Here is a 56,202-nt window from a genome sequence, read left to right as displayed (position 1 = left end):
GGGTCTGGTGGTCGAGATATTCGCACTCGAGGACACTCCATTGTTCGAAGAGGGCACCGACATCCCAACGCCTCTGTTGCGGGACCTATCCAGACTGATCACAGAAGCCGCCCGAACAGTCGAAAACGATATTGCGGTTGAGGGGCACGTACAGGCGCAACCCATTGTTATTGCAGAACGGTCAACCTGGCAGATGTCCGTGGCGCGGGCGGATGCCATGCGCAAGCTTTTGAAACAGACGGGTGTGCCAAGCGAACGGATCGAGCGCGTCACAGGGCATGCGGACCGCGAGGCCGCCGTCAAGAACCCAATGGCCGCTCGCAACAACCGGCTAGAGGTGATTTTCCTGAGGGAGTGATTTGCAGGAATAGCTTGGATTTTATCTGTTAGCCCTGCGTTAAGGCGGCCCGCCTATCTGTTGTCCAAATTCGGTCGGTACAGCAGAAAGGCGTGTCCATGACGATTTCTTCCTCGTTAAATGCAGGTGTTGCAGGGCTGCAGGCAAACGCGACGCGGCTTGCGTCCATTTCAGATAACATCGCAAACTCTTCGACCTACGGGTACAAACGTGTTCAGACCGATTTTCAGTCACTTGTCGTTTCGTCCAATGGCGGAAGCTACTCTGCCGGGGGTGTTCGTGCCTCGACTTCGCGGCTGATCGATCAGCGCGGGTCTCTGGTATCGACGTCGAATGCAACAGACCTTGCCGTGCGCGGACGAGGTATGCTGCCTGTCGCGCAAAGCAGCGATGTGAACGTGTCGAACGGCAACAGCCAGATGCTGCTGACCACAACCGGTTCGTTTCGCACGGATGCGCAAGGTTATCTGCGGTCCGATTCAGGGCTTGTGCTGCTTGGCTGGCCGGCGCTTGCGGATGGGACAGTGCCAACATTCCCAAGGGACACATCGGATGGGCTTCAGCCTGTGCAAATTAATGTGAACCAGTTCTCGGGCGAACCAACAACAACGATGTCGCTTGGTGTAAATCTGCCTGCTACCGATACAGATGCAGGCTCGGCGGGGGAAGCACAGTATCTGTCCATTGAATATTTCGATAACCTGGGCACCTCTGAAACCATCAACGTAAGTTTCTCGCCGACGGTTCCTGGTACGGGCACATCAAATGAATGGACGATGCAATTAACCGATTCGGCCCTGGGTGGTGCAGTGGTCGGAGAATACGTCTTGACGTTTGATGACAGCCGGACTGCTGGAGGGACATTGGCCTCAGTCACAACGACAAGCGGCGGAGCCTATGATCCAGCGACCGGCAATATCGTCATCAATGCCGAGGGCGGTCCCTTGGAAATCAATATCGGCCAATTGGGCGAGAGTGATGGCCTCACACAATTGTCGGATAGCTTTGCACCACTTTCGATCTCAAAGGATGGGTCTCCGGTGGGCAATATGACAAGCGTGGAAGTGGATCCGAACGGTTTTGTAACGGCCTTCTTCGACACCGGAATTAGCAGGACGATTTTTCAAATCCCTTTGGTCGACCTTCCCAATCCGAACGGGATGGTTGCCCTGGATCAGCAGACATATCTGCCATCCCCTGATAGCGGGAGCTTTTTCCTATGGGATGCAGGTGACGGGCCGACCGGGGACATCGTCTCATATGCGCGCGAGGAATCCGCCGTCGACGTTGCTGGCGAGTTGACCGCTATGATCCAGACACAGCGGGCTTACTCCTCAAACGCCAAGGTCATTCAGACTGTGGACGAAATGCTGCAGGAAACCACCAACATTAAACGGTGATTTCGAAAGTCTAAGTGAACGAAAGCGGGAGTCGGCAACATGTCACTGACCAGTGCACTTTCCTCGGCCATGTCGGGCATTCGGGCTGTAAGCCGCGGCTCGGAAATTGTGTCAGGGAACATTGCGAACGCAAACACTGAAGGATATGTGCGTCGAACGCTTTCGATTTCATCTGACAGCGGCGGCGGGGCTGTCGGTGTACGGATCGATGGCGTAACGCGGCACGTCGATCAGCAAATCATCAATGACCGGCGCCTTGCCGGATCAGAGACAGGCTATCGCACTGAGACAGCCGCGGCACTGACGCGGATCGAAGATTTGGTTGGGACACCGGACAATCCGGCCTCTCTCGCTGCGCGCATTTCTGATTTCGAACAAAGCTTGATTACGGCGAGCAGCCGGCCAGACGCCGCCGAACGGCTCACAGCAGCGGCTTTTGCGGCCAAGGACCTTGCTCAATCGATCAATTCGGTGGCTCAAGGTATTCAAGATGCACGTACCCAAGCAGATCACAGCATCAACGGGCAGGTCGAACGACTGAATGACGCTCTCAAAGGGGTTGAAATGCTGAATGCCCGCATCGTGGCAAGCAATGCAAACGACATCAACCTGCCAGCTCTGGAGGATGAACGCCAGAAACTGATTGACGAGATAAGCGAAATGGTTCCGATCCGGACAATCCCGCGAGACCGGGGCGCAGTGTCGCTATACTCCGTCGGCGGCGCGATACTGCTCGAAGGTCAGGCTGTTGATGTTGGATTTGAGCCAGCTAATGTTGTCACACCGTACGAGTCCATAGAAGACGGAACACTCTCGGGCCTGACACTCAATGGAATCTCCATAAACACCTCCTCTGCAAATGGCCGTTTGCATGGCGGAACGTTGGGCGCACAATTCGAAATACGGGACGAAATTGCCCCGAAGGCCCAATTGCAGATAGACGCAGTTGCCCGCGACCTAGTCGAACGCTTCGAAGACAGTGCCGTCGACCCCACGCTCAGTGTCGGTGATGCGGGGTTGTTCACTGACGCGAACAACCCCCTGGACCCCGCAGAAGACGTTGGTTTAGCAAGCCGCCTCTCTCTTAATGCGCTGGTAGATCCCGACCAAGGCGGCGAAACTTGGCGCATGCGCGACGGTATGGGGGCCGCCGCGCCGGGCGAGGCGGGCGATGCAACACTCCTGATCGCGTTGACAGATGCTCTGGAGACGGCACGGCCGCAAGCGACCAGTCAGTTTGGGTCAGCCCCGCTCAGTTTGAAGGATGTCGTGGTCAGCATGTCGTCGCAAATCGGGACTGAACGGCTCAGAGCAGACCGACAGATGTCATTTGCGTCTGCTCAGTTCGCAGAGTTGCAGCAGGTTGAGCTGGCGGCAGGTGTCGACACAGATGTGGAGATTCAAAACCTGATGATCCTGGAGCAAGCCTATGCCGCAAACGCGCGGGTCATCTCAACGGTCGATGAAATGTTCGATATGATTCTGAGGATTTGATGATGAACAACTACGGATTGGGTGATCTCGCGCAAACATTTCTATTGCAGCGGCGTGGCGCGGCCATCAAGGCAGATATGGCCCGCTTGACCGAGGAACTGGCAAGTGGACAAGTCAGCGACACCAAGTCGGTCCTTGCTGGAAATGTCGCCTACCTATCAGATATAGAAAGCGATTTGCGTGGCCTTTCGGCTTACAAGGTGGCGGGAACAGAAGCGGCACAATTTGCGTCGTCAGTGCAAAGCGCGCTTGACCGTATGGATTTTGGGGTTGGCGAGCTTAGCACATCGCTGCTTGCAGTCGGAGCCAGCGCCAACGGACCTGTATTAGACCAAATGTCGGCCGATGCAGAAAACGAGTTCAGAAGTCTCGTGTCGGTTCTCAACACCTCCAGCGCTGGGCGATCGATCTTTGCGGGCGCGGCAACGGACCAGTCGGCGCTGAGCAGTGCTGGTGCGATCCTTGCCGATCTACGAACCGCTATTGCGGGCAACACAACCGTGGCCGACATCGAAACGGCCGTTGATCAATGGTTTGATGATCCAGCTGGTTTTCGCGCCTCAGCATACACCGGCTCCGACGCCTCGCTTGCGCCCTTTCAGTTGGCAGAAGATGAACAAATTTCGGTCGATTTGAAAGCGGATAGCCAAGTATTTCGCGACATACTCAAGGGAGTCGCCTTGGCGGCAGTGGCGGCGGATGGCGGCTTGGGGCTGGCAGCCGGAAACCAGCGTGAATTGCTGGTAACAGCTGGCATAAGTCTATTGGAGGCTAAGGAGGCACTGACAGCGACCCAAAGCGGCGTTGGTGCTGCCGAAGCACGAATTGATACGGTCGCCGCTCGGAATGCTGCTCGCGAAACCTCGCTGCAGCTTGCACGAGGGGCACTCCTACAAGCCGATCCCTACGAAACCGCAACCCAATTGGAGGCAGTCCAATTCCAGCTTCAAAGCTTGTACACGATCACCGCCCGTACCTCCGATCTGTCACTGGTCAACTTCATCAGATGATACGCCTCCTTGTCTGCATAATTGCATTGCTCGTTGGAGGTATCGCTGCAGCGAGCCCTGTTCGGATCAAGGATTTGGTCGATTTCGATGGGGTGCGTGGCAATGATCTTGTGGGATATGGCCTTGTCGTCGGATTGGATGGTACCGGAGACGGTCTTCGAAATGCACCCTTCACTGAAGATATTATGACCAATATCCTTGAACGCTTGGGGGTCAATGTCACCGGTGAACAGTTTCGTCCCAAAAATGTTGCAGCGGTCATCGTAACGGCAACTCTGCCACCTTTTGCGCGCAGTGGAAGCCAGATTGACATTACGGTATCGGCGATTGGTGATGCAAAAAGCCTTCTGGGTGGAACGTTGGTCATGACCCCGATGAACGCTGCGGATGGTGAGATTTATGCCGTTGCGCAGGGCACAATTATTGCGGGAGGGGCCGTTGCCGAAGGGGATGGCGCGCGCGTTACGCAAGGTGTCCCAACGTCAGGTGTCATTCCATCAGGAGCGCGGATTGAGCGGGAAATTGATTTCGAACTCAGAAACTTAACTGACATGCGGCTTGCGCTCCGAAATCCAGATTTCACGACCGCAGCGCGGATCGAGGATGCGATCAATGCCGTCTTTGGTCGACCTGTCGCCACTATGCTGGATTCGGGCACTGTTGCCTTGGACGTTCGTCAGACTCGAGCTCGGTCAGTAGCACACGCGCTGGGTCGAATTGAAAACATAGCGGTCGAACCGGAGCGGCGAGCTCGGGTTGTGGTTGACCAGCGCTCCGGTACGATCGTGATGGGTGATGAGGTTAGGATCTCCCGCGTTGCGGTGTCCCAAGGCAACCTGACATTGCGCGTTCAGGAACAGCCACTGGCGGTACAGCCTAACCCATTTGCAGACGGCGAAACCGTGGTCGTCCCTCGGGCGACCGTGGACCTACAAGAAGAAGATGGTCCCGGCCTTGCCGAAGTTCCGGAGGGTACCTCCTTGTCAGAAGTGATCGCAGGCTTGAATGCGCTTGGCGTCGCTCCTCGAGACATGATCGATATCCTGAAAAGCATAAAAGCAGCTGGGGCGCTTCATGCTGAGTTCGTTGTCAGATAGCCCATCGTGAAAGCGATCAGAAATGCGATAAGTAGAATGGCAAGAATGTGATACTTGAGATCAAGCCCGATCGCTGCCAGATATAGGTTTCCGTGAGGATGATCGAGGACAGCAAGATCTTTGGCGTCCGTTACATCGTGTTTGCAGGCGCCGCCAGCCAGTAAGCCTACCAAGCATGATCTCGATCAGGTTGTGCCATTTGCAGCGGCGCTAGCCATGTTTAATGACCATTGTGCACTACTTTCGACCAGGGATGCAGAAACCTATGTTTTTGTCAGCCAGCGGCTCGTTTGGCCAGTCGACATCACAACCGCAGTCTTCAGGCAGCCAACTGACCTTTGGTAGATTGCCGAGCAGCGTACCGGAACCGATGTGATCGCTTACCTGGCCTGTGATGACGACCAGACGAAAGGGGCGGTCTTGCTGTCGCAAATCGCCTGCGGCTTGACACCTGTCTTGATATCACAGCACAATGTCTTTCCGGCTAGTGGGCTCATGCCTCTTTTTTCCCGCCTCGCCTCTCGGGACATTTGCTTTGCAAATGCCCCGCCTGTCAGTGATGAGGCATCCAAGCTGTTTTGTTGGTCGGGCTGGTTACATTTCTGCGGGCCTTCAGGTAAGCCCAGTCGATCATGACCGTCTTTTTCCTCGTCGGGTTCCGTGGCAAAGCCAGCCATCGTCTGGGCGAAACTGCCCTTGCCGCTCCGTCGTTTCCATCGGCCATGAAGCGTCTTGCGGCGATGGCACACGGGTTACACCATCTCAAGCCATTGACATTGATCAAGATAATTCCACTCAACACCTGCCGACCATCAATGCCATGCTTGCCATGTGCTTGCAAAAGAAAGGCTCAGCACGCGCTGTCTGAGCTGTGATCAACCAAAAATGATCAGGCATATCACCGATCATTTTTTGAAACGCCAAGCACCCAGCGCGACGATGATCAACGACTCCCAAACCTGACTATTTCGAAGCGCTGCCACTTACTCTCTTCAGTTTGGAAGTTGCCACACTGCATTTCAGAGTTTTTGGTTCGGAAAGTCTTAGAAGTAGCTTCGGACGAGGCTCCCGGCGATCAGCTCCCAACCATCTGCAATAACAAAAAACGCCAACTTGAACGGCAAGGAGACAATCGCAGGAGGAACCATCATCATCCCCATACTCATCAAGACAGCTGCGGCAACAAGATCAATGATCAAAAATGGAAGGAAGATCAAAAAACCGATCTGAAATGCGCGGGATATCTCGGACAGCAAAAAGCTTGGGATCAATACCGATAAAGGTGCGTCCGGTTCGAGGGCGACACCCTGCGTATCGGGCCGCAGATCGGACATCGCAGCAAACGTGTCGGCGTCAAGTCGAGCTACCATAAACGCGCGAAATGGCTCAAGCGCGCGCATAAAGGCGACGCTGGGATCAATTTGCTCGTTCACGAGCGGTCCCAAACCATTCTCCCACGCTTCGGAAAAAACCGGCTCCATGATGAAATACGTCAGGAAGAGGGCCAGACTGACGATCAGCATATTTGGTGGAGATTGTTGCAACCCAATTGCCTGACGAAGTATCGATAGCACTGTCACCAGAAATGGAAAACATGTCACCATGATCGCGAGGCCCGGAGCAAGGCTCAGGACCGTAATCAAGGCAATCAGCTGCAGTGTCCTTGCACTCAGAGATGCATCATCTCCAAGCGAGATGGAAACATCCTGCGCACCTGCAGATATTGGAAAAAAAACCAAAACTAGGATGATGAGGGCACGCCCGACCATTCGGTTATAGGCCCGCACCAAGATCAAGTATCTCCGTCAGCCGTACAACCAACTGGCCTTCGTCGTCACCGTCAGCCTCTTCCAGTGTGCCCCTCGCGATTAGCTTGTTGCCGACGAACAAGTCAACAGGGTCATCAACTCGCTTGTCGAGTGTGAGAACTGCATTGGAGCCAAGCATCACCAGGTCGCGAACCAATGGTCGGGCTTGCCCGACAGACACGGTTATCTCGATCGGAACCGCTGTGAAGGGATTGTGCGTGTCAGATGCAAGGGCTTTCTTAGAAGGGATGTCAGCCATCTTTCGCCTCGTTTGGATTGTTTTCAAAAAACGATGCAACTGCTGCAGAGATATCCGCGATGGAACGGTCCAAGTGCAGCTCCGTCTCGCTATGGTCCAGCCGCAAGACCACTTGGGTTGGTGCCAACAACTTGTCGGTTGTCAGGACAAAAGGCGTTGGAAGATCGTCTTGGAGTGCTGCGTGGACAGCAGACTCGCTCTCTGGCGCGACTGCAATCTCGATATCTCGGTCCAAGCTTTTTCGTGCCAGCGCCGACACTTCTTCGCGCACATGCGCGCCGAGGCTTGAATGAGCGATTTGAGGCAGCACAATGTCAATAACGCCAGCCATAATTCCCTCAACAGACGCGTTCAAAGTCGCGCGCAACTCGTGATACTCAAACGAAGCATTCTGCAGGCTATTGGCTAAGCCGCTCGAAACGAATGAGCGTGTTTCAGTCTGGGCTGCCACGGCATCTTCCCAACCTGCTTGGTAGCCTTTTTCAAAGGCTTCCAGCTTTTGGTCCTCAACATCTTCAATCGGCATGTCTTGCCGAGAATGCTGCGAGGACGTGATATCCCCAAAATCTTGAAAAAGGTGCGACGCAGTCATTGCGCGCGCTCCTCTTCAAGCCAGCTTCTCAGTATTTCAACTGTTTCTTCTTGGCGCTCACCAATCATGGATCGAAGGCGATCAACCGGATCTGCCTGCAGATGCTCCACGGCTGTAGCGACCGGCGGGTGATCAAGTGAAGCCAGATCCGGCAGCTGCTCCGAAGTGCGGTCAATATTGATGTCCCCGATCGAAGAGGGATCGAAAGAATTGCCGATCAATGGTGTGTCTGCCGTGTTTTCCGGTGAGGAAGCAGGCAAACTATCTGGTAGCGCCGCTGGCGCACGCGATAGAACGGGTCTGACGACAAATAGCCCAAGGATTAGAGTTACAATGGCCAAGACTGCCATCTGGATCGTTGACATCACATCAATTTGGAAGTCGTCGAAAACTGATGTTTCCGCGACGGTACCCTGAGGCGCAACTGATTGTAATTCCATCGCCTTAATTGTGATGACATCGCCGCGTTCCTTACTGAAACCAACGGCGGAAGCAACCAGTTCGCGTAGTGCATCCAATTCATCCGTCGATCGCTGAGTCGTTTGAGTACCGCCTTCCACGTCAGCAACTGCTTCGTTGACGAGTACGGCGACCGTGACACGCCGAATTGCACCAGCGGCTTTAACAATAGCTCTCTCGGTTTCAGAGACTTCGTAGTTGATACGCTCCCGCGTTTCCGAGTTCTGCGATGATGCACTGTCTCCTCCAGCGCCATCTCCATCCGGTAGATTGGAGGCAACGGTCACATCTCCTCCAGCGGCTTCGTTGGACGTACTTGAACGCTCTTCAGTATCCGTGCTGATCACCACACGTTCCTGTGGATCAAACCGGCGTTCCCGAAACTCTTCCGTTTCTGTAACGGTTTCGACGCTCACCTCGACCACTGCATTTCCCGGGCCAACACGTGCCTCCAGCAACCGCTCCACACGCTCCCGAAGCATCTTTTCCTTGTCTTCTGAACCTGCGGTGGGTGCTGAATCGTCGTTTGCACCAATCAAAGCACCGTTTGCATCAATCACGGCGACGTCTTCGGCAGACAGCTCGGTGACTGCAGATGCAACCAGGAATCGAATTGCTTTGGCTTGTTGTGTCGTAAGCTGACCACCGTTGGAGGTTATTGCGACGGAAGCCGTGGGCGTGACGCTGCGTTGAAACGGGTTGGATCCTGTTGAGGCGATGTGAACACGCGCCATTGCGACATGAGGGCTTGATACAATTGTGCGTGCCAGCTCGCCTTCTTTGGCGCGCCAATATGCTGCATCAAACATCTGCGAGGTTGTGCCAAAGCCGGACAGATTATCGAGCAATTCATATCCACGGCTGCTGTTTGCTGGCAATCCTTCACTTGCCAGAGTGAGCCGAAGTTGATCCCGATCCTGCGCGTCAACAAAAATGGATCCGCCGCGCACTTCAAATGGAATACCGCGTTGTTCTAGCGATCTCACCACCTCACCAGCGGCCCCATTCTCCAAGCCAGCATAAAGCAGGGTCATTGTAGGGGCAATTGCGATTCGTGACATCGCGAGTATTGCAAGGAACATTGCAACCGTCGCCGCGACGACAGTGATCTGGCGCTTGATATCCAGGCCCATCCAGACATTCAGTATCTGCTGCACGTTTGTCTCCGTCGTGTCGCGCGTTCTGCTCGACTTTGAGACAGCAATGACTGAACAGCCTTAACAATCGGTTAGTTGATATGTGGCAAATCTGATTTCGATCATTTTTGAGTAGGACCCAGATGACAGACGCAGCCGTCGACACAGACGAGGAAGTAAAGAAACCTTCAAAGATGCCTTTGATTATAGGTGTTATCGCGTTGCTTCTCGGTGCAGGCGGCGGCTTCTTCGCAACATTCTCGGGCCTGATTTTGGCACCCGAATCAAGTGTTCAGCCTGAGCTGGACACGTCATCGCCAGCAGATCTGCCTGATGTAGCCTTTGTTCCGGTTGAACCGATGGTAATCTCTCTGGCGCCCAACTCTCACAGTCGTCATCTGCGTTTCAGGGCACAGTTGGAGGTACCCTCACAATATGCATCCGATGTCGAATCTCTGCTTCCGCGCGTTGTTGACGTTTTGAACGGCTATCTACGTGCGCTTGAAACCGCGGATATAGAAAGCCCCGCAGCGTTGACCAGACTGCGCGCTCAAATGTTGCGACGGGTGCAGATCGTGGCCGGGCCAGGGCGGGTCAACGACCTGCTCATCATGGAATTTGTACTGAGCTGATGGTGAACAAATGGACCTCGTAGCTGATATCTTGCTTGTAGCGGGCGCATTGGGCGCCGGGTTTTACTGCTTCGTTCTGAGCCGCCGACTCCAGCGGTTCAACGATCTTGAAAGAGGAGTTGGCGGTGCGGTAGCCGTCCTTTCGGCACAGGTCGACGATCTGACAAGGACGCTTGAGGCGGCACAAAAAACGGCTGCAGAATCCGCCGAAGCTCTGAGCGATACAACGCAGCGTGCTGCAGAAATGGCACGGCGGCTCGAGTTGCAGATGGCCGCTCTGCATGATGTTCCCGGAACACCAGCACCCGAAAAAGCACCTGGTACTCCAGTCGAGCCAAGTGAACCGATCTTTACCCGCCGAACCGTGGGAGGAGGAAAATGAAAACCAAAAAGAAGTCTTCCTCCTCCAACCGTGGTTCCATCACGTTGTTGGCCGCCCTGCTCGCCGGATCTGCCGTGATACGCATTGGTATTGGCGCCAATTCTGCGTTTGCCGAGGTAGACCCGGAAGATGGTTTCTCTCTTCCGTTGACCGCTCACCCTATGGCGTCAGAGCCTCTCGAAACGCGGGAAACGGACATCAAATCCTTGCTGGATGCATTGCGCGCGCGGGAAGCCAGAGTGAATGAACTTGAAGGTGAACTTGCGGCGCGTTCCAAGGCGTTGGATGTTGCACAGGTTGAGATTGAAAGACGCCTTTTTGCATTGGAAAATGCGGAGCAACGCTTGCGTCAAACACTGTCAATTGCTCAGACCGCAGCAGAAGATGATCTATCGAAATTGACTGCAGTATATGAAAACATGAAACCCAAAGAGGCAGCCGCATTGTTTGGGGCAATGGAGCCAGCGTTTGCAGCAGGCTTTCTCGGTCGCATGCAGCCGGACATAGCTGCCAAAGTAATGGCTGGGCTATCGCCAGAGTCCGCCTATTCGATTAGCGCAATTCTGGCAGGGCGAAATGCGCGTGCGCCCAAGAACTGAATCTGCGTGAAACTTTATTAACCGAAGTTTGCAATCGTCATGGTCAAACGGATTGAGGGAATCGTGAAGTGATCGGGATTATCGGCATTGTGACCATTTTTGTGATGGTCTTCGGAGGTTACTTAGCCGCTGGCGGGAAGATGGGAATTATTCTCAAATCATTGCCGTTCGAGATGACAATGATCCTCGGCGCAGCAGTCGGAGCCTTCCTGATCAGCAACTCGATGTCTGAGATCAAACATACTGTCAAAGACTTGGGTAAAGTATTCAAAGGTCCGAAATGGGCGCACGAGGATTACAAGGATTTGCTTTGCCTGTTGTTCGAGTTGATCAGATTGGCGCGCCAGAACCCGGTCGCAATAGAAGAGCACATTGAAGATCCGGAAAGTTCGTCCATCTTCTCTCGTTACCCAAAGATCGTTGCAGATGGCGAAGCGACGGCGCTCATATGCGATACAATGCGCTCGGCATCGATGAACTACGATGACCCGCATCAGGTGGAAGAGGTACTTGAAAAGCGGATGGAGACAAACATGCACCATGCGCTCCACTCAAGCCACGCGTTGCAAACAGTGGCCGACGGCCTGCCTGCTCTCGGGATTGTCGCGGCGGTTCTTGGTGTGATCAAGACGATGGCATCTATCGATCAACCACCAGAAATACTGGGCAAGCTGATCGGTGGGGCGCTTGTCGGTACCTTCCTTGGTGTTTTCCTGGCGTATGGCCTCGTTGGGCCGTTTGCAGCAAAAGTAAAAGCCGTTGTCGAAGAGGACAGCCATTTCTATCAGCTTATCCGTGAAGTGCTTGTGGCGAATCTACACAATCATGCAACCAACATCTGTATTGAGGTTGGGCGTCAGAATACGCCGTCGCATTGCCGACCCTCGTTTTCGGATCTGGAAGAAGCATTGAAATCTGTAAAACAGAACGCGGCCTGATGTTGACCTTCAGACTGTTTGTCTTGTTCACCTTAGTTGCGGGGACCGCTTATGGCGCGGGGATTCCAGTTCGTTCAGGTGCGCATCCTACATTTGCCAGGCTTGTTTTGGACGTTCCAAACGAAAAAAAGTGGTCTCTTGAGGAGACAGCCGCCGGTATCAACATCACCATTGCTGGCCATACCGATGGTTTTGATACTTCTCGCGTCTTTGATCGCATAGGTCAGACGTACGTCAGTGCTGTCGATAGCGATGCAACATCGCTCAACATCATGTATGGATGCGAATGTCAGGCTGATGTTTTCCGATCTGGTGCAATGCTCGTGGTTGATGTCAGTGCGCTCGCGGCTGGATCAACTGACAAAACCCAGAACAATGGGTTGTCCCTGCTGCAATTCGTGGGTTCGACACAACTGCGGTTTACACGAGATAAAGCTAGAAATGAGGTCCCTATTGGCGCTCTGCTCTCCAGTTCAGGTGCACCCGTAGCGGAGGACGCGCCAAGCGTTTTGCTCAGTGAAGCACCCAGCACAACGGAAGTGAGCAACCTTCAAAAAGCGCAGGAACAGCTGGCAAGTAGGATTGGTTTTGCTGCGAGCACAGGCGTACTGCAGCCGAGTGATCTGAGTGTAGCGGTGCCCATACGGCAACAACGCTCGCAGATCGACACAAGTATATTCAATTCGTCAATACAAACGCTTGAAGAAGAACACGCTGGGCCGCCAAGCGGCAACCTACGCGTCACAACCAGCAGCGATGTGCCGAGCACCAATCCCCTAGACACATCCACGGCACAGGGTGTTCAGTGTATCGACCCCTTAGAAGTGCGCGTTCAGGATTGGGGGACTACGACGGGTTTTGCGACATCCATTTCTTCACTAAGAAGTGCGCTATTTTCCGAGTTTGATAAGATTGATAAGGACATTGCTGTTGAGTTGGCGCGCCTCTATCTTCACTTCGGTTTCGGTGCCGAAGCAAAGCAGGTGTTGTCAATTTCGGCCGATTTGGGGCCGGCAAACAGAGCGCTCGTCGACTTAGCTGATGTAATGGAGTTTGGATCGGCACAGGCGAACAACTATCTTGGAAACTTTACTGATTGCGACTCGGATGTTGCATTATGGGCTATTCTGTCGGCACACAATTTGCGACCATCTTCATCCGTTGACAGCAGTGCTGCCCTTCTGGCTCTGAGCAGTTTACCTCTACATTTGCGCAACTTCATCGCGCCTGCGCTAAGCAGGAAGTTGCTGGCATATGGCGACGACGTGGCTGCGGCTGCGGCTTTGCGGGGACTGGAGCGCACCGTTGAACCGTTGCCTAGTGCTGCTGAACTGGCCAAGGCAGACATAGAGTTAACTAGAGGGGATGTTGAAGCGGCGCAGGGCAGGCTCGAAGCCATCGTTGCGTCCAACGATCAACAATCCGCCGAAGCGCTTATCCGCTATGTGAATACTCAGCTAGACGCGGAAATTGAGATAGACCCAGATATCGCCACTTTGGTTGAAGCCTATGTAATCGAGATGCGAAATGACCCTCTCGGCGAGGAATTGCAACGTACACATGTGTTGGCGCTGGCAAAGTCTGACCAGTTTGACGCGGCCTTCGAAGTATTTCGGCTTATGCGGCCAAGCGGAAGCATTTCAGATACCGAAACGCTTTACTCCACACTACTTTTTCTTCTCGCCCAAAATGCAAGTGATACAATTTTTTTAAAGCATGCATTTCCCGCGATGGTCTTGCCAGGTAACATCTTATCTGCAAGAACCGCAGATACATTTGCTCAACGGTTGGCAGATCTTGGTTTCTTTTCAGAGGCTAAGGAGTTTCTTTCGATGCAGACCAACACACCTGTGACACGAAAAAGAAAGATATTGCTTGCCCAAATATCGCTGGGCCTGTCTCAGCCGCGCGCAGCTCTCGCACACCTCAGCGGCGTAGCGGGCGATTCCGCAGACAGTATAAGAGCACAGGCGAACGTCAATGCTGGCTATCATAATGCTGCATACAAGCTGTTCTCAGGTTTGGGTGACGAAGGTCGGCGTACACAAGCCGCATGGCTGTCAGAAAACTGGCAACAGCTGCTGGGAGTAGATGACCCAGTCCTTGGCCCAGTAGCTGAGCTAACCTCATCAAGTTTGGACACTTCGATTACTTCGAATGATGTGTTGGAGCGCATGCAAGGGGCACTCGAGGAAAGCGCAAACGCCCGCCGTGTAGTCGAGCAACTTCTGGCGGCATATCCTACGTATGGTGGATTGCAAAATTAGAAAATTTGCCGAATTTTTTAGTTACCAAATTTAAACCTAAATGGATTTAACTGGATGCGCCATATAGGTTACTGGGGCGTATTACGGATGCAAGAAATCACCTGCCGCATTGAGCTCGCTGCTGAGTGCCAGGCACAAACATCGGCGTCTCGTAGAACGCAAGATATTCTGCTCATTTTCAAGCCAAAGTGTCTTTTTTGGTTTATCCAGATCAGTTCAGTACCCCTTCGCAATATGGCGCCTTCGATTGTCGAATGCTAAAAACTAGTACAAATAGGTGGCGTTCAACTAGATGAAGTTTTCAGTAGAAGCTGTTTTTAGTCCAACTGTTTTGTTGGCGGTCGCACTTATGGCAATCATTGTCATGATGATCTTGCCTATGCCAGCTTGGGTTTTGGATATTGGGCTAGCCACCTCTTTCGCGCTTGCAATTTTAATTTTTACGATCACGCTTTTTATCGAGCGTCCACTGGATTTCTCGTCTTTTCCTACAATCCTATTAGCATCCCTTATGCTTCGGTTATCTCTCAATGTTTCATCAACGAAACTGATAATAGGTCAGGGGCACACAGGCACACATGCCGCAGGCGAAGTTATTGAAGGCTTTGCACAATTCATTATGGGCGGAAGCGTTTTTCTTGGCCTTGTTGTTTTCTGCGTTCTGTTGATCGTCAATTTCATGGTGATAACCAAGGGCGCAACCCGCATGGCGGAAGTTGGTGCACGTTTCGCACTGGATGGCATGCCCGGCAAGCAGCTTGCCATCGATAGCGACATGTCAGCTGGAGCCATTGACCACCAGGAGGCAAAAGCACGGCGCGAACTTGAACAGGCAGAAACCACCTTCTTTGGCTCTCTAGATGGTGCTTCTAAATTTGTTAAAGGCGATGCAGTTGCAGGCTTGCTGATCACACTTCTTAACTTGGTCGCGGGACTTGTGATGGGTGTTGCCGTCCATGGAATGCCCCTTGGTAGTGCATTTGAGACTTATGCCATTCTGACGGTTGGGGATGGTCTTGTTTCCCAGATCCCGGCCGTCGTGATTTCAATCGCATCGGCACTATTATTGGCCAGAGGCGGAGCAAAAGGTGCAACCGACTTGGCTGTCTTCGGACAACTTGGGCGGCACCCGGCCGCATTGACGACAGTCGCAGTCCTGATGGCTTTGCTCGGTCTTGTGCCTGGCTTGCCAATGCTGCCATTCGCTGCAGGGGCAGGAGCCCTCGCTGCCACTGCGTTCTTGATCAAACGCAAAACAAGAGCAGCAGAGTTAGTCACACCCGAGCTGGAAGACTCTGCAAATCCAATTCGCGAAAGAACCATCGGCGATGTACTGGAACTGGATGACATTCACGTCGAGTTTGCTCCGGACCTTGTCAACATGGTGCTTGATCCAGGCACGGGATTGGACGCCCGAATTGCGAACATGCGTCTACATGTTGCAACTGTATTCGGGGTCATTCTTCCGGAGATTCGGCTGACGGACAATGCGGGCCTCCCGGTGGGCGGATATGTCCTCAGAATCCAGGGTGTCGAGCAAGCAAGAGGCACTATAAAGCCAACAAAGGTGTTGGCGCTGGCCCCTGAAACGTCCCACAATGTTCCCGAAGGGGAAGACACCACAGAACCAGTGTATGGGGCGCCTGCCCGCTGGATCGCGACCGAGGACCAAGAAGTCGCAGCCATAGCTGGTGTTACTCTGGTCACGCCGACTGAAATCCTGGCAACGCATCTTCTCGAGGTTATCAAACAAAACTTCAGCCGTTTGCTGACTCTGAAATCCATGCGGCGCTTACTGGAAGAGATGAAAAACGTCTCGGATCCAAGCAGAGCAGAAGCAAATCGCAAGATGCTCGACGCTCTCATTCCAGACAAAGTACCTATGGACATCTTACACGCTGTATTGAGACTTCTGTTGGACGAACAAGTATCGATCCGAAATCTGCCTTTGATCTTAGAAGCAGTCTCTGAGGCGCGAGCGCTCAATGCTCAGCCGGAGGCGATTTGCGAACACGTCCGCCAACGCCTGGGCTTTCAGATTGTATCGGGTATTCGGCGGGATGACGGGACTCTTCCGCTGGTTCAACTGGCTCCAGAATGGGAGGATACATTCTCTAGCTACCAGGTAGATGCAGACCGAGGGCTGGACATTGCGCTGCCGCCTGAATTGTTTAATCGACTAGCGGAAAATGTATCCGAAAAACTGCAGGATGCGGGCGATCAAGGTATCTTTCCGGCAGTTGTGACAAACACCCGTCGGCGCCGATTCTTGAAGACCATGATGCGCGCCAAGGGTATCAACAATCCCGTTCTTTCGTTCGAAGAAATAGGGTTGGATGCCCGCCCGGCACTTGTCGGTGTGGTTGCAGCATGATTGCTGCGGCCGAAGCAATCTCGCTGCTTCAGGCGCAGCTTTGGGTCGGCTTTACAGTACTGTTAAGAGTGGGTGCTGCAGTTGCACTTTTGCCCGGATTTGGTGAACAGTCGGTTCCTGCCCGCGTAAAACTAATTCTTGTGGTAGCTTTTACGCTGATCATCGCGCCAGCTGTGCCGCAAGACCCGCCAGCGTTCACGATCGAGAACCTTATGCTTCTGGCCATGACTGAGACATTGTCTGGCGCAGTTATCGGACTTGGTGTTCGCCTCTTCATACTGGCTCTACAAACCGCGGGTGCGATCGCCGCTCAATCGACGTCACTATCTCAAATCATGGGGGGCGCCGCGATTGAACCGCTGCCAGCGATGGGGCACGTCCTCACAATTGGAGCTGTTGCGCTTGCAGTGATGGCTGGCCTGCACATCAAAGCGGCACAGTTGCTCATCCATTCTTACGCTTTCCTGCCTATGGGTCTGTTTCTGTCACCAAACGACGTTGCGGATTGGGGGCTGTCCCAAGTCGCATATGCGTTCGAACTTGCTTTCTTGTTGGCAACGCCTTTCGTGCTGATGTCGGTTTTGTACAACCTAGCGCTCGGCGTGATTAATAAGGCCATGCCGCAACTCATGGTTGCCTTTGTTGGCGCGCCGCTCATTACGCTAGGTGGCCTATTTCTCCTCTTTCTAGCGGCACCAATAATGCTGTCGGTTTGGCTATCGGCTCTTGATCAATTCATGGCATCTCCGTTGGAGTCACGCAGATGAGCAGTCAAGATGATACCAATGACAAGCCGTTCGATCCGACGCCGCAGAAATTACTCGAAGCACGAAAGAAGGGTGAGGTCGCGAAATCCGCTGACCTGCAAACTGCGGCCGCATATGCCGGGTTGACATTGGTTCTTGTTGCTGTCGGTGCGCAGAGTGTGACGTCATTCGGTAGCAGTATGCAGATCATACTAGATCAATCCGGGGACTTCGCTGCTGTTTTGTTCAGCGGTGGGCAATCTGCGGTGATCGGTGGCATCCTGTTAAGTGCATCCAGCGCGCTCTTGCCTATCTTTGTTGTGCCGGCGCTCGCGGTCTTGGGTGCAATACTTGCCCAACGTGCCTTTGTTGTTGCGCCAACGAAACTGCAGCCAAAGCTGTCCCGCATATCACTAATACAGAATGCAAAACAAAAATTCGGCCGAAACGGGTTCTTTGAATTTGGTAAGAGCTTTGCAAAGCTGCTCCTGTACTCGGCGTGCCTGGCCATATTTCTCAACGCACGGTTGTCAGACATGGTAAGCGCAATACAGACTTCGCCCGGCTTGGTCGTGTCGCTTCTGGCAGAGATCTGCGTGGCTTTTCTGTTCTTGGTTGTTCTTATTTCAACCGCTTTGGGCGGGATTGATGCCGTTTGGCAGCATCAGGAGCACATTCGCAAAAACCGAATGTCGAGAAAGGAGATCATGGATGAAACCAAGAACTCCGAGGGCGATCCACATCTGAAGCAAGAACGGCGCACACGTGCCCAAGCCATTGCAACGCAACAAATGATGGCAGATGTGCCGCAGGCTGACGTGGTTATCGTCAACCCCACACACTTTGCTGTAGTATTGAAGTGGTCACGCGAAAGCGGAACGGCGCCTGTCTGTGTTGCAAAGGGTGTCGACGAAATTGCATTCCGTATTCGCAAAATTGCCCAAAGCAGTGGTGTTCCGATACATAGTGACCCACCAACAGCGCGGGCCTTGCATGCAGTCACATCTATTGGGGACGAAATTCATCCGGACCACTACGTAGCCGTCGCCGCAGCAATACGCTTTGCCGACAAAATGCGCCAGCACGTGCGCGACGGTCTGTGACAATGAATTGGTTCCGCCTAAAACAGATATCGGATTTGAAGTTTCAGCAAAGTGAGCTCGCTGTATCAAAACTCAGGATGCGGGAGGCATCTCTGCGGTCTGAACTCGCAAGGCTTCATGGTCTCGCCCACGATACCCACTGCCAGCCTGCTTCAGACTCAGAGCTGCGTGCCATCGGTGCTGATATCATTTGGTTGAAATGGCTGGAAAACAGCCGGCGCAGGTTGAACATTGAGCTGGCACAGGTGCTCGCACAAAAGGAAGAAGTTGTCGCACAACACCGGAAGGCAAATGGGAAAAAATTAGTCACTGACGCGTTGTCTGAGCAACAGCAAGTGGCTCGGCAACGGCGGTGTAGAACTCGCGCATTGAACGATGCCATAGAGACATCGCTGACCAGATCAATTATCAGTAATCCTGACGCGCAATCTCGACAATGAGCACATCCGAAATCTGGTCACCCATGTCTTTAATTGCAACTTCGCGCAATGCACCGCGTATGACGGCCAAGTTGTTGGCGTCTGTGAAAGCGCCGTCAAAACCGCCAACGTTTGCATGATCAAACAAAACCTGCAGGAAGGAATCTCTTAGCTTCGGCTCATGAGAGTAGATTGCGTCCTTTTGCCCGGCTGGCACTTCAAGACTAAGCGACATCACAACCAAAGCATGTACCGAGCCATCTTGCAGGACCGGCACAACAAATTGGTTGTTCATCTTGACGTATTCACGATCCGTCAAGTCTTCGGTCTTGTGCGCAGTATCCGAAGACTTGGCAGGCTGTTCTGTATCCACGGTCTCAATAGGTTCGGGAACCGGCCTCAGAAAGACACCGGCGCCCACTCCGGCACCCGCTCCAACTGCAAGAAAGATCAATGGGAGTAGCTTTTTCACGCTGATCACTCCTAAAATGGCAGGACTGCGTCGAGGATCTGCTGACCAATCCTGGGTTGTTGGACGTCGGTGATCTGACCGCGGCCACCATATGACACACGTGCCTGAGCGATCTTGTCATAGGTGATTTCATTTTTTCGCGAGATATCTTCCGGGCGGACATAACCGGATACAAGAAGTTCACGCATCTCGAAATTGACACGCAATTCCTGGGAACCCGAAATTGATAGAATTCCGTTCGGCAGGACGTCTACAACAGTCGCTGCGACGCGCAGCGTCAGCTTCTCCTTGCGCTTGACGGATCCATCACCACTCGATCCAGACTTGGAAGTGATCGAAACGATATCAGAAGACGACGCACCTTCCGGTAACTTTTCGTCAAGCCTTTGGGGCAGTCCGCCCAATTGCGGAACTTGCAGGCTTTCAGTCCCACTGCGAGACCGATCCGTTTCATTTGAAATCTCGGCTCGCTCGTCAATCTCGATCACAACGGTCAGGATGTCGCCCCGTTGTACAGCGCGGCGGTCACCCAATAACGACGATCGTTGTCCGCTCCAAAGTGAAGCGCGATCAGCGGGATCAACCTCATCTACAGTGAGGGGCAGGCTGGCTGATACCATTGCCGAGTGCTCGCGTGTTTCTAACGGATTCGAGAAACTTGGCGGCTTGCCAAGATGGTCACCGCGGCCGCAAGCAGACACTAGAGCACACAAAGCAACTATAGCGCATGTTTTCTGTGTATTTCTGATGGTTAAAAAGTTCATCGAGTTACTTTCACCGAGCCATCTTCTTGGACAAAACCGAACAACGTGGAGCGGGAGCTCAAGTTCATGACGCGCACGCGATCACCTACTCCGCCACGCTCCAAAGCACGTCCTTCGGTTGCAATCGACAGTCCGCCTGCATTGAAAAACAAGGGCACGATTTGATTTCGATTTACGACTGCCGGCGCACCAATTGCTTCGAACGGAATTGGTCGCCCGGCATAGAGTGCCGTTCTGGCCTCTTGCCCGACGACATCAGAAGCGTACTCGAACATCCCAGCCTGCACCTCGTCGCGAATTGTGAGATCCGCTGCGGTGATCACTGTTCCTGGACGCAAGGTTCTGGTCGGTACCACCGTGTCGGCTGCAGCCGAGGTAGCAACGAGGCAAGTTATGATCAGTGCCAGCTTCATCGGATTTGCGTCATTGCACCCATCATTTGATCGGCGGCAGAGATTACTTTTGAGTTCATCTCGTATCCGCGTTGTGCAGCGATCAAATCTGTGATCTCGCGAACCGCATCCACTGAGCTTTCTTCGAGGTAGCCCTGGCGCAATGTTCCAAGACCATCAAGGCCCGGCGTCGTGACGGCTGGCGGGCCAGATGCATCAGTTTCAGCAAAAAGATTGCTGCCAAGGGCTTCCAATCCCTTTGGATTGGAAAACCCGGTCAAATCAAATTGGCCGATCAATTGACCTGCCGCCGCATCCGCAAAGTACGCATAAACTTCACCGTCACCATTGATCGAAATACTGCGCGCATCCTCAGGAACCACAATCTCGGGCGCTACGGCATAGCCATCGGATGTCACGATGAGACCTTCGCCATTTCGCTTTAGTGCACCATCGCGCGTGTATGCTGTTTGTCCGGAAGGCAAGGTGACTTCGAAGTAACCATTACCATCAATGGCCAAATCAAGATCACCGCCGGTTGCAGCCAGTGAACCCTGCGCCAAATGCACAGACACTGCGGCGGGACGGACTCCTAACCCAAGCTGGACACCCGTTGGCAAGACCGTTCCATCTGAGGCGTTGATTGCACCCGGCCGCGTCATCTGTTGATAGTGCAAATCGGCAAATTCAGCGCGTCGCGCATTGTAGCCCGTCGTGCTCATGTTCGCGAGGTTGTTGGATATTGTCTCCACCCGCATTTGCTGGGCTAACATGCCCGTTGCAGCGATTTTGAGAGCGCGCATTGAAGTCTCCTCAGTTGGATTTCAACATGGCATCCATCGCACGACGGACCCGTTCATCTTCGGAATCGAGAAAGTTTTGACCCATTTCGTAGGCCCGCTGGATTTCAATCATCCTTGCAAGTTGACCTATCGGGTCGACGTTGGATTCCTCGACAAAGCCTTGCAAAATTCGCGCAGTATCTGATGGCTCGAACCCGGCGTCAGAGCTGAACATGATCCCGCCTTCCCGGATGAGCGTTGTCCGGTCGACGGGCTCAACAAGGCCGATTTGACCTACGAACGCGCCATCTGCGCTGATCGATCCATCGGGAGACACTGAAAGCGTCCTTACCCCCGGAGGAACAAAGACTGGGGCGCCACCAGCATCCAGAACCGCGTGACCATCGGGTGTAACCAGGTCGCCTTGCCCATTCGGGGAGAAGCTACCAGCCCGCGTAACGCGCTCGCCCTCGGGCGTCTGGATTAGGAAGAAACCATCGCCTTCAATCGCGAAGTCGTAAGTTCCGCCGGTTTGGGTCAATGTCCCCTGAACAAAAGATGTCTCTCGAACGTTGCCGTGGCCCATTGACAAGGATGGTCCGCCCCGCATGCCCTGAACATACTCGGAAAAGACCAAACCCTCTTGGCGGTATCCGGTGGTTGCGCTGTTTGCGATGTTATTTGCAACAATTTGCATCTCACGCATCAAACCGGACTGGCGCGTAAGCGTTATGTAACCGGTGTTGTCCATATCAACCTCCGATAATCAGCGGGATAATCCGGCTTTGAAAAAAGGAAACGAGGGTGTGTGTCATGAAACCCATCGACAACCAGAACACGACCACAATTGCCGCTAACTTGGGCACAAATGTGAGCGTCATTTCCTGAATGGATGTGAGTGCCTGCACCAAACCAATGGATACCCCGGCCACCAGGGCGACCGTTAGGATCGGCATGGAAACCACAACGGCAATCCACAGACCCTGACGCAATGTGTCGAAGAAGATGACTTCATTCAACATGTCAAACAGGCATCCTCAGGATTTCCTGATAAGCCTCGACAACCTTGTTCCGAACGGTGACAGCCGTTTCAACAGCGAGCTCGGTTTGGGCAAGGGCCTGTACCAGCGCATGTGGATCTGCCTGACCGATCATTGCGCTCTTCGCGATCTGCTCGCCTTCCGCAAGTGTCTGGGCAAAGTCCATGGCCACTTTGCCGAAAACGCTACCACCGGTCCCTTGACCGGGCTGTGTTGCCGGCCGAAGCGCCGTGTAGTTCTGAACTGCCGATAGTGCTGCGATTTCCATTCTGGAACTCCTTCAAGGTGCGCGCATTCAGCGGCGCAATAGTTGCATCAAGCTGGCCGACATTTGCCGCGTTTGCTCGAATATCTTTAGATTTGCCTCGTAGCTGCGCTGCGCTTCGCGCGCGTCTGCCAACTCGATCAACAGGTCGACATTTGACCCTTCATAGTGGCCCGTTTCATCTGACATCGGATGTCCTGGATCAAAAATACGATCCGGCGGACGATCATCGAGCGACATACGCCCGACTTCGACATTGGCAACGCCCTGGCCGGCATCGAATTCTGTCCGAAACGGTATGGTCTTGCGCCTATAGCCCGGTGTGTCCGCGTTCGAGATGTTCTCGGATAAATGGCGCAGACGAGATGCCTGTGCCTTTAGGCCGCTGGCGGATACCGAGAGAGATTTTGCAAATTCGCTCATTGGAAGTCCCCTATTGGCGTCCCAAGCTGGTGCGCAGAATGTTTAGGGCCGATTTGTAGATAGCCAGAGATCGATCATGTTGCCGCTTGGTTTCGGTCGCCCGCAGCATTTCAGTTTCCAACGAAACGGTGTTTCCATCTGGTGAGGCGAACGACTTATCTTGCTCCGTCATTGCTTCGACACTGTTTGATGGACTGCCGTTCATATGAGAATGCCGCGTGGCGCGTTGCGAAAAAGCAGAACCTTCGCCCGGCCCATAGACATCGGTGAAACTTGGAAGGTCACGTGCGACGTAGCCAGGCGTGTCGGCGTTTGCGACATTTTGTGCAATCACTGCCTGTCTTTGACCGGCATGCATTGCCATTGCTTGTGCCGACTCGAAAACGGCCAGATTCTGAAACATCGGGGCTTCTCCCTCGTGCAATTTCAATCAACGCTTAACTCTGATTCCCTAAGAAACTGTGTGCAAACATCAGGAGGATCCGATGCGCCAAGCCGTACGATTGCAAATGTTGAAAGCCCAGCTCGCCGACATTCAGATCACGTATCCCATCGGCCGGATTAGTGCGGCACATGGAAGTATCCTCACTGTTTCGGGTCTGAATGAACGTGCAAAAATTGGGGATCGCGTTTTGGTTTCGCGTCAGTCGGACGACCCCCTGTCAGCGGAGGTCGTGCAGCTCTCCCAGGCAGCTGTAACCGTCATGCCAGACGGTCCATTCGAAGGTATCGCACTTGGCGACCGCGTAACTATCGATACCCAATGCAAGATTGCACCAAATCACAGTTGGCTCGGCCGCATTGTTGACCCGGATGGTAACCCGCTTGATGGAAAGCCTCTTGGTCGAGGATTGGCGCCGCGTGCCCTGAAGAACGAGCCACCGGATGCAGCGTCTCGGCGGGCGCTTGGTCCCCGATTAGACACGGGGCATGTTGTATTTGACACAATGCTTCCGATTGTGCGGGGGCAGAGGATAGGTCTTTTTGCTGGTTCCGGCGTGGGAAAGTCGAGCCTGATGGGTCGATTGGCTCAGCGCATGTCGGCAGATGTTGTCGTCATCGCGATGATCGGTGAGCGGGGCCGCGAGGTACGCCAGTTTGTTGATGATGTCCTTGGGCCTGAAGGATTAGCGCGTTCAGTTGTTGTTGCGGCGACATCTGATCAATCCCCGTTGCTGAGGCGCCGATGCGCTTGGACCGCCATGGCTGTTGCAGAGCATTTCCGCGATGAGGGAAAATCTGTTCTGTTGTTGGCTGACTCTGTCACTCGTTTTGCTGAGGCACATCGCGAAGTTGCGGTTGCTGCGGGTGAAGCGCCAGTGTTGCGCGGTTTCCCTGCCTCCACTTCGCATTTGATCATGTCACTTTGCGAGCGTGCTGGCCCAGGCGGACCAGACCAGGGCGACATAACGGCGGTTTTCAGCGTACTTGTTGCTGGTTCTGATATGGATGAACCCATAGCTGACATACTGCGCGGTGTACTGGATGGGCATGTGGTGCTGGATCGAGGAATTGCAGAGCGAGGACGCTTTCCAGCTGTCGACGTTCTGCAATCCGTTTCGCGAAGCCTGCCAGCGGCGGCTTCAAGAGCGGAGAATGAGACAATCACACAGGTCCGAAAGCTCATGAGCGTCTACACGCAAAACCAAATGATGATAAGCGCAGGGCTCTACACACAGGGAACGGATGCCGAAGTAGATGCGGCACTTCAGGCGTGGCCGCATCTAGACAAGGCCATGACACTGGTTCACAGCGAAGGATGCGCGCATAGTTTTGACCAATTGAACTTGGCATTGCGCCGCGGCGGCAGCAACGCCAACAAAGGTATTTCGGCACGTTAATCGCAGCACTTGCCGTTGCGTGGCTGACGGCCTGCAAAAATTCTGGTGCCGCCTCGACTACTGCGAAAGCGCAGCCAGTCACCGAGTGATCGGACTAACTTATGGGCTTAGCAGTGTGAGAGCGATTGATGCGCCCGTCGCACCGCTTCCTATCTGTCCCAACTGCGAGCGCGCCAAATATGTTGTTACTAAACGATCCAGTGTTTCTGCGTCAGCAAAATCCGCGGGATCACTGACGCCCAACACGCGTTCAGACCTTTCCTGAAAAACGGACAGTTGCTGGTCAATGTCGATTTGCCCGAAAGCTTGGGGCAAGCCCAGCGCGGTCTCGAAAAGAGTTCTTAGCGGCGGTTGCCCCATGATGCTGAACCACTTCGCTGCGTCGGTTGCTGAGCCTTGAACTACGTCTGGCAGCGTCCGCTCGGCGTAAAGGGCGATCCGCATCGACTCATCCTGATTGCCGGTTTCGACTTCGAAACTGTTGGCTTGAAACTTCGCAATAATATCATCAACAAAGCCTGGTTTTAGTGCGCCCCTGATCTCCCCAGGGCCAAAGCCGAATGCCTCCGAAAAATCTCGGTAGCGGCTGTCTGAAAAGCGGTTTGCCAATGCGTCATCCGCAGTCGTTCCATCGCTCAACATTTTTTGAATAAAGAAAGTGTTGTTTATGTCGTCTGATAAGCCAAAGGCACCCATTGCCACGGTCAGCAATTGACGATCTGAAACCAATTCTTCAGCCGTGCTGACGGATGCGATTTTCTCCGCAAAATGATCGGTATCTCGCTTCAGTTCCGCGGATTGGCTGAATACCGAAAGTTGCTGGTCATACGTTCGCTTAAGAAACTGCCACCCGACCAAACCGGAAGAAATCAATACAGGTTGATACATGGTTAGTGGCTTGCCGCCAGCAAACGCTCTTCACGAGGTAGAAGGGCGCGCAGTGCTTTTAGGCATTTGTAGTGATCGTCGTGCACAAGGGCGTGCGACGCAACATCGAGATGTTTGCGGCTGTCAGTGTCAACAAATATCTGGCTCAACTCCTCGACACTACGTAACAACCATTGACGCACTTCGGATTTATCGCTGTCTCCGGACAAAACAAGCTGAACAGCATAGCATACCCGCCGAACCGGAGTTGTCGCGTCTTCCGGGTGGATCGCGTCACGCAAACGCAAGATGTTCGCATCGGAAGAAACAATTGCCAGTCGGCTTCTGCGATCGCCGTTTTCGATGACCGCTCCATTGATCAGTATGCGCTCTTTCGGACTAAGCTTTAGAATGAGACCGCTCATTTTGAAGGTCCTTCCGTTTTCAGACCACGCAAAACAGCCATGTTCACTTCGAGCAGAGGCAACACTGATGCCTTTTTTCGCAGTATTTTGCTGGTGTGATGGCGTGTAAACTCCGCCAGATAGATGATCCGGGCTTTGAGATCTTCTGGCAGTGGATTTTCTTTATCGGCAATATCGACAACCAGGGCTGTCCACAGCCTTTGATTGTCGTGCAATGCATGCGCGTAGCTTGGGAAGTCTGATTTGGCCTCGGTGGCCGCATCACGCAAACCTTGGGTTACACGGGCGATGATTTCATATTCCGCCCGTCGTCCGTTCTTGGTTGATACCGCATGTTCAGCATAGCCACGCATGGCTTGGGAGGTTGCATTCACACCATCGCCTTTCAGGAGTTCATGTCAGAGGAGTGCCGGGGCGTCGAACCTCAACGCCCCGGGCTGTCTGATTACCGGAACAACGACAGGATTGTTTGCGGTGCCTGGTTGGCGATCGAAAGCGCCTGAACACCCAGCTGCTGCTGAGTTTGCAAGGCTTGCAAACGTGCAGATGCTTCTTCCATGTCGGCATCGACAAGCGCACCGATACCAGATTTCATCGCATCAGTCAGCTTGCCAACAAAGGTGTTCTGATCGTCGATCCGCTTTGCAGAGGCACCCAATTGAGCAGCTCCGTTAATCGCGGTTTGAAGGAATGCTTCCATTTCACCCAGTGCTGTCGCGGCTGATGCCTGGTCTGTTATTGCGGTCCGACCGGCGATGTCCAGATTGGTCTCGAAATCAACGCTTGCGACGTCGATTGTCGACGCTGCCGGCGCAGTAGATCCAACACGATCCAACGACGACAGAACAGTGAGCTGAGTTGCGCTACCACTACCATCCGTGTCGGCTGAAAGCAGGTTCACACCGTTGAACTGTGACGCGCCGATGATGGAGACAATTTGTGCTGTTTTTTCAGCCATGTCTGCTTCGATTTTCTCGAAGTCAGCTGTTTCGCTGTTACCTGAAACGGCCAGTTCTTTCATCTCTTCAAGAACATTTACAATTTGCTCAGCCCCAGCGGACGCAACGGCAACCGTTGCCTCGCCAACACTCAGAGAGTCCGAAATCGCGTTGAAACCAGCAACGTCCGACTCCATCACTTTGGAAATCGCCCAAATGGACGAGTTGTCTTTGGCAGACGCGACAGTCTTACCTGTCGAAATCTCGTTCTGCGTCATCGCCAAGTTTTTGTTGATACCCTTGAGGGTCTGCAGCGCAACCATTGCACTGTTGTTCGTAAGAATGCTCGACATGTGCATTTCCTTTTGTCACGGCGCTTTGCGCCCTGGTTTACGTCCCGCCCCCCGATGGGACGGCCAAACTGCCGTTCTGACAAATGCAGACCCCTTCCCGGGGCAATGCGCCACTTGCTGCCAAGTGCGCGATCACCATGACCGCGATTTGCCTAACACATTCCTAAAGTCGAAAATCCGAAAATGGCGGATTTGAACTAATCTTGCTCAAGCCCGTTTTTCCAATGCGCCGCAGGACTTTAGATCGACGGTCGTGCGCTGACCTCGTGCGTCATATGTGTCAAGAGACTCACGGACACGTCTGACCGCGGACAATCGTAGGGCCACAGATCGCACGCCATCTGCAGCCGATTCCAAAAGGTTCTGATTCCGCTCGAGCTTGATCCGCAATTCAGCCGCTACCTCGGCATTGGCCGCATCCCAACCGCCAAGCTGTTCAAGCAAACGCGATTTTTGATCAAATAGTCGGCCAACTTCATCAATGTTCCCATTCAGAACAGCGGTTCTTTCCGCATCAAGCAGGTCTTCTAGTTCGTCCAGTGTGATTTGAAACTCATCCTTTCTCATTGCTGCGTTCCTTTAGTGATTCAAACAGTGCCTCGGCCAGACCTATGCCACCTGCTTCGACCATTTTTTCAGCCTGGGCTTGCACCAGGAAAGATGAGAACTGATCTTCGCCCGCGCCGCCTCCGAATGCGTCACGGCTTTCTCCAAGCCCGGCCGATTTCAGCATTTCTGCAAGGAATGCTGCCTCAACTTTCGCGGCAGCCGCGCGCAAGGACGTGTCGCGGTGATCAGCCGATGGCGGCAAACCAGTAGATATAGAAGTTGTTAGCATTGGCGTTCCTTAGAATTGGATGAATTTTTCGGAGCCTTGCAGATCAGCGGTAAAGAACCAGTAACTATGGCTGGTCCAATGTGCGCGAAACGTGGAAGAACCCCGGAGAATTGCGTGCAACCCATCCAAATCATCAGTACGGGCGCCAAGACTGATCCAACGACGCCGACTCAATCAAAGCCAGACCATATGGAAGACACGCCTTTCGCGCTGGAGATGGGAGAAGACGCAAGTAAGACAACCGAGCCAACGCATTCCGGCCCAATCGCTCAGGTCGAAGATGAAGCCGCGTTACAGGCTGAGAAAACTGCTTCGGATGCGCCGCGTGCCTCTGATCTTCCAAGCGAGGGCGAAGCGCCACCTGTCAACCGGGTCACGGAGGCAAAAGACACGCATAAGACATCGACGGCGTCTGATGGTGAGACCGGGCAAATAATGGATGCCGGAACGGCATCCGGCAATTCTACAGAACACGCTCGGAATACTTCTCGCGAAGAGCCCTATGCGCATTCTACTCAGTCCAAAAAGGCTTCACCTATATCGGCAATGATCCAAGGTTTATCACAAACCAACCTGGCGTCTGACGCGGTGGCCGTGGGCAATCCCAATGAAGCTGAAAGCAAGGCGCACATCAAACCGGTGGCCTTAGCTGGGATGATCGGAACAGAACAACAAACGACGCAAGGCGGTGAACCCAAGGAATCGACGCCCACAGACTCCAGCAACAGGATTCATCAGCGTGAGCTTCTCATGTCGCCCAATTACACAGTCGAGCGGCTCAATCGGGAAGCTGGTGTTGCATCGCTGACGCCCGAAGCGCAAACACGACACCCCTCTAACCGTGTCGATCCAGCCCAAGTGAACCTCGCTGCACAGGCTGTCGCAAGCAGTCAAACGGGCGCTTCGTCACTTGTAGCGACAACGCCACCGGCACAAATGCAAACGCTCCAAGGGCTTCCAGAAAGATCCAATGAACCGATCACCGCGACCGTAAGACTGTTAGACCAGCAGGCCGCGACTTCAAATACATCTGGAATCGGCGCATATGGTAGCCCCTTGGTTCCTCAAAGCGTCGCAACGCAAACGCAACCTACACAAACTGCAGACACAATCGTTCAAACCTTGTCAGAGCAGTCTATGGTCGGAACCGAACCGACGAACCAAGCTGATGAGCTGCCTTGGGAAACGCGCCTAACCAACGCGCCGAACACCGCCAAGACAGTATTTCAGGCCCCGCGCGCGGAATTGCCTCAGTATCTTTCTCACAGCATTGCGGAAGCACTTAAAAAGGCGCCTGACAGACCTATTGAAATTGCGCTCAACCCGGCGGAACTTGGTCGTGTTCGCATGATCATGTCGACAAGCGAAACGGGTATCATCGTGAGCGTTGCAGCTGATCGTGGCGAAACGCTGGATCTGATGCGGCGCAACATCGACGATCTAGCCAAGTCTCTGAACGATTTGGGTTTCGAGGATGTGTCCTTTGCCTTTGATCAAGGGCAACAGCGTGCCGCACAGCAAGAAGAGACCAGCAGCGGTGACGTAGCTACGGCTGACGAAACTCGTGCTGAACATCAAACGACAATTCCACTCGCACGTGTTTCGCACGTTGTGACAACTGGCATCGATATGAGGCTTTGAACATGGATATCACACAAACATCGTCTGCAGCACAGACGACCAATAGTGCAATCGGCAACGCTGCAACCTCCAGTGTTCTAAGCTCGGATTTCGAAGTGTTTCTCAAAATGCTTACTGCGCAAGCCGAGTATCAGGATCCGCTTGAACCAATCGATTCGTCCGAATACGCGGCACAGCTGGCGCAATTCTCAATGGTGGAACAGCAGGTCATGACGAATGATCTGATGCAAGAAATGCTTTCCGCACTGGGTGCCAATGACATGTCAGGCGCTGCCAACTGGATCGGAATGGAGGCGTTGGTGCAAGGGCCGGTCAAATTTGAAGGATCGTCGATAACCATCGCTCCCAACCCGCCCGTCGCTGCAGATGCTGTGACCCTCGTGGTAACAAACGAACAGGGCACTGAAGTCGCCCGCCGCAGCCTGCCGGTCAGCGCCGAACCATATATCTGGGATGGCTTGGACGCGGACGGAACGGCCCTTCCATATGGCGAGTACTCTTTCCAGGTTGAAAGCGCAGCGAATGGAGAGGTTCTGTTGACGGAGCCCGCACTGGCCTACAACCGTGTAAACGAGGCGCGCATCGACAATGGATCAACCCTGTTGGTGCTTGAAAGTGGATACATGGTGCATGCCAACAATGTGACAGGGCTGCGTGAAGCGTCCTAAGGCAACGCGTCGCTTATTCTAAACCCGGTGTAGATACTTGGCATGATGAGGCGGCGAAAGCGTCCAAAGGGGAAACGCCTTGGGGCAGTCGACATGACATCCGGGTAATGATCTGGACGATCCCCACTCGCGAGATCTGCCAGAACATGCCCAGCATACGTGCCCATTGCTACACCGTTGCCGTGGTATGCAAATCCAGCCAGCGCGCCCGACATTTCAGGTATTGCCCCGACAAAGGGCACGCGATCTCGCGTCAAGCAGACCAGCCCCGACCACCCATGCGTGATGTCAACATCGGACCACGCCGGGAACATGGAGTGAAAGTGGCGCATCACTGAAGAACGCGCCTTTGCTTCTGCATTGGCGCCCGAGAGCAACCCACCGCGCATTCCGAACAGAAACCGCCGATCCGGCATCAAACGGAAGTAGTGCAGCAGGTGCCGCGTGTCATGCGCCATCTGATCGCTTGTCCATCCCTGTCGTTGCAGTTCCTCATCGGTCAACGGGCGCGTTACGACAACAGTGGATTGAGCGGGCATGTAACGTGCGGCCATCCAGGCCGGGATGTCTTCGCTCGAATAGCCGTTGGTCGCGACGATTATCTGTTCCGCACGAACAGCACCTTTCGGTGTTTTTACTGCTCCGGAGGTGATGTTCAGAGCCGGGCTGTTGTCGTGGATCGCCACACCGAGCTCGAAACAAGCTTTGACCAGCCCATCAAGAAACTTCCGCGGATTCAAGCCAAAGCCAATCGGGATTGTAAACGCACCCTGAAAGGGGCCAGACAAACCAGCTGACGCTAAACCCGAGGCGGGCAGCATGTCAGCTTCGACGCCATAGTTTTCATAGGCAGCGCGGGCTTCCCCTTCAAAATATTCAAAGGCGCGCGCCCTGTGCGCAAGACAGGTTTCGCCGTGCGAATGCCGATCCACATCTATCGACAGATCGTCAATCAACTGCGTAACCAACTCGACAGCAACCCGCTCCGTTGTCCGCCACGCCCGTCTCGCTGAATAGCCATATCGTTGATCCAATGCCGCATCGGAACGCATGCTGCCCCCCAGGCAGCAAAATCCTCCGTTGCGCCCTGATGCGCCCCAGCCGGACGTATTGGCATCCAGAACAACAACCCGCGCACCACGCCGGGCAAGATGCAACGCCGCAGAAAGACCAGTGAAACCCGCCCCGACAATGGCGACGTCATACTTGACATCACCCACCAACGCGGGGCGCGCCGTTGCTTCGGCCGTTTCATCCCACCAGCATCCATCTCTTGGTCCGGATGCATAGGCGTATTGTGAAAAAATGCGCTTCATGTGGCGCGAGCAGCCGCCTGTTCGTCCCGTTTTGCCCGAACTGCCGCTTGTTTTGACGCCAGCGATGCTGCGATGACACCGACCGTGACCATCCCAATAAGAATGGTGCTGAGGGCGTTGATCTCAGGGCTGACACCAAGCCGTACGGACGACCATATCTTCATCGGCAGGGTTGTGGCCGAAGGCCCTGATGTGAACGAAGCGATGACCAGATCGTCAAGGCTGAGCGTGAAGGCCAGAAGCCAGCCAGAAATGACGGCAGGCGCAATGATTGGCAATGTCACCAGGCGAAAGGCATCCCAAGGCGACGCACCAAGATCGAGCGCCGCTTCCTCAAGCGACCTGTCGAAACTGACCAAGCGCGAAGAGACCACGACTGATACAAAGCACATCGAAAACGTCGTATGCGCCAAAACAATGGTCAAAACGCCGCGATCCAATCCAATCCCGATAAACAGCAGAAGCAGCGACAGCCCGGTGATCACCTCGGGCATCACAAGCGGCGCATAGATCATACCGGAAAAAAGGGTGCGGCCCAGAAAGCGCCCGCCGCGCACAAGCACATAGGCCGCCATCGTGCCCAAAATGGTGGCAATGGTTGATGATATGACCGCGACGCGAAGCGTCACCCACGCCGCATCCAAAAAGGCCTCGTTGGACAGCAGTTCACCATACCACTTGGTGGAAAACCCGGCCCAGACTGTGACCAGCTTCGATGCGTTGAAGCTGTAGATCACGAGGATCAGCATTGGCACATAAAGGAAAACAAACCCAAGCGTCAGCGACACGACATTGAACGAAGACAGGCGGTTCATCCTTCGGTCTCCACCTGTTTCTGTTCGTTCCGCTGGAACAGAACGATGGGCACAATCAGGATCAGCAGCAGTATAACGGCGACAGCCGACGCGACCGGCCAGTCCCGGTTCGAGAAGAACTCCTCAAACAGCACCTTGCCAATCATCAATGTCCCTGACCCACCCAGCAGTGACGGGATGACGAACTCGCCCAGCGCTGGGATGAAGACCAGGAAGCATCCAGCAATAATGCCGTTGCGCGATAGCGGGATCGTCACCAACCAGAATGCCTTGATCCGCGAACACCCCAAGTCCTCGGCTGCCTCAATCAGCGAGCCGTCAAGCCGATCAAGTGCGGAATAGATCGGCAGGATCATGAAGGGCAGGTAGGTGTAAACGATGCCGATGTAGACCGCGGTGTTGGTGTTCAGGATGGTCAGCGGTGCATCAATAATGCCGATCCACAACAGGAATTGATTCAGAAAACCCTCGCCTGACAAAATACCGACCCATGCATAGACGCGGATCAGGAACGATGTCCAAAACGGCAGGATCACGAGCATCAGTAGGGTGGGGCGCCACTGCTCTGGTGCGCGGGCCATCGCGTAGGCCATTGGATAGCCAACCAATAAGGTTAGAACGGTCGAAATCAGCGCAATCTGAAGCGAGCTGACATAAGCTTTCCAATACAGATCATCTTCGGTCAGAAAGATGAAATTCTCGAAATCCAGTTGTGACAGCATATTCCAGATGCCGTCTTTTGCGGTGGGCGTGTACGGTGGAATGGCCAGCGCAATATCCGACAGTGATATTTTGAAGACCACCGCAAACGGGATCAGGAACAGCGCCAGAAGCCACGCGTAGGGGATGGCTATGAGGACCGTGCGCCTCATTCGGCCAAAAGAACCCCGGCTGTCGTGGTCCAGCTGACCCAGACCGGATCCTCCCACGTGAAATCCCGACGCGAGATGCGGCGCGTGTTGGCGACCTGTGCCTTGATGATGTCGCCGGTAGGCAATTCTACATGGTAGGTAGAAAGGTTCCCAAGATACGCGATATCTAGAACCTTGCCATGCACAGCATTGTCGGCTTCAGGCTTGTCTTTGTGGATCGATACCTTCTCGGGCCGGATCGCGAGGTGACATGTCTGGCCATCCGAAAACGGGCGCGTGCTTGCGGCGACCACCGGTGTCTGTTGCGCGGCCCAGTTGATCTCGTAGGTCTCGTCATCCGTCGGTTTTGCCTGGCCGTGGAGAATATTTACGTCCCCAATGAAGTCCGCAACATAGACACTGTTTGGCGCCTCGTAGATACGCTCGGGCGTGGCAACCTGCATCACGCGCCCTTCGTCCATAACAGCTACGCGGCTGGCGACGGTCATCGCCTCTTCCTGGTCGTGGGTGACAATCACAAAGGTTGTGCCGGTCTTTTCTTGAATGTCCATTAACTCGAACTGCGTCGCTTCGCGCAGTTTGGCATCAAGCGCTCCAAGCGGCTCGTCCAGCAAAAGTAGTTTTGGTGCCTTCGCCAGTGATCGGGCGAGCGCCACGCGCTGGCGTTGTCCACCCGAAATCTGATGCGGTTTCCGGCGCGCGAATTTTTCAAGCCGGGTCAGCTTGAGCATCTCTTCGACCCGCGTGGCAATGGCTTCCTTGTCCTTACTTTCACGCCGCAGGCCGAAGGCGATATTGTCCCACACCGAAAGATGCGGAAACAAGGCGTAGGACTGGAACATCATATTCACCGCCCGCTTGTTCGCAGGTACGCCAGCAATGTCCTGACCCGCTAGTTCAATGGAGCCATCCGTGGGGTTCTCGAACCCGGCCAGCATCCGCATCATTGTTGTCTTGCCACAGCCGGACGGACCCAGCAGGGCAAAGAACTCGCGTTCAAAGATGTCGAGGGTCAGATCGTCGATGGCTGTAAAGTCACCAAAACGTTTTGTGACATTGCGAAACCGGATCAGCGGTTTCCCGTTCGGGTCGTCCCAGGGGGCGAAAACAGTCTCTGCCAAGGGGAATTCCGTTCAAAAAGAATGGGCGCGAGGGGATGCCTCGCGCCCGAAAGTCGGCTTCATGTGCCGGACTTGATCTTGGTCCACATGCGCGTCACCGTCCGCTGCACGCGGGCCGGATACGGTGTTGTGGTATAGAGGTTCTCGAGCGTCGCTTCGTCCGGGTAGATGGCCGGATCACCGATCACATCCTCAACCAGAAACTCCTGCGAGGCTGCGTTTCCGTTGGCGTAGTAAACGTAGTTGGACGCCTGCGCCATGTTCTGTGCATCCAGAATGAAGTTCAGGAACACATGCGCACCCTCGGGGTTCGGGGCGTCTGCGGGAATCGCCATCTGATCGAACCACATCAGGGCACCCTCGTTGGGCGCGTTGTAAGCAACATCAACGCCGTTCTCGGCCTCGGCCGCGCGGTCACGTGCTTGCAGGATGTCACCGGACCAACCGAAGGCGACACAGATATCACCATTCGCCAGTGCGTTGATGTATTCCGAGTTGTGGAATTTCTGCACATAGGGGCGAACACCCATAAGGATAGGCTCAGCCTTGGCCAGAACGTCGGGATCGTGGCTGTCAGGATCTTCACCGATGTACTGAAGAGCTGCCGGGATCATCTCTGTCGGTGCGTCCAGAAAATGCACACCGCAGGCTTGCAGTTTTTCCATGTTTTCGGGTTTGAAAACCAGATCAAGCGATCCCAGCGGTGCATCTTCGCCGAGGATTTCCTGAACCTTGCCAACGTTCACACCAATACCGGTTGTGCCCCACATGTAGTTGATGGAATAGGCATTGTCCGGGTCGTACTGCGCCGTACGTGCCTCAACCACATCCCACAGGTTTTCCGCGTTGGGCAGTTTGGATGCATCCAGTTTCTGGAAGGCGCCCGCGCTGATTTGGCGCTGCAAGAATGTGCCCGATGGAACCACAATGTCATAGCCAGACGAGCCAGCAAGCATCTTGGTTTCCAGCACTTCATTGCTGTCAAACACGTCATAGACCAGATCAAGCCCGGTCTCTTCCTCGAACTTCGTCAGCAGGTCTTCGTCAATGTAGTCAGACCAGTTGTATACGCGCACTTCGTCGGCCAAGGCAGCGCCCGACAGGGCAAACGCTGCGACTGTAGTCAGCAGTGTAGTCTTCATTGTGTACTCCCCGTATCACGCCCGGTAAGCCCGGGTCAGCGCACATGAAACCAACTTTTGTCCCATGCGTCCAGCAGGATTGCAGATGCTGGATTGACGACTGCGCCTTTGCCCATATTCTCCGCACGTTGTTCAACACCCGAGGTTTCTATGCCCGCCATCACAAACCATCTGCCCACGTCTGAGCTCCAGGCGCTGGATGCAGCGCACCATATGCACCCCTTCACCGCCGGGGGCGAGTTGGCGGAAAAGGGCGCGCGAGTCATCACGCGCGCCAAGGGCGTGTTCCTGCACGACAGCGAAGGGAACGAAATCCTCGACGGCATGGCGGGCCTGTGGTGCGTGAACATCGGCTATGGGCGTAGTGAACTGGCGGATGTTGCCGCCCGGCAGATGCGCGAACTGCCTTACTACAATACATTCTTCCAAACGACCCACGTGCCCGCCATCGCGCTGGCCCAAAAGATCGCTGAACTGGCACCGGGGGATTTGAACCACGTCTTCTTTGCCGGATCAGGCTCGGAAGCCAATGATACCAACCTGCGCATGGTTCGCACCTACTGGGCGATCAAGGGCAAACCCGAAAAGCAGATCGTGATCAGCCGCAAGAATGCCTATCACGGCTCGTCTGTCGGATCGGGGTCACTGGGCGGCATGGCTGCCATGCACGAACAAGGTGGTCTGCCCATTCCGGGTATTGTGCACATCAACCAACCAAACTGGTGGTCCGAGGGCGGCGATATGAGCTCGGAGGACTTTGGCCTGGCTCGCGCACAGGAATTGGAAGCGGCAATTCTTGAACATGGCGAAGACAAGGTTGCCGCCTTTATAGCTGAACCCATCCAAGGCGCAGGCGGTGTGATTATCCCGCCCAGCACGTACTGGCCCGAAATCCAGCGTATCTGCGACAAGTACGAGATCCTGTTGATCGCTGATGAGGTGATCTGCGGCTTTGGTCGCACCGGCAACTGGTTCGGGTCTCAAACGCTAGGGATCAAGCCGCACATCATGACCATCGCCAAGGGACTCTCCTCGGGATACCAACCTATCGGTGGCTCCGTGGTCTGTGATGAAGTGGCAGAGGTGATCGGGTCAGGAGAATTCAATCACGGCTACACCTATTCCGGTCATCCTGTTGCCGCCGCCGTCGCACTCGAAAATCTGCGTATCCTTGAAGAAGAAAACGTGCTGGACCATGTGCGCGATGTTGCAATACCTGCGCTGCACGAGATGTGGCACAGTCTGGCCGAACACCCGTTGGTTGGGGAAACAACGATCACCGGTATGATGGGATCACTGGCACTGACACCAGACAAAGAGAGCCGCGCCAAGTTCGCCATGGATGCGGGCACGGCCGGTTTCATGTGCCGCGAACGGTGTTTTGCGAACAACCTGGTGATGCGACATGTCTATGACCGTATGGTCATTTCACCGCCTCTCATCATCTCACCAGATGAGATTGCCGAGATGGGGCGCCGGGCACGGACCGCGTTGGACGAGTGTTATACGCAGCTCGTAGACGGGAACATGATCAAGTCCGCCACCTAGTTCTTAACAATCATCTCCCTTGGCCGATCACAGAAGCATTCCGCAGGTCCACTTTCCGTGATCCGAATGCTTTCCGTGATGGCCAGGCCCCAGCCGTCCATCCATAGGCCGGGCATGAAGTGAAATGTCATATTCGGCTCAAGCACGGTGTCGTCCTCTGCCCGGAATGAAATAGTGCGTTCGCCCCAATCCGGCGGATAGCTCAGCCCGATGGGATACCCGCAACGTGCGGTGCGTTCGATCCCAACCTTCTTCAGCGCTCCATTCAAAGCCGCCGCGACGTCCCGCGCCTGGTTGCCCGCGCGGGCGGCATCAATTCCTGCCTCCAGCCCCTCGATAACCGCGGCCTCGGCACGTTTCATCTCGTCTGGAGGGTGCCCAAGGAAAACTGATCGACTCAATGGCACGTGATATCGACGGTAGCACCCTGCAATCTCGAGTGTGGTCGCCTCTCCCGACTGAAACGGATCACCGTTCCATGTCAGGTGCGGGGCGGCGGAGTCTGCCCCTGACGGTACAAGCGGTACTATTGCAGGGTAGTCTCCCCAATCGCCATCAACGCCGCGGATGGCGTCACCGTAGGCCGCTGCAACCACCTCGTTCTTTGGTACACCCGGCGCGATACGTTCGGCCATACCGTCAATCACCGCTTCAGAAATGCGGGCCGCCTTGCGCATGAAAGCAATCTCGGCATCTGACTTAACGGCACGGCACCAGTTCACCAGAGACGTGGCATCAACCAGCTCAAGCCCGGCGGTTTCGAGCACTGCATATGCCTTGGCAGAGAAGTAGTAGTTGTCCATCTCGACCCCGACACGACCGGAGAGACGGCTGGCCAGGTCCTCCATTGGGTGCCGGGTTGAGGTTTGGATGTAGTGTTCGTTATATCCGACCGCGCCATCTTCGCCCATCCAAGTTGTTCGCATCGCGCCTGCCACGTCCTGCAAACGTCCCCACCAGATCGGATCGGCGTCTTGCGTCACAATCACACCCTGATGCACGTAAAAGGACCAACCATCATATCCGGTCAACCACCCCATGTTCGACGGGTCCGTGATCAAAAGGCATACCAGGTTGGCCTGCGCCATCGCCGTCCGGACCTTCTCCAGCCGTGAGTGATACTCCCCAATGTCAAATGCACATTCCATGATTCCCAACCACTCCCCGTTTCGACGTCACAGGAACAATGCCCAAAAACGCACAACAGTGCAGTGATTCCGACCGGATTGCGCTACCAATCGTTGTTTTGCGTCATAGTTGGTTGCATTGAACCATCCACCTCGGTTTAGTTTGCGTCAAAGCGGCGGCGAAAGATCGCCACAAGAACGGGGAGCCAGATTTGGCCAACACTGCGACCGACCACGCGTTCGTCGAATTCGAACGTGTGCAGAAGAGTTATGATGGCGAAATCCTCGTCGTCAAAGATCTCAACCTCTCAATGCCCAAGGGCGAATTCCTGACGATGCTTGGGCCGTCAGGATCGGGCAAGACGACCTGTCTGATGATGCTGGCGGGGTTTGAGACAGCCACGCATGGCGAGATCAAGTTGGGCGGCAAACCGATCAACAACATCCCGCCGCACAAGCGTGGGATCGGTATGGTGTTTCAGAACTATGCGCTGTTCCCACACATGACGGTTGCCGAAAATCTCAGCTTTCCGCTTGAGGTGCGCAAGATCGGCAAGTCCGAGCGCGAAGAAAAAATCATGCGCGCCCTTGGCATGGTGCAAATGCAGGATTTCGCGGGTCGCCGCCCGGCGCAATTGTCTGGTGGCCAACAGCAGCGGATCGCCTTGGCCCGTGCGCTGGTCTTCGAACCCGAGCTGGTGCTGATGGATGAACCGCTCGGTGCGCTCGACAAGCAACTGCGCGAAACGCTGCAGTTCGAAATCACGCGGTTGGCACACAATCTGGGGATCACCACGGTCTACGTGACCCACGACCAGACCGAAGCGCTGACCATGTCCGACCGCGTTGCTGTCTTCGACGACGGACGCATTCAACAGCTGGCCCCGCCGGATCAGTTGTATGAAGAGCCGGAAAACAGCTTCGTTGCGCAGTTCATCGGCGAGAACAACACGCTCATGGGCACTGTCAGCAAAATCGCCGGCGACCAGTGCGAGGTGACTCTGGACGATGGCGAGATCATTGACGCAAAACCGGTGAACGTGTCCGAAGTGGGTCAACGCACCCGCGTGTCCATCCGCCCGGAAAGGGTTGAAATGAACAAGGAACGGCTCAGCCCTGACGCGCACACGTTAAAGGCCGAAGTGCTGGAATTCATCTATATGGGCGACATCTTCCGCACCCGCCTGCGGGTTGCCGGGAACGACGATTTCGTCATCAAGACACGCAACGCACCTGATCAGGTCCGCCTGACACCGGGTACCCAGATTGACATCGGATGGTTGCCACAAGATTGCCGGGCGCTTGACGCCTGAGCATGAGGAAGAAGGCCAGGGCGACGCCCGTGGTCCGGCCTTCGCACAGATCAAACGGGCGCTAACAATGGGAGTAAGTTCATGAAACTCACCAAGACCCTACTTGCCACAACGGCTTTGACGCTCGCGTCAGGCACGGCATTTGCCGACGGCCACATGGCCAGCGACATGACACTTGTCAGCTGGGGCGGTGCATACCAGTCCAGCCAACAGAACGCCTATGTCGCGCCTTACATCGAAAACAACCCCGGCGTGACTGCAGTTTGGGACGAAAGTTCGGCCGAAGCTGTGGCGAAACTGCGCGCCATGAACGAAGCAGGCAGCGTCACCTGGGACGTCGTTGACGTGGTGGCTGCAGACGCGATCCGTCTTTGCGACGAAGGCCTAGCGCTGGAAATCGACCCGGACGAAGATCTGGCAGCCGCACCTGATGGTACATCAGCTGCAGACGACTTCGGCGACTTGCTTGTCAGCGACTGCTTCATCCCCCAGATCGTTTATTCGACCACATTCGGCTACCGCACCGACCTCGTAGGTGACACAGCACCCACAAGCGTCTGCGCCGTCTTCGACACAGAAGCGTACCCCGGCAAACGCTCGCTAGAAAAGCGTCCCATCAACAACATGGAATGGGCACTGCTCTGTGATGGCGTGGCCAAGGATGACGTCTATGACGTGCTGGCAACCGAAGAAGGTCAGCAGCAGGCACTGGACAAGCTGGCAACCATCAAGGACGACGTGATCTGGTGGTCCGCCGGTGCCGACACGCCTCAACTGCTCGCCGATGGCGAAGTGGTGATGGGTTCGACCTACAACGGTCGTCTGTTCGCTGCCATCGAAGAGCAGAAGCAGCCCATCGGCATGCTGTGGGACGCGCAGGTGTTCGACCTTGACGGTTGGATCATCCCAACGGGCCTGAGCCCGGAGCGTGAAGCACGTGCGCGTGACTTCATCAAGTTCGCGACCGACACGCAGCGTCTGGCAGACCAAGCCAAGTACATCTCGTACGGTCCTGCACGCGCCTCGTCTGCGCCACTGGTAGGTCAACACGCGGAGCTGGGCATCGACATGGCACCACACATGCCGACCGACCCCAACAATGCCAAGAACACGTTCCTCTACAACTACGAGTTCTGGGCTGACTACCGCGACGACATCGACGCCAAATTCCAGGCGTGGTTGGCACAATAAGCCCAAGTCTGGCGGACGACACGTCCGCCTTACTGCACACCAATCGTAAGGCGGGGAACACCCCCGCCTTACACCACCAAGGGGGACGACCATGCCCAAAGGCTACATCATCGGCCACATCACCGTGAACGACCCGCAGGCGTATAAGGAGTACGTCGAAAAAGACACGCCGATCCTGCTGTCACACGGCGCAGTCCCATTGGTGCGTGGCGGTGACGCACAGTCGATGGAAGGGCCGGAGTTTTCGCGCCATGTCGTCTTTGAGTTCCCGACATACGAGGCGGCATTGGCCGCATATAACGATCCCGAATACCAAGAGGTCATGAAGATCCGCCACCGCACAGCGACATCGATGATTGTCGTTGCGAAAGGAGCCTGATCCATGGCCGAGATGATGCTTGCCGCTGACGGCACCCCGCTGAAACGCAGCCTTGCGCGCGCCCTGCGGCGCCAGAAACTGCGGGCGCTGGGCTTGATCGCACCGCTCCTGATTTTTGTCCTCATCACATTCATCGTACCCATCGCGTCCATGCTGTTTCGATCGGTCGAAAACCAGATTGTCGGAAACACGCTTCCCATGACAGTTGAGGCGCTGGCAGATTGGAATCCGAACTCCGGCACGCCCCCCAGCGAACCTGTCTACGAAGCGATGTATTTCGACATGTTTCTCGCGGCAGAAGCCAAGCGCCACACACGGCTCGGAACACGTCTCAACTATGAACAGACCGGTGTCTCGTCTCTGTTCCGCCAGTCCGGTCGGGCACTCGATGACATTGGCAAGGAAACTCAAAAACCGCTCGAAAAGCTGAATGGTGCATGGAAGGACGGTGAAACATGGCACGGTATTTTCAATGCCACGGGCGATGCTGACACCGCACTGCTGAACCAGCAGCGCGCCCGCGTCGCTGCGCTGACGGATGCATCTGCAAGTGGTGACATCAATTTCGCTCCGAATGCCACGATTTCCGATCTGCTGCCCCGCACCACGCGAGCCTACACGGCATGGGCGGTTTACACGGCCACGCAGCAAGGCCGCGGCCCTGCAACCCGCGATCCGTGGGAAGCCGTGGCCACTGCTTTGGCACTGGATCTGAAAACCGCTGACCTTTCGGCGTATGATGGCACTGGCGCCGATCTGCTGGCCGAGGCACAAGCAGCCAATCTGCCTGTTCCGACCATGACAGCCGCCTTTGCCGACATGGACGAAGACTGGGCCGGAGCAACCGTCTGGAAGACAATTCAGACGCATTCCAGTACATACACCTCCGGCTACTTCCTGAATGCCGTCGATGCTCAGAAGACACCGGATGGCGTGGCTTGGCAGCCCGAGGAAAAACAGATCCTGCTGACCCTCTTTGGTCGCACAATCTGGATGTCGCTGCTGATCACCTTCTCCTGCATCGCGCTGGGCTATCCCATCGCGTGGTTGCTCGCCAACTTGCCAATGCGACAGGCGAACCTTCTTCTGATCCTCGTCCTGCTTCCGTTCTGGACCTCTCTTCTTGTTCGCACGTCAGCTTGGAAAGTCATGCTGCAACAACAGGGGGTCATCAATGACGTCCTCGTCTGGATCGGCCTGGTCGGTGATGGTGACCGTCTGATCATGATCAACAACCAGTTCGGCACCATTGTCGCCATGACGCATATCCTGCTGCCGTTCATGATCCTGCCGATGTATTCGGTGATGCAGACGATCCCGCCCAGCTACCTGCGTGCCGCGAAGTCGCTGGGGGCCACGAACTGGACCGCCTTCTGGCGCGTCTACTTCCCGCAATCGGTGCCCGGCATCGGGGCTGGGTCGATCCTCGTCTTCATTCTCGCCATCGGCTACTACATTACGCCAGAAATCGTGGGTGGGACCAAGGGAGTCTTCATCTCGAACCGGATCGCCTACCACATCTCGTCATCGCTGAACTGGGGCCTCGCCGCTGCACTCGGAACCATCCTGCTGGCCGCCGTGCTGGTGCTCTATTGGGCCTATGACAAGATCGTGGGCATCGACAACGTCAAGCTGGGGTAACGACCATGGGCCTTCCTCCATATGCCACGCTGGGTCAGCGCATCTGGTACTGCAGCTTTCGGGTGATCTGCGGGCTGATCTTCTTCTTCCTTGTGGCCCCCATCGTCGTGGTCATGCCGCTCTCGTTCAATGCACAGGATTTCTTTACCTTCACGCCCGAAATGCTACGGCTTGATCCCGAAGGATACTCGCTCAAACACTACCGAGACTTCTTCACCAACCCGCAATGGCAACTGGCACTGAAGAACTCGCTGATCATCGCACCGCTCGCCACGATCATCTCGGTCAGCCTCGGCACGCTCGCTGCCATCGGTCTCAGCCAAAGCCATGTCCCATTCAAAGGGACAATCATGGCCATCCTGATCTCGCCCATGATCGTGCCTCTGATCATCTCCGCCACGGGCATGTTCTTTTTCTACGCCCAACTCGGCAACTGGATGGAGGCCACATTGGGCCTCGACAAAGGCTTTGTGGGCTATGTCAAAGTGGTGCTGGCCCATGCCGTGCTGGGCATCCCCTTCGTCATCATCACAGTCACTGCGACGCTGGTAGGCTTCGACCGCTCCCTGACCCGCGCCGCGGCCAATATGGGCGCAGGGCCGGTGACCACTTTCTTCCGCGTACAAATGCCCCTGATCCTGCCCGGCGTAATTTCGGGCGGCCTATTCGCCTTCATCACCAGCTTCGACGAAGTGGTCGTGGTCCTCTTCGTCGGATCCGCCAGCCAGAAAACCCTACCTTGGCAAATGTTCATCGGCCTGCGCGAACAAATCAGCCCAACCATTCTCGCCGTGGCAACAATCCTTGTAGTGATTTCCATCGCCCTGCTGACAACCGTCGAACTCCTCCGCCGCCGCAGCGAACGCCTGCGCGGCATGTCACCGGGCTAAACCTTCTTTTGGCAGAAAATACCTCGGGGGAGCCCAAAGGGCGGGGGCAGAGCCCCCTAAAACATAGCGTCGCGAAGCGGCCTTTGAATTAGCGCAAGCGGTTCAGTAAGCTTAGCGACGCGTACCCATCTGCAACCACACCCTGTGACTGCTGAAACGCGCGTACGGCCTCCAGGGTCTTCGGCCCGATCCGACCATCCACACCCTGCGTGCTGAACCCCGCAGCCGTCAGACGGCGCTGCATTTCCTTGCGTTCCGAAAAGGTCAAAGCACGATCCTGCAAGGGCCAGGCTGCCTTGAAGCCTGCCCCCCCGCCAATCCGGTCGCTGAGATGCCCGACACCGATGACATAGGCATCCGCCGCATTGTACCGCTCGATCACCTCGAAATTCTTGAAGATCATGAACGCAACGCCCTGACTACCAGCAGGCAGCAGGATGGAAGCCGAACCGTAGTCGGGCACCGGCTGCCCATCGACACCAACAACCCCAAGATTGGCCCATTGCGACGGCATGCGGGTCACCTTGCGGCTGGCCGTCGCATAGTCAAAGCCGCGCGGCAGCGTCACCTCGACACCCCAAGGCTGGCCCTTGATCCACCCAAACCCAGCCAAGTAGGCAGCGGTTGAGGCCAGCGCATCCGTCGGATTATCCGACCAGATGTCACGCTTTCCATCGCCCGTGAAATCAACAGCATGGTCCAGATAGGATGTCGGCATAAACTGCGTATGCCCCATGGCCCCAGCCCATGACCCGGTCATGTTGCGTGGGCTTGTGTCACCGCTTTGCAGGATTTTGAGCGCCGCGATCAACTGGCCTTCAAAGAACTCTCCCCGCCGCCCATCATGTGCGAGCGTCGCAAGGCTTCGCACAACGTCGTTCGATCCGCGAATGGTGCCATAGCTGCTCTCAAGACCCCAAACAGCAACAACAACTTCCTTGGCAACACCGTAGCGCGCCTCGATGGCCTCCAGCGCATCACGATGCTCTCGCACCGCCTGCTTGCCGTTGCGTACACGCCGGTCAGACACCGCACTGTCCAGATACTCCCAAATCGTCTTGGTGAACTCTGACTGGTTTCGATCCAACCGGATCACGTCAGGATCATAGCGCACACCGTCAAAGGCACGGTCAAAGGTTGTTCCGCTGATGCCTTGCGCCAATGCACGTGGTCTAAAATCCCTGATCCATCGCTGAAAATCTGCGTTCGAAGCAGGTGTATCCACCGCCAGTGAGGATGATGCCTGCAAGGCAGTCGGGCGCAGTTGCGGGCGAACAACCGTCAGGGTTGCGACCTCCAGCGGGGACAATGTTTGTGACCGGGCAACTGTATCTGCGACAGGCCGATGTTCCGGCCTGATCGAAGATGGAATGGCCTGTGAGATTGCCGCTCCAGCAAGAAGTATTGCGCTGCCCGCAGCGCAAAGGGTGACTGCCCACCGCATGTTTTGCCTCATAATCGCTTGTGCCGCGTTTTCCCTAATGTAGCGAAAATCGGCCGTCCGGCAAAGTCTCAGTCGAAATGGGCGCGGTCCTTCGCCACTTCGTGCACCTCGGCCCGGATGCGCGCGAGGTGATCACGTAACAACGACACCCGATGCGGACGAAAGCTTTGGTCTGTCACGCACAGCTCGTCCATGCGGTCCAACCGGAACACCCGGAAGTCCTCCCTCAGATGGCACCAGGCCAGCAAAACGTTGGTGTTTTCCATATAAACGATGCCCAGCGGTTTGACGGTCCGCTCGGTCTGATCGCCCTTGGCGTCCTGATATGCAAAGTGCACGCTGACCTCGTCCCATGCCGCCTGCCTGAGCGTGCCAACATCAATGCGCGGTGGATCAGGGCGCCAGTACCGACGCGCGTCCAGCACGGCATGTTTCAACCGGTGCGCCTGTTTCGGCGGTACGCGGGCCTGAATCTTTGCCAGCGCAGACGTTGCTGCCTTGGCCAGTGCCGGGTCCGCAATGACTGCAACGTCACGCAGGCCAAGAACTAACGCTTCCAACTCATCGTCTTCAAAACCAAGCGGAGGTAACGAAGCATCTTCGATCAGCGTAAACCCAAAGCCCGCTTCACCATCAATCACGGCCCCAAGGCCACGCAGCTCATCAATATCGCGATAGATCGTGCGCAGTGACACATCCATTTCATGGGCAAGTGATTGTGCCGTGATGGGGGGTGTCAAACGACGCAGTGTCTGCATCAACTGGAAAAGACGGTGTGTTCTGGTCATGCTTCAGTCATATCACATGTGCTGCCAGTTTCTGACAGCACGGATCGGTATCTCAACCTCAGATTTCATTGAACAGGAGAGAAAGATGCTGACCCTTGTGACTTACCCTCCCGCCTTTGGCCAACCCAGTGGCAGCCCGTTTTGCGTCAAAGCCCTTTACCTTCTCAACTTGTCTGGCCTGCCCTGGCAGCGCAAGGACACGGCTGATCCGCGCAACTGGCCAAAGGGGAAGTTACCCGCACTGTGGGTCGATGACGAAATCATCGGCGACAGCGACAATATCCGCGCTTGGCTTGAAGAACGCGGCGCTCATTTTGACAAGGGCCTAAGCGATCTGGATCGCGCCACATCGCGCGCCTTCATCCGCATGGCCGAAGAACACATGTACTTCCATGTCGTGATGGACCGCTGGGGGGACAAGGCTGTTTGGCCCCTTGTTAGAGACACATATTTCGCTGCAATACCTACGTTTCTGCGCAAGTTCATCACCCGTGGCATCCGCCGGATGCTCTTGCGCGGCATGGATGCGCAAGGGCTTGGTCGCCTGACTGCCGGTGAGCGCCTCGAGCGGATTGAGCCAGATCTGTTGGCGATCACTGATCGCCTATGGCACGGCCCGTTCCTGTTTGGATCGAAACCCAGTGCCGCAGACGCCAGCGTCGCCGCGATGCTGGGCGCCATGGCATCGACGCCGGGCGGAACGGCCCTGTCGCGCCGCGTCAAACAGGACGTGATGTTGGTCGACTACATGAAACGGGTCGAAGCAGCGCTGGGTTAGCGCCGCTTGCGGCTCACCTTGCGCTTGGCCTTGTCGGACCGGCGTTTGGCATTGGCAGGCTTGCGGCGTGGACTGCGACCTGCCGGGCTACGCCGGCCGCGTGGCAATGCCTGTCCGTTCAATGACAAAAGCTCCAGGGCGATGCCGCCAGTCACCGGTACTGCTTCGGCCAGACGCACGGTCGCACGCTGACCCAAACTGATAATCATGCCGGTATCAGCCCCCATCAGCGTGTTCGCCTCGCGGTCGAAGTGGAAGTATTCCGCCCCGATGGACCGCATCGGCACCAAACCGTCTGCACCGCTATCATCCAGTTTCACGAAGATACCGAACTTGGCGATCCCGGCCACACGCCCTTCCAACTCGTCACCCACCCGCTCGCTCAGATAGGCAGCAAGGTAGCGATCCGTCGTATCCCGCTCGGCCACCATTGACCGGCGCTCAGTGTCCGAGATATGGGTGCCCGTCTTCTCAAGGTTCTCGATATCTTCAGGCGTCAGCCCATCCTTACCCCAGCCATGCGCCGCGATCAGCGCGCGGTGCACGATCAGGTCTGCATAACGCCGAATGGGCGACGTAAAGTGCGCGTAGCTGCGCAGAGCAAGGCCAAAATGCCCAAAGTTCTGCGGGCTGTAATAGGCCTGCGTCATCGACCGCAGCGTCGAGATGTTGATCAGCTCGGCATCTTCCGTATCCGCTGCCTGCGCCAGAAGCCGGTTCAGATGCGCAGTCTTCAACACCTGCCCCTTTGCCAGCGTCAGCCCCGCCGCTTGCGCCGTCTCACGCAGGTTATCAAGCTTGTCGGGCGACGGTTCCTCATGCACCCGGAACAGCAGCGGAGACTTTTTTGCAATCAACGTCTCAGCCGCAGCCACATTGGCCAGCACCATGAACTCTTCGATCAGGCGGTGCGCATCCAGGCGATCCTTGAAAGCGACCGACCGCACCGTGCCGTCCTCATCCAGCACAATCTGGCGTTCTGGCAGGTCCAACTCGAGCGGTTGGCGGCGATTGCGCGCGTCAACCAGCGCAGCGTAAGCCCTGTAGAGAGGCTGCAAAACAGGCTCTAGCAAGGGCAAAGTGCGCTCATTCGGATACCCGTCAATTGCCGCCTGCACCTCCTCGTAGTGCAGGGATGCAGGCGACCGCATCAGCCCCCGATGGAAGCTGTGCCCAATCTTCTCACCATGCGCATCAATTTGCATCCGCACGGCAATACAGGCTCGCGGCACGCCTTCGTGAAGCGAACAGAGATCGCCCGACAGCCGATCCGGCAGCATCGGCACAACCCGATCCGGGAAATAGGTAGAGTTACCGCGCTTCTTCGCCTCACGGTCCAGTGCTGAACCGGGCGTGACATAGGCGGCCACATCCGCAATCGCGACCCAGATGACATGCCCGCCTTCGTTCTTTGGATCGTCATCGGCATGGGCGTAACATGCGTCGTCATGGTCACGCGCATCAGACGGGTCGATGGTAATCAGCGGCATGTCCCGCAGATCTTCGCGCCCCTTCAATCCCTTAGGCTTCTGCGCATCAGCTTCGGCAATCACGGCGTCAGGAAAGGCGTCCGGGATACCATGTTCATGGATGGCAATCAGTGACACCGCCTTGGGGGCTGAGGGATCACCCAGCCGCTCCACAACACGGGCGCGCTGCAAGCCAATGCGGTTCTTGGGGCCAGCCTGCTCCGCCTCGACCAACTCGCCGTCTTTGGCACCGTGGGTGGCACCAGCAGGGACCGACCATTCTTTGTCGCTGCCCTTGTCCACGGGCACGATACGTCCACCCTCAGCGCCCGCGCGAAACACGCCCAATATGCGGCGTGGGTTGGTGCCTATGCGACGGATCAGGCGCGCTTCGTAGTTATGGTCGTTCTCTTTGACCAAGGTGAGGCGGGCAAGAATGCGGTCCCCCGAGCCAAGCGCCGGATCAGATGCGCGGGGCAGGACCAGAATCTTCGGTTCAACCCCTTCGCCCTGCCATTCCATCGGTCGTGCAAACAGATCACCATCCGCATCAGGCGCTTCAACCTGCAAGACACTGACAGGCGGCAGGCGGTCCGGATCCTGATAGGTCTTCTTGCGCTTTTCCAGATGCCCCTCGGCCTCAAGCTCTTTCAACAGACGTTTGAGGTCGATCCGTGCAGCGCCCTTGATCCCGAACGCCTTGGCGATGTCACGCTTGGCAGTCAGGGTCGGATTTGAGGAAATCCAGTCCAGTATCTCGGATTTTGTGGGAATACGGCTCATGCGTTCGAGGTAGCACGCACATCCGGGGTCGTCATGGCAAATCGTTGACCGTGTCGACATCCGCCAAGGTGTCGACCAGAGCGACACGGGGCAAACAAAGGGCGACGCGGCTGTCAGCCAGTGCGTGCTCCGTTGACCAGCGCACACCGTCCAACGCGGATTTGCCCATTTTAGAGCCTGTTTTCATGCCAATCAGCCAGTATCCCCCATCCGGCGCAGGCCCGAACACAGCGTCATGATTGCCCAGCGCGGCGAATGCCTTCGAAATACGCATTCGGTCAATGCCGGGGATGTCCGCGCCGATCACACAGACCGGACCACCCGCCCGTCGCATCATGCGGATCATCCGGTCGCCAAGATTTCCGCCACCCTGCGGCCAGCGCTCGAACCGACTTGGCCAGACACGGCTCAGCAGTCCTTCATGATCCGGCGCCACGGCCAGCACCACCCGCCAGCGCGGGTCGTTGATCCGGCGCAACAATGCGCGCACCTGATGACGGAACCACCATGCGGCGGCCACCATTCCAACGTCCCGCCCCAAGCGCGTCTTGACGCGGCCCGGTCGCGGGACTTTCAACATGACCACCAAAGTGGGCGTCAAAGCGGCCGCTCCATATCGCGGTGCGGAATACCTGCGTCGTCGTAGATGGGACCAAAGGCTTCAAAACCAAGCCGTTCATAAAACGCCAACGCATGGGTCTGCGCACCCAGTTTGGCTTTCGATACCCCATCCTGCCGCCGCGCAACCTCAAGACATGCTTCGATGATAGCAGCCCCAAGGCCCGTGCCACGCGCTTTCTTCAAGACGCAGACACGCCCGATCTTGGCGACAGATCCTTGCACAAGGATGCGCGCGCACCCCATCGGTGCGTCGCCTATACAGGCCAAAACATGCAGCGCATCACCATCACGGCCATCCACCTCTTCCGCCTCGCTCACGCCCTGCTCTTCGATGAACACGGTACGGCGCAGTGCGTGGCACGTGCCCAGATCGTCGGTCTGTTCAATCTGCCATGTCACTTGAAGTAATCCTCAAGGATGCGGGTGTAGATGGATTTGAGCTGACGAATGTGCGCCACGCCCACATGCTCATCGACCTTATGCATGGACTGACCGACCAGCCCGAACTCGACAACCGGGCAGTGGTTTTTGACGAACCGCGCATCCGATGTTCCACCCGATGTGCTGAGAACAGGCTTCACCCCGGTCTCAGCCTCGACCGCACGGGCAACAAGGTCAGACAGCGGCCCCGGTGGGGTCAGAAAGCTTTCGCCAGACACTTTGACTGTCACATCAATCTCGACGCCATAGCTGCTTGCCACCTCGTCCGCCTGCGCCTTCAGCCACGTGGTCAGGCTGTCACCGGAATGGATGTCGTTGAAGCGAATGTTGACCGCCGAACGGGCCTGCGCCGGGATAACGTTGGTCGCGGGGTTGCCCGTATCAACGGTCACGACGGCCAAGGTCGATGCATCAAAGTGATCTGTGCCCTGATCTAGCTCATGGCTTGCAAGCCGGTCCATAAGGCGCATCAGCGGGGGCAGCGGATTGTTGGCGCGATGCGGATAGGCCGAGTGTCCTAGCACGCCTGTCACCGTGAACCACGCCGTCAGCGATCCACGCCGCCCGATCTTCATCATCTCGCCCATCGTCTCCGGGCAGGTCGGCTCACCAACAAGACAGACGCTCATCGCCTCGCCTTCCGTCTCCATAAGCGACAGCAAGGCGGTTGTGCCATCGACTGCATCCCCTTCTTCATCCCCAGTAATCGCCAGAATGATTGCACCGTCGGGCGGGGTGCCCGTCACAAAGTCGATTGCAGCGGCAGCAAAGGCAGCGACGCCAGATTTCATATCCGTCGTGCCGCGACCGTACATGACGCCATCACGTTCCTCGGCACCGAACGGGGGCATCGTCCAATCCTCGGCATTGCCAATAGGCACGACATCCGTGTGTCCGTTGAAACCAAAGGTTCGCGCATGGCCCTTCGCGCCAAACCGGGCAAAGAGGTTGCGAATGCCCCCACGGTCCGCCCATGTACAATTAAATCCGGCCGACGACAGCAGATCATGCAGGATATCCAAGGCCCCCGCATCCTCGGGTGTCACTGACGGGCAGCGCACAAGTTCAGCGGTCAGAGCAACTGGATCAACGGGTTGCATGAGTAAGTCCTTTTGCAAGCATGTGGCGAAAAGGACGCGTTGCGAACACCTTACGCCAGCCAGACAGTTAACAGGCCGTAAATTCCTGTGCTAGAGTTGTCGCAATAATATGACCCGAGGCAGGGCATCAGCAGTCCGGTCGCCAACGTGCGGCCACCCAAGTGCATAAAAAGGCACACAAGACGCGCGGATCAACCGCGTGCGCTGCGCTTGTTCTGTCCGCAACTATTGGGGTGGGGCAAACATGCCGGCAGCAGAGCTTCCGATTCAAACGGTGCGCGAAGGCGTTGACGCGACCGACATGGCCAACGCGATCTTCGGCGACGGCGTGCAAGTGGTGTCATCGTCCTATACCGGCGACATCGACAGCGCAGGCATTTATTCGAACGGGGACAGCGTCTCGCCCGGGGTGACCCCAAGTGACACCGGTGTCATCCTATCGACGGGCAATGCCGAGGATTTCACCAATTCCTCCGGTCAGGAAAACCAGGCAACAAACACATCGACAAACACCTCAGGACAAAACAACAACGGGCAGTTCAACGCAGCCGCAGGTGCCCGAACCTTCGACGCCTCGTATCTGGACGTCGACTTCATCCCCGACGGAAACCTGATGACGATGCAGTTCGTCTTCAGCTCGGAAGAGTATCCCGAATTCCAGAACTCGATCTATCAGGATTTCGTGGGCGTCTGGGTCAACGGTGATCTTGTCGAAATGGAGGTCGGGGATGGCGACACCGATCCCGGCAACATCAACACCACCAACAACATCAACATGTTCGTCGATAACTCGAGTGACCAGTTCAACACTGAAATGGACGGGTTCACGATCACGCTGACCCTGACCATGGTGGTCAACCCGGATGTCGTGAACTCGATCCGGATTGGGATCGCTGACGTATCGGATAGCCAATTCGACTCGAACTTGCTGATTGCTGGCGACTCGGTTCAGACATCACTCGTCGCCGTTGGCGATGACGTGAATGTTTTCCCCGAAGGCGTGACGTCGTTCAACGTGCTCGACAATGACGTGTCGCCCGTAGGCAGCACGCTGACCATTACTCATGTCAACGGCCAGCCGGTTGCCTATGACCCCGTTACAGGAATCGGAACAACAATCACGCTTCCAACCGGTCAGGAAGTCACAATCGGGCCGAATGGCGAACTGACCGTCGCTGGTGACGGCGACGAAGAAGACTTCAACTTCACCTACACGGTGACGGATGGCACCAACACGGATGTCGGTTTCGTCAACGCCACCTCTGTCCCTTGCTTCGTGGCAGGTACATTGATCTCGACCCCCGATGGCGATGTTCCTGTCGAAAGCCTGAGCGAAGGCGATCTTGTCCTAACCCAGGACGACGGCCCGCAGCCTCTGCGCTGGATCGGAACCCGCACTGTCGCAGCACAGGATCAGTATGCCCCGATCCTGATCCGGGCGGGCACGTTTGGTCAGCATGATGATGTCATGGTTTCTCCGCTGCACCGTGTGCTGATCCGCGACAGCCTGGCAGAGCTTCTGTTTGGCGACCGAGAGGTTCTGGTGGCCGCCAAGGATCTGGTCAACGACCGCTCTGTCACCCGGCGCGAAGGTGGCACCGTCACCTATGTCCACTTGATGTTCGACCGGCACCAAGTCGTGTTCTCAGGCGGGTTGGCGACAGAAAGCTTCCTGCCGGGCCCACAGACGACCAAGAGTTTCGAGCGCGAGATCGTAGAAGAGATATGCAGCATCTTTCCTGAACTCGACCCGGAAACGGGCGAAGGATATGGCCCGGCCGCCCGACGTACCTTGCGCGGATACGAAGCGGGCCTGTGGCGCAAAACGCGCGCTGCAGCATGACCTGGATTGGCGTCAACGATCACGAGGATGGCCGGTTTTCAAAAACCGGCCTTGTCAAAGAGGCGTCTGTTCCAAAGCTCGGGCCGATGATGGAACGCGGCACGCTGGTGTTCGAAACGCGGGTGGCCGGGCATGAATGTCCCCACGACCTGCTAGGTATCGCACACCCCTTTCCGTGGCCGCGCGAGCTGTCGTTTCGCGCCATACCCGGCGGTGGCATAGCGATGTTGCACCGACACAATACTGACATCACCCACGCCGCCATCCGCTGGGTCAATGACGGGCGGACACATACGCTGCGGGTCACATACGCCTGGAACGCACCCGAAGGGTGGGGGCGGCTTGCGCTGGAGCGGCCCGAGGGCAACCGCATCGTCAGCCGCCCTGTTCACATGCCCCGGCCCTTCCTGACGGACGATCTGCGTGACATCGTGTTGGCCCATCCCGCGCGGATCCTGTCGCAAGAGGTGCTGTTCAGCGCGATCAGCAATGACATCCTGCCGATTGGCCCCATGCCATCACTCCACCCCGCAACGCCCATTGCAACGCCGGGCGGCTATCGCGCCGCAGAAAGCCTGCAACGTGGCGACACCGTGGTGACAGACAGTGGCGACATCGTTCCCGTTCTGCACACCGTCCGTCATACTGTCCCGGCACGTGGCAGCTTTGCCCCGGTGCGGATACGCGCACCCTATTTCGGCCTCCAACGCGACATCGTTGTCGCACCCGAACAGCGGCTTGTCCTGAAAGGGTCAGAGGTTGAATACATCTTTGGGCAGGAAGCGGTGCTTGTGCCCGCGCGCCACCTTGTGAACGGACGCGCCGCGATCTGGAATACGTGCGGTAGCACGACCGACTACGTGCAGGTCATCCTCCCCGGTCACGAAGCGCTCGTGGCGGCCGGTTGCGCGGTCGAAAGTCTTTACATCGGGCGCATTCGCCGTGATGCGGAACGACTGAACGCCAGTGTCTTGGCCGACATTCCAAGCCGTTTGCTGCCCGAACACGCGCGGCCGATCCATCAGGTTCTTGGCCCGTTTGAGGCGATCACGCTGGTCGATCAGCGGGCAGCTTAGAAGGGTGGGGGATCAACTGGCGTAGTTTGATCCTTCTTCGTCCAAGATGGCCTTCAACTCGGCCAGATGGCGCAAGTCCTGCTCCGGATAATCCTCGATCTCTTGCGCTGTCTTTTCGGCAACCTCATCCGGGATCAGGCGCAACGGTTTGCCGGTCTGCAACGCCAGCAGATAGGTCTGACAGGCCCGCTCGAAATAGAACATCCGGTTAAAGGTTTCGGCCACCGTGTCACCAATCACCATGATCCCGTGATTGCCCATGACCATCACCTTCTTCTTGGGATCGTCGAACAGCTTGGCGCAGCGCTCGCCTTCTTCTTCAAAGGCAAGGCCGCCATAGTCCCCATCAACCACCACACGATTGTAAAACATGCACCCGTTCTGATCGACGGGCGGCAATGTGCTGTCAGCGAGGGCTGCAAGGGCGGTGGCATAAGGCGAATGCACATGCATGGCACAGCGCGCATGGGCACAATGCCGATGCATTCCGCCATGCAGCCCCCATGCGGTCGGGTCGGGCGCATCCGGCCCCTCCATGCTCTCCGGGTCATTGGCATCCACGACAATCAGATCCGATGCCTTGATGCGCGAAAAGTGCATCTGGTTGGGGTTCATCAGGAACTTTGTCCCATCGTCATTAATGGCGAGAGAGAAGTGGTTTGCCACTGCCTCGTGCATGTTCAGCCGGACTGTCCAGCGAAAGGCAGCAGCCAGATCGACGCGTTCCTGCCAATTTTCCATGTTGGGGCGAATCTGTGTGACGGTCATGATGCTCTCCCTGTGCTTGCGCCAAAGCGTGCACGCACACCCCAAAGCGTTCAACTCAAATCCGTCATGTCATCAGCCAAACACCGCCTGTCGAAATGACTGTTTCACAACATCTGCGCGGCCCCTCTTGCACCTCCCCGCGAAACTTGATCATTTAGGACATGGAACATGACCTTTTCCCGTCCTGGCCCGATGTTGCCCCCGATCTCGTAAATGTCGCCGCTGGCCGTACGCCTGCGGATATCGTCATTCGCGGTGGCATCTGGGTGAACGTGCACACGCGCGAGGCGTTGCCGTACCACGATATTGCAATCAAACACGGGCGCATCGCCTGCGTTTTGCCCGACGCAAGCGCGCAGATCGGGTCGAACACTGAAATCATTGAGGCCAAGGGCCGCTACATGATCCCCGGCCTGTGCGATGGGCACATGCACATTGAAAGCGGGATGCTGACCCCTGCCGAATTCGCGGCCGCCGTTATTCCACATGGCACAACCACCATGTTCACAGACCCGCACGAGATCGCCAATGTGCTTGGCCTCGAAGGCGTCCGCCTCATGCATGACGAGGCGCTGATGCAGCCCGTCAACATCTGGACCCAAATGCCATCCTGCGCGCCCTCGGCCCCGGGGATGGAGACAACGGGATACGAGATCAGTGCTGACGATGTGGCTGAGGCCATGGGCTGGCCCGGCATCATCGGTTTGGGCGAGATGATGAATTTCCCTGGTATGGCCAATGCCGATCCGCAAATGCTGGCCGAGGTCGCCGCGACCCAACGTGCGGGTAAAACAGTGGGCGGCCACTATGCCTCGCCTGATCTGGGTCCTGACTTTGCAGCCTACGTCGCCGGTGGCCCGGCCGATGATCACGAAGGAACGTGCGAAGTCGATGCCATCGCCCGGATGCGCCAAGGCATGCGATCCATGATCCGGCTGGGCAGCGCGTGGTATG

58 protein-coding genes and 1 pseudogene (1 of these 59 only partly in view) are annotated in these 56,202 nt (G+C 55.9%); 27 read left to right on the top strand and 32 right to left on the bottom strand.

What is annotated here, in order from left to right; genetic code table 11:
- The 5 genes from AC6RA8_RS01780 to AC6RA8_RS01760 all read left to right on the top strand — a co-directional run.
- Positions 1 to 358 carry the 3' end of a flagellar motor protein MotB gene (locus tag AC6RA8_RS01780; protein ID WP_500350414.1) on the top strand. Its footprint begins 482 nt before the window's first position, so 358 of the gene's 840 nt are visible here — the last part of the coding sequence; the start codon falls outside the window, past its left edge; the stop codon is at positions 356 to 358.
- Between the two features lie 98 nt (positions 359 to 456).
- A complete protein-coding gene (locus AC6RA8_RS01775; RefSeq protein WP_500350413.1) occupies positions 457 to 1,758 on the top strand; it encodes a flagellar hook protein FlgE in 1,302 nt (433 codons plus the stop codon).
- Positions 1,759 to 1,797: 39 nt separating this feature from the next.
- Positions 1,798 to 3,252 (top strand): flagellar hook-associated protein FlgK, encoded by a 1,455-nt coding sequence (flgK, locus tag AC6RA8_RS01770; RefSeq protein WP_500350412.1) that lies wholly within the window; start codon positions 1,798 to 1,800, stop codon positions 3,250 to 3,252.
- 2 nt (positions 3,253 to 3,254) lie between these two features.
- On the top strand, positions 3,255 to 4,262 hold the full coding sequence (locus tag AC6RA8_RS01765; RefSeq protein ID WP_500350411.1) for a flagellin N-terminal helical domain-containing protein: 1,008 nt from the start codon (positions 3,255 to 3,257) through the stop codon (positions 4,260 to 4,262).
- The gene (locus tag AC6RA8_RS01760; protein WP_500350410.1) at positions 4,259 to 5,359 is read left to right on the top strand and encodes a flagellar basal body P-ring protein FlgI; all 1,101 of its coding nucleotides are present in this window, start codon (positions 4,259 to 4,261) and stop codon (positions 5,357 to 5,359) included. Before AC6RA8_RS01765 ends, AC6RA8_RS01760 begins: the two co-directional genes overlap by 4 nt.
- A gap of 1,043 nt (positions 5,360 to 6,402) precedes the next feature.
- Here AC6RA8_RS01760 and fliP read toward each other — a convergent pair.
- Genes fliP through fliF form a run of 4 tightly spaced genes read right to left on the bottom strand, consistent with a single transcriptional unit; the run spans position 6,403 to position 9,634 of the window.
- Entirely contained in the window at positions 6,403 to 7,128 is a 726-nt protein-coding gene (gene fliP, locus AC6RA8_RS01755) for a flagellar type III secretion system pore protein FliP (protein ID WP_500350409.1), read from the bottom strand.
- A 4-nt stretch (positions 7,129 to 7,132) separates the two neighbouring features.
- A complete protein-coding gene (locus tag AC6RA8_RS01750; protein WP_500350408.1) occupies positions 7,133 to 7,426 on the bottom strand; it encodes a FliM/FliN family flagellar motor switch protein in 294 nt (97 codons plus the stop codon).
- Entirely contained in the window at positions 7,419 to 8,018 is a 600-nt protein-coding gene (locus tag AC6RA8_RS01745) for a FliH/SctL family protein (protein ID WP_500350407.1), read from the bottom strand. The genes AC6RA8_RS01750 and AC6RA8_RS01745 overlap by 8 nt, the downstream gene beginning before the upstream one ends.
- Complete coding sequence (fliF, locus tag AC6RA8_RS01740; protein WP_500350406.1) at positions 8,015 to 9,634, bottom strand: flagellar basal-body MS-ring/collar protein FliF; 1,620 nt, start codon at positions 9,632 to 9,634, stop codon at positions 8,015 to 8,017. Before fliF ends, AC6RA8_RS01745 begins: the two co-directional genes overlap by 4 nt.
- A gap of 122 nt (positions 9,635 to 9,756) precedes the next feature.
- Between fliF and AC6RA8_RS01735 the strand changes: the two genes are divergently transcribed.
- The 9 genes from AC6RA8_RS01735 to AC6RA8_RS01695 all read left to right on the top strand — a co-directional run bounded on the left by AC6RA8_RS01735 (position 9,757) and on the right by AC6RA8_RS01695 (position 19,094).
- Complete coding sequence (locus tag AC6RA8_RS01735; RefSeq protein ID WP_500350405.1) at positions 9,757 to 10,245, top strand: flagellar basal body-associated FliL family protein; 489 nt, start codon at positions 9,757 to 9,759, stop codon at positions 10,243 to 10,245.
- A gap of 10 nt (positions 10,246 to 10,255) precedes the next feature.
- Positions 10,256 to 10,627: a hypothetical protein gene (locus AC6RA8_RS01730; protein ID WP_500350404.1), complete on the top strand. Its 372-nt coding sequence runs from the start codon at positions 10,256 to 10,258 to the stop codon at positions 10,625 to 10,627.
- Positions 10,624 to 11,226, top strand: coding sequence for a MotE family protein (locus tag AC6RA8_RS01725; RefSeq protein WP_500350403.1), 603 nt, complete (start codon positions 10,624 to 10,626; stop codon positions 11,224 to 11,226). Before AC6RA8_RS01730 ends, AC6RA8_RS01725 begins: the two co-directional genes overlap by 4 nt.
- A 68-nt stretch (positions 11,227 to 11,294) precedes the next feature.
- Entirely contained in the window at positions 11,295 to 12,164 is an 870-nt protein-coding gene (gene motA / locus AC6RA8_RS01720; RefSeq protein ID WP_500350402.1) for a flagellar motor stator protein MotA, read from the top strand.
- Entirely contained in the window at positions 12,164 to 14,431 is a 2,268-nt protein-coding gene (locus tag AC6RA8_RS01715) for a hypothetical protein (protein ID WP_500350401.1), read from the top strand. Before motA ends, AC6RA8_RS01715 begins: the two co-directional genes overlap by 1 nt.
- Before the next feature lie 292 nt (positions 14,432 to 14,723).
- A complete protein-coding gene (gene flhA, locus AC6RA8_RS01710; protein ID WP_500350400.1) occupies positions 14,724 to 16,805 on the top strand; it encodes a flagellar biosynthesis protein FlhA in 2,082 nt (693 codons plus the stop codon).
- Positions 16,802 to 17,572, top strand: a complete 771-nt coding sequence (locus AC6RA8_RS01705; protein WP_500350399.1) for a flagellar biosynthetic protein FliR — start codon at positions 16,802 to 16,804, stop codon at positions 17,570 to 17,572. Before flhA ends, AC6RA8_RS01705 begins: the two co-directional genes overlap by 4 nt.
- Positions 17,569 to 18,654 carry a flagellar type III secretion system protein FlhB gene (flhB, locus tag AC6RA8_RS01700; RefSeq protein WP_500350398.1) on the top strand — a complete coding sequence of 362 codons (1,086 nt, stop codon included), beginning with the start codon at positions 17,569 to 17,571 and terminating at the stop codon, positions 18,652 to 18,654. The genes AC6RA8_RS01705 and flhB overlap by 4 nt, the downstream gene beginning before the upstream one ends.
- Positions 18,651 to 19,094 (top strand): hypothetical protein, encoded by a 444-nt coding sequence (locus tag AC6RA8_RS01695; protein ID WP_500350397.1) that lies wholly within the window; start codon positions 18,651 to 18,653, stop codon positions 19,092 to 19,094. Before flhB ends, AC6RA8_RS01695 begins: the two co-directional genes overlap by 4 nt.
- On the opposite strand, the gene AC6RA8_RS01690 is transcribed toward AC6RA8_RS01695, so the two are convergent.
- From AC6RA8_RS01690 to AC6RA8_RS01650, 9 genes are read right to left on the bottom strand one after another with little or no spacing between them, the layout of a single operon-like run.
- Positions 19,063 to 19,545: a flagellar basal body-associated FliL family protein gene (locus AC6RA8_RS01690; protein WP_500350396.1), complete on the bottom strand. Its 483-nt coding sequence runs from the start codon at positions 19,543 to 19,545 to the stop codon at positions 19,063 to 19,065. The two genes, AC6RA8_RS01695 and AC6RA8_RS01690, sit on opposite strands and share 32 nt — an antisense overlap.
- Before the next feature lie 11 nt (positions 19,546 to 19,556).
- Complete coding sequence (flgH, locus tag AC6RA8_RS01685; RefSeq protein ID WP_500350395.1) at positions 19,557 to 20,309, bottom strand: flagellar basal body L-ring protein FlgH; 753 nt, start codon at positions 20,307 to 20,309, stop codon at positions 19,557 to 19,559.
- A complete protein-coding gene (flgA, locus tag AC6RA8_RS01680; protein ID WP_500350394.1) occupies positions 20,306 to 20,722 on the bottom strand; it encodes a flagellar basal body P-ring formation chaperone FlgA in 417 nt (138 codons plus the stop codon). The genes flgH and flgA overlap by 4 nt, the downstream gene beginning before the upstream one ends.
- Positions 20,719 to 21,504 (bottom strand): flagellar basal-body rod protein FlgG, encoded by a 786-nt coding sequence (gene flgG / locus AC6RA8_RS01675; protein WP_500350393.1) that lies wholly within the window; start codon positions 21,502 to 21,504, stop codon positions 20,719 to 20,721. The genes flgA and flgG overlap by 4 nt, the downstream gene beginning before the upstream one ends.
- 10 nt (positions 21,505 to 21,514) lie before the next feature.
- A complete protein-coding gene (locus tag AC6RA8_RS01670) occupies positions 21,515 to 22,234 on the bottom strand; it encodes a flagellar hook-basal body complex protein (protein WP_500350392.1) in 720 nt (239 codons plus the stop codon).
- A gap of 1 nt (position 22,235) precedes the next feature.
- The gene (locus AC6RA8_RS01665) at positions 22,236 to 22,505 is read right to left on the bottom strand and encodes a flagellar biosynthetic protein FliQ (RefSeq protein ID WP_472726668.1); all 270 of its coding nucleotides are present in this window, start codon (positions 22,503 to 22,505) and stop codon (positions 22,236 to 22,238) included.
- Between the two features lies 1 nt (position 22,506).
- Positions 22,507 to 22,791, bottom strand: a complete 285-nt coding sequence (fliE, locus tag AC6RA8_RS01660; RefSeq protein ID WP_500350391.1) for a flagellar hook-basal body complex protein FliE — start codon at positions 22,789 to 22,791, stop codon at positions 22,507 to 22,509.
- Positions 22,792 to 22,818: 27 nt separating this feature from the next.
- On the bottom strand, positions 22,819 to 23,211 hold the full coding sequence (flgC, locus tag AC6RA8_RS01655; RefSeq protein ID WP_500350390.1) for a flagellar basal body rod protein FlgC: 393 nt from the start codon (positions 23,209 to 23,211) through the stop codon (positions 22,819 to 22,821).
- A gap of 10 nt (positions 23,212 to 23,221) precedes the next feature.
- Positions 23,222 to 23,614: a FlgB family protein gene (locus AC6RA8_RS01650; RefSeq protein ID WP_500350389.1), complete on the bottom strand. Its 393-nt coding sequence runs from the start codon at positions 23,612 to 23,614 to the stop codon at positions 23,222 to 23,224.
- A gap of 82 nt (positions 23,615 to 23,696) precedes the next feature.
- On the opposite strand from AC6RA8_RS01650, the gene AC6RA8_RS01645 reads away from it, so the two are divergent.
- Positions 23,697 to 25,052, top strand: coding sequence for a FliI/YscN family ATPase (locus AC6RA8_RS01645; RefSeq protein ID WP_500350388.1), 1,356 nt, complete (start codon positions 23,697 to 23,699; stop codon positions 25,050 to 25,052).
- 99 nt (positions 25,053 to 25,151) lie between these two features.
- Here the strand turns inward: AC6RA8_RS01645 and AC6RA8_RS01640 are convergent, their stop codons facing one another.
- From AC6RA8_RS01640 to AC6RA8_RS01615, 6 genes are all read right to left on the bottom strand, one after another.
- Entirely contained in the window at positions 25,152 to 25,940 is a 789-nt protein-coding gene (locus AC6RA8_RS01640) for a DUF1217 domain-containing protein (protein WP_500350387.1), read from the bottom strand.
- Positions 25,941 to 25,942: 2 nt separating this feature from the next.
- Positions 25,943 to 26,344, bottom strand: coding sequence for a flagellar biosynthesis repressor FlbT (flbT, locus tag AC6RA8_RS01635; RefSeq protein WP_500350386.1), 402 nt, complete (start codon positions 26,342 to 26,344; stop codon positions 25,943 to 25,945).
- Positions 26,341 to 26,697, bottom strand: coding sequence for a flagellar biosynthesis regulator FlaF (gene flaF / locus AC6RA8_RS01630; protein WP_500350385.1), 357 nt, complete (start codon positions 26,695 to 26,697; stop codon positions 26,341 to 26,343). The genes flbT and flaF overlap by 4 nt, the downstream gene beginning before the upstream one ends.
- Before the next feature lie 92 nt (positions 26,698 to 26,789).
- Positions 26,790 to 27,635, bottom strand: a complete 846-nt coding sequence (locus tag AC6RA8_RS01625; protein ID WP_500350384.1) for a flagellin N-terminal helical domain-containing protein — start codon at positions 27,633 to 27,635, stop codon at positions 26,790 to 26,792.
- 207 nt (positions 27,636 to 27,842) lie between these two features.
- Complete coding sequence (locus AC6RA8_RS01620; protein WP_500350383.1) at positions 27,843 to 28,202, bottom strand: flagellar biosynthesis protein FlgN; 360 nt, start codon at positions 28,200 to 28,202, stop codon at positions 27,843 to 27,845.
- Positions 28,189 to 28,473, bottom strand: a complete 285-nt coding sequence (locus AC6RA8_RS01615; protein WP_500350382.1) for a rod-binding protein — start codon at positions 28,471 to 28,473, stop codon at positions 28,189 to 28,191. Before AC6RA8_RS01615 ends, AC6RA8_RS01620 begins: the two co-directional genes overlap by 14 nt.
- A gap of 15 nt (positions 28,474 to 28,488) precedes the next feature.
- Here AC6RA8_RS01615 and AC6RA8_RS01610 point away from each other — a divergent pair, with 15 nt between their 5' ends.
- Positions 28,489 to 30,114, top strand: coding sequence for a flagellar hook-length control protein FliK (locus AC6RA8_RS01610; RefSeq protein WP_500350381.1), 1,626 nt, complete (start codon positions 28,489 to 28,491; stop codon positions 30,112 to 30,114).
- Between the two features lie 2 nt (positions 30,115 to 30,116).
- Complete coding sequence (locus AC6RA8_RS01605) at positions 30,117 to 30,782, top strand: flagellar hook capping FlgD N-terminal domain-containing protein (protein WP_500350380.1); 666 nt, start codon at positions 30,117 to 30,119, stop codon at positions 30,780 to 30,782.
- Here AC6RA8_RS01605 and AC6RA8_RS01600 read toward each other — a convergent pair.
- From AC6RA8_RS01600 to AC6RA8_RS01580, 5 genes are read right to left on the bottom strand one after another with little or no spacing between them, the layout of a single operon-like run.
- The gene (locus AC6RA8_RS01600) at positions 30,779 to 32,098 is read right to left on the bottom strand and encodes an NAD(P)/FAD-dependent oxidoreductase (RefSeq protein ID WP_500350379.1); all 1,320 of its coding nucleotides are present in this window, start codon (positions 32,096 to 32,098) and stop codon (positions 30,779 to 30,781) included. The two genes, AC6RA8_RS01605 and AC6RA8_RS01600, sit on opposite strands and share 4 nt — an antisense overlap.
- A complete protein-coding gene (locus AC6RA8_RS01595) occupies positions 32,095 to 32,913 on the bottom strand; it encodes an ABC transporter permease (protein ID WP_500350378.1) in 819 nt (272 codons plus the stop codon). Before AC6RA8_RS01595 ends, AC6RA8_RS01600 begins: the two co-directional genes overlap by 4 nt.
- Positions 32,910 to 33,785, bottom strand: a complete 876-nt coding sequence (locus AC6RA8_RS01590; RefSeq protein ID WP_500350377.1) for an ABC transporter permease subunit — start codon at positions 33,783 to 33,785, stop codon at positions 32,910 to 32,912. The genes AC6RA8_RS01595 and AC6RA8_RS01590 overlap by 4 nt, the downstream gene beginning before the upstream one ends.
- The gene (locus tag AC6RA8_RS01585; RefSeq protein WP_500350376.1) at positions 33,782 to 34,906 is read right to left on the bottom strand and encodes an ABC transporter ATP-binding protein; all 1,125 of its coding nucleotides are present in this window, start codon (positions 34,904 to 34,906) and stop codon (positions 33,782 to 33,784) included. Before AC6RA8_RS01585 ends, AC6RA8_RS01590 begins: the two co-directional genes overlap by 4 nt.
- 59 nt (positions 34,907 to 34,965) lie before the next feature.
- Positions 34,966 to 36,048 carry a polyamine ABC transporter substrate-binding protein gene (locus AC6RA8_RS01580; RefSeq protein WP_500350375.1) on the bottom strand — a complete coding sequence of 361 codons (1,083 nt, stop codon included), beginning with the start codon at positions 36,046 to 36,048 and terminating at the stop codon, positions 34,966 to 34,968.
- 150 nt (positions 36,049 to 36,198) lie between these two features.
- Here AC6RA8_RS01580 and AC6RA8_RS01575 point away from each other — a divergent pair, with 150 nt between their 5' ends.
- Positions 36,199 to 37,596, top strand: a complete 1,398-nt coding sequence (locus AC6RA8_RS01575; RefSeq protein WP_500350374.1) for an aspartate aminotransferase family protein — start codon at positions 36,199 to 36,201, stop codon at positions 37,594 to 37,596.
- On the opposite strand, the gene AC6RA8_RS01570 is transcribed toward AC6RA8_RS01575, so the two are convergent.
- Positions 37,593 to 38,744 carry a M24 family metallopeptidase gene (locus AC6RA8_RS01570; RefSeq protein ID WP_500350373.1) on the bottom strand — a complete coding sequence of 384 codons (1,152 nt, stop codon included), beginning with the start codon at positions 38,742 to 38,744 and terminating at the stop codon, positions 37,593 to 37,595. The genes AC6RA8_RS01575 and AC6RA8_RS01570 overlap by 4 nt on opposite strands.
- A 191-nt stretch (positions 38,745 to 38,935) precedes the next feature.
- On the opposite strand from AC6RA8_RS01570, the gene AC6RA8_RS01565 reads away from it, so the two are divergent.
- The 5 genes and pseudogenes from AC6RA8_RS01565 to AC6RA8_RS01545 all read left to right on the top strand — a co-directional run.
- Positions 38,936 to 40,036, top strand: coding sequence for an ABC transporter ATP-binding protein (locus AC6RA8_RS01565; protein ID WP_500350372.1), 1,101 nt, complete (start codon positions 38,936 to 38,938; stop codon positions 40,034 to 40,036).
- 81 nt (positions 40,037 to 40,117) lie between these two features.
- On the top strand, positions 40,118 to 41,227 hold the full coding sequence (locus AC6RA8_RS01560; RefSeq protein ID WP_500350371.1) for an extracellular solute-binding protein: 1,110 nt from the start codon (positions 40,118 to 40,120) through the stop codon (positions 41,225 to 41,227).
- 91 nt (positions 41,228 to 41,318) lie between these two features.
- Positions 41,319 to 41,606 (top strand): DUF1330 domain-containing protein, encoded by a 288-nt coding sequence (locus tag AC6RA8_RS01555; RefSeq protein WP_500350370.1) that lies wholly within the window; start codon positions 41,319 to 41,321, stop codon positions 41,604 to 41,606.
- A 3-nt stretch (positions 41,607 to 41,609) separates the two neighbouring features.
- The gene (locus tag AC6RA8_RS01550) at positions 41,610 to 43,247 is read left to right on the top strand and encodes an ABC transporter permease (protein ID WP_500350369.1); all 1,638 of its coding nucleotides are present in this window, start codon (positions 41,610 to 41,612) and stop codon (positions 43,245 to 43,247) included.
- Positions 43,248 to 43,258: 11 nt separating this feature from the next.
- Positions 43,259 to 44,137 (top strand): annotated as a pseudogene (locus tag AC6RA8_RS01545) (ABC transporter permease); the annotation flags it as partial.
- Between the two features lie 88 nt (positions 44,138 to 44,225).
- On the opposite strand, the gene AC6RA8_RS01540 reads toward AC6RA8_RS01545, so the two are convergent.
- Positions 44,226 to 45,593: a lytic murein transglycosylase gene (locus AC6RA8_RS01540; protein ID WP_500350368.1), complete on the bottom strand. Its 1,368-nt coding sequence runs from the start codon at positions 45,591 to 45,593 to the stop codon at positions 44,226 to 44,228.
- Positions 45,594 to 45,649: 56 nt separating this feature from the next.
- Positions 45,650 to 46,369 (bottom strand): helix-turn-helix transcriptional regulator, encoded by a 720-nt coding sequence (locus AC6RA8_RS01535; protein ID WP_189367043.1) that lies wholly within the window; start codon positions 46,367 to 46,369, stop codon positions 45,650 to 45,652.
- 85 nt (positions 46,370 to 46,454) lie between these two features.
- Here AC6RA8_RS01535 and AC6RA8_RS01530 point away from each other — a divergent pair, with 85 nt between their 5' ends.
- A complete protein-coding gene (locus tag AC6RA8_RS01530) occupies positions 46,455 to 47,147 on the top strand; it encodes a glutathione S-transferase family protein (protein WP_500350367.1) in 693 nt (230 codons plus the stop codon).
- On the opposite strand, the gene rnr is transcribed toward AC6RA8_RS01530, so the two are convergent.
- From rnr to dapE, 4 genes are read right to left on the bottom strand one after another with little or no spacing between them, the layout of a single operon-like run.
- Positions 47,144 to 49,399, bottom strand: a complete 2,256-nt coding sequence (gene rnr, locus AC6RA8_RS01525) for a ribonuclease R (protein ID WP_500350366.1) — start codon at positions 49,397 to 49,399, stop codon at positions 47,144 to 47,146. The genes AC6RA8_RS01530 and rnr overlap by 4 nt on opposite strands.
- A gap of 31 nt (positions 49,400 to 49,430) precedes the next feature.
- The gene (locus tag AC6RA8_RS01520; RefSeq protein ID WP_500350365.1) at positions 49,431 to 50,000 is read right to left on the bottom strand and encodes a TIGR04282 family arsenosugar biosynthesis glycosyltransferase; all 570 of its coding nucleotides are present in this window, start codon (positions 49,998 to 50,000) and stop codon (positions 49,431 to 49,433) included.
- Positions 49,997 to 50,419, bottom strand: a complete 423-nt coding sequence (locus AC6RA8_RS01515; protein WP_500350364.1) for a GNAT family N-acetyltransferase — start codon at positions 50,417 to 50,419, stop codon at positions 49,997 to 49,999. The genes AC6RA8_RS01520 and AC6RA8_RS01515 overlap by 4 nt, the downstream gene beginning before the upstream one ends.
- On the bottom strand, positions 50,416 to 51,561 hold the full coding sequence (gene dapE, locus AC6RA8_RS01510) for a succinyl-diaminopimelate desuccinylase (RefSeq protein WP_500350363.1): 1,146 nt from the start codon (positions 51,559 to 51,561) through the stop codon (positions 50,416 to 50,418). Before dapE ends, AC6RA8_RS01515 begins: the two co-directional genes overlap by 4 nt.
- Positions 51,562 to 51,805: 244 nt before the next feature.
- Here dapE and AC6RA8_RS01505 point away from each other — a divergent pair, with 244 nt between their 5' ends.
- Together AC6RA8_RS01505 and AC6RA8_RS01500 are read left to right on the top strand one after the other, a co-directional pair.
- A complete protein-coding gene (locus AC6RA8_RS01505; protein ID WP_500350362.1) occupies positions 51,806 to 53,404 on the top strand; it encodes a Hint domain-containing protein in 1,599 nt (532 codons plus the stop codon).
- Positions 53,401 to 54,480: a Hint domain-containing protein gene (locus tag AC6RA8_RS01500; RefSeq protein WP_500350361.1), complete on the top strand. Its 1,080-nt coding sequence runs from the start codon at positions 53,401 to 53,403 to the stop codon at positions 54,478 to 54,480. The genes AC6RA8_RS01505 and AC6RA8_RS01500 overlap by 4 nt, the downstream gene beginning before the upstream one ends.
- 12 nt (positions 54,481 to 54,492) lie before the next feature.
- Here AC6RA8_RS01500 and AC6RA8_RS01495 read toward each other — a convergent pair whose 3' ends face one another.
- The gene (locus AC6RA8_RS01495; protein ID WP_500350360.1) at positions 54,493 to 55,248 is read right to left on the bottom strand and encodes a class II aldolase and adducin N-terminal domain-containing protein; all 756 of its coding nucleotides are present in this window, start codon (positions 55,246 to 55,248) and stop codon (positions 54,493 to 54,495) included.
- Between the two features lie 161 nt (positions 55,249 to 55,409).
- Between AC6RA8_RS01495 and AC6RA8_RS01490 the strand changes: the two genes are divergently transcribed.
- On the top strand, positions 55,410 to 56,202 hold a 793-nt coding region (locus AC6RA8_RS01490; RefSeq protein ID WP_500350359.1), incomplete at its 3' end, for an amidohydrolase family protein.

It is taken from the genome of Tateyamaria sp. (genome assembly GCF_059783535.1).
The sequence above is the reverse complement of the archived record's forward strand: the minus strand, read 5'-3'. Positions and strand labels throughout refer to the sequence as shown.

Excerpts from the sequence above, each read along its gene's own strand:
- AC6RA8_RS01775 (WP_500350413.1), top strand. The coding sequence starts at position 457 with ATGACGATTTCTTCCTCGTTAAATGCAGGTGTTGCAGGGCTGCAGGCA.
- flgK (WP_500350412.1), top strand. The coding sequence starts at position 1,798 with ATGTCACTGACCAGTGCACTTTCCTCGGCCATGTCGGGCATTCGGGCT.
- AC6RA8_RS01765 (WP_500350411.1), top strand. The coding sequence starts at position 3,255 with ATGAACAACTACGGATTGGGTGATCTCGCGCAAACATTTCTATTGCAG.
- AC6RA8_RS01760 (WP_500350410.1), top strand. The coding sequence starts at position 4,259 with ATGATACGCCTCCTTGTCTGCATAATTGCATTGCTCGTTGGAGGTATC.
- fliP (WP_500350409.1), bottom strand. The coding sequence starts at position 7,128 with ATGGTCGGGCGTGCCCTCATCATCCTAGTTTTGGTTTTTTTTCCAATA.
- AC6RA8_RS01750 (WP_500350408.1), bottom strand. The coding sequence starts at position 7,426 with ATGGCTGACATCCCTTCTAAGAAAGCCCTTGCATCTGACACGCACAAT.
- AC6RA8_RS01745 (WP_500350407.1), bottom strand. The coding sequence starts at position 8,018 with ATGACTGCGTCGCACCTTTTTCAAGATTTTGGGGATATCACGTCCTCG.
- AC6RA8_RS01735 (WP_500350405.1), top strand. The coding sequence starts at position 9,757 with ATGACAGACGCAGCCGTCGACACAGACGAGGAAGTAAAGAAACCTTCA.
- AC6RA8_RS01730 (WP_500350404.1), top strand. The coding sequence starts at position 10,256 with ATGGACCTCGTAGCTGATATCTTGCTTGTAGCGGGCGCATTGGGCGCC.
- AC6RA8_RS01725 (WP_500350403.1), top strand. The coding sequence starts at position 10,624 with ATGAAAACCAAAAAGAAGTCTTCCTCCTCCAACCGTGGTTCCATCACG.
- AC6RA8_RS01715 (WP_500350401.1), top strand. The coding sequence starts at position 12,164 with ATGTTGACCTTCAGACTGTTTGTCTTGTTCACCTTAGTTGCGGGGACC.
- flhA (WP_500350400.1), top strand. The coding sequence starts at position 14,724 with ATGAAGTTTTCAGTAGAAGCTGTTTTTAGTCCAACTGTTTTGTTGGCG.
- AC6RA8_RS01705 (WP_500350399.1), top strand. The coding sequence starts at position 16,802 with ATGATTGCTGCGGCCGAAGCAATCTCGCTGCTTCAGGCGCAGCTTTGG.
- flhB (WP_500350398.1), top strand. The coding sequence starts at position 17,569 with ATGAGCAGTCAAGATGATACCAATGACAAGCCGTTCGATCCGACGCCG.
- flgH (WP_500350395.1), bottom strand. The coding sequence starts at position 20,309 with ATGAACTTTTTAACCATCAGAAATACACAGAAAACATGCGCTATAGTT.
- flgA (WP_500350394.1), bottom strand. The coding sequence starts at position 20,722 with ATGAAGCTGGCACTGATCATAACTTGCCTCGTTGCTACCTCGGCTGCA.
- flgG (WP_500350393.1), bottom strand. The coding sequence starts at position 21,504 with ATGCGCGCTCTCAAAATCGCTGCAACGGGCATGTTAGCCCAGCAAATG.
- AC6RA8_RS01670 (WP_500350392.1), bottom strand. The coding sequence starts at position 22,234 with ATGGACAACACCGGTTACATAACGCTTACGCGCCAGTCCGGTTTGATG.
- AC6RA8_RS01665 (WP_472726668.1), bottom strand. The coding sequence starts at position 22,505 with ATGTTGAATGAAGTCATCTTCTTCGACACATTGCGTCAGGGTCTGTGG.
- fliE (WP_500350391.1), bottom strand. The coding sequence starts at position 22,791 with ATGGAAATCGCAGCACTATCGGCAGTTCAGAACTACACGGCGCTTCGG.
- flgC (WP_500350390.1), bottom strand. The coding sequence starts at position 23,211 with ATGAGCGAATTTGCAAAATCTCTCTCGGTATCCGCCAGCGGCCTAAAG.
- AC6RA8_RS01650 (WP_500350389.1), bottom strand. The coding sequence starts at position 23,614 with ATGTTTCAGAATCTGGCCGTTTTCGAGTCGGCACAAGCAATGGCAATG.
- AC6RA8_RS01645 (WP_500350388.1), top strand. The coding sequence starts at position 23,697 with ATGCGCCAAGCCGTACGATTGCAAATGTTGAAAGCCCAGCTCGCCGAC.
- AC6RA8_RS01640 (WP_500350387.1), bottom strand. The coding sequence starts at position 25,940 with ATGTATCAACCTGTATTGATTTCTTCCGGTTTGGTCGGGTGGCAGTTT.
- flbT (WP_500350386.1), bottom strand. The coding sequence starts at position 26,344 with ATGAGCGGTCTCATTCTAAAGCTTAGTCCGAAAGAGCGCATACTGATC.
- flaF (WP_500350385.1), bottom strand. The coding sequence starts at position 26,697 with ATGCGTGGCTATGCTGAACATGCGGTATCAACCAAGAACGGACGACGG.
- AC6RA8_RS01625 (WP_500350384.1), bottom strand. The coding sequence starts at position 27,635 with ATGTCGAGCATTCTTACGAACAACAGTGCAATGGTTGCGCTGCAGACC.
- AC6RA8_RS01620 (WP_500350383.1), bottom strand. The coding sequence starts at position 28,202 with ATGAGAAAGGATGAGTTTCAAATCACACTGGACGAACTAGAAGACCTG.
- AC6RA8_RS01615 (WP_500350382.1), bottom strand. The coding sequence starts at position 28,473 with ATGCTAACAACTTCTATATCTACTGGTTTGCCGCCATCGGCTGATCAC.
- AC6RA8_RS01605 (WP_500350380.1), top strand. The coding sequence starts at position 30,117 with ATGGATATCACACAAACATCGTCTGCAGCACAGACGACCAATAGTGCA.
- AC6RA8_RS01600 (WP_500350379.1), bottom strand. The coding sequence starts at position 32,098 with ATGAAGCGCATTTTTTCACAATACGCCTATGCATCCGGACCAAGAGAT.
- AC6RA8_RS01595 (WP_500350378.1), bottom strand. The coding sequence starts at position 32,913 with ATGAACCGCCTGTCTTCGTTCAATGTCGTGTCGCTGACGCTTGGGTTT.
- AC6RA8_RS01590 (WP_500350377.1), bottom strand. The coding sequence starts at position 33,785 with ATGAGGCGCACGGTCCTCATAGCCATCCCCTACGCGTGGCTTCTGGCG.
- AC6RA8_RS01580 (WP_500350375.1), bottom strand. The coding sequence starts at position 36,048 with ATGAAGACTACACTGCTGACTACAGTCGCAGCGTTTGCCCTGTCGGGC.
- AC6RA8_RS01575 (WP_500350374.1), top strand. The coding sequence starts at position 36,199 with ATGCCCGCCATCACAAACCATCTGCCCACGTCTGAGCTCCAGGCGCTG.
- AC6RA8_RS01570 (WP_500350373.1), bottom strand. The coding sequence starts at position 38,744 with ATGGAATGTGCATTTGACATTGGGGAGTATCACTCACGGCTGGAGAAG.
- AC6RA8_RS01560 (WP_500350371.1), top strand. The coding sequence starts at position 40,118 with ATGAAACTCACCAAGACCCTACTTGCCACAACGGCTTTGACGCTCGCG.
- AC6RA8_RS01555 (WP_500350370.1), top strand. The coding sequence starts at position 41,319 with ATGCCCAAAGGCTACATCATCGGCCACATCACCGTGAACGACCCGCAG.
- AC6RA8_RS01550 (WP_500350369.1), top strand. The coding sequence starts at position 41,610 with ATGGCCGAGATGATGCTTGCCGCTGACGGCACCCCGCTGAAACGCAGC.
- AC6RA8_RS01540 (WP_500350368.1), bottom strand. The coding sequence starts at position 45,593 with ATGAGGCAAAACATGCGGTGGGCAGTCACCCTTTGCGCTGCGGGCAGC.
- AC6RA8_RS01535 (WP_189367043.1), bottom strand. The coding sequence starts at position 46,369 with ATGACCAGAACACACCGTCTTTTCCAGTTGATGCAGACACTGCGTCGT.
- AC6RA8_RS01530 (WP_500350367.1), top strand. The coding sequence starts at position 46,455 with ATGCTGACCCTTGTGACTTACCCTCCCGCCTTTGGCCAACCCAGTGGC.
- rnr (WP_500350366.1), bottom strand. The coding sequence starts at position 49,399 with ATGAGCCGTATTCCCACAAAATCCGAGATACTGGACTGGATTTCCTCA.
- dapE (WP_500350363.1), bottom strand. The coding sequence starts at position 51,561 with ATGCAACCCGTTGATCCAGTTGCTCTGACCGCTGAACTTGTGCGCTGC.
- AC6RA8_RS01505 (WP_500350362.1), top strand. The coding sequence starts at position 51,806 with ATGCCGGCAGCAGAGCTTCCGATTCAAACGGTGCGCGAAGGCGTTGAC.
- AC6RA8_RS01500 (WP_500350361.1), top strand. The coding sequence starts at position 53,401 with ATGACCTGGATTGGCGTCAACGATCACGAGGATGGCCGGTTTTCAAAA.
- AC6RA8_RS01495 (WP_500350360.1), bottom strand. The coding sequence starts at position 55,248 with ATGACCGTCACACAGATTCGCCCCAACATGGAAAATTGGCAGGAACGC.